The organism is Pseudomonas sp. FG86, from assembly GCF_057808775.1.
Window position 1 is genome coordinate 1 of the sequence record NZ_JBMDIS010000029.1, and the last position, 57,671, is coordinate 57,671.

Below are 57,671 nucleotides of genomic sequence, written 5' to 3' on the forward strand. Positions count from 1 at the left end.
CTTCGCAGCCCAACGCGGGGCAAGCCCGCTCGCCACAGTTACAGTGTTCCTCCTTAACTGACTGGCATTGGGACAAGCCCCCTCCCCCAATGGGATCTCCACTCATATAAAACACGTGTTTAAGGCCAAAATGAAACGCTACGAAAAATTCGCCGATGACATTGCCGAACTGATCCGCTCCGGCGTCCTCGGCCCCGGCCAACGGGTGCCCTCGGTGCGCTATGCCAGCCAGACCTACGGCGTCAGCCCATCCACCGTCTTCCAGGCCTACTACCTGCTGGAGCGCCGGGGCCTGATCCGTGCGCGTCCGCGCTCTGGCTACTTCGTCAATACCCATGCACCCAGCCCGTTTTCCGAGCCGGTGGTGAGCGAGCAGGTCCACGAGTCCACCGAGGTCGATGTGAGCGAACTGGTGTTCTCGGTACTCGACTCCATCAAGGACCCGAACACCGTGCCCTTCGGTTCGGCCTTCCCCAGCCCGATGCTGTTCCCGCTGCCACGCCTGGCCCGTTCCCTGGCCAGCGCCAGCCGTGAGATGGACCCGCGCCTGGTGGTCACCGACATGTCGCCGGGCAACCCGCAATTGCGACGCCAGATTGCCCTGCGCTACATGGTCGGCGGGCTGATGCTGCCCATGGAAGAACTGCTGATCACCAACGGGGCGCTGGAGGCCCTGAACCTGTGCCTGCAGGCCGTCACCGAGCCGGGTGACCTGGTGGCCATTGAAGCCCCCGCGTTCTATGCCTGCCTGCAGGTGCTGGAACGCCTGAAGCTCAAGGCGGTGGAGATCCCGGTGCATCCACGCGATGGCATTGACCTTAACGCGTTGTCGCAAAGCCTTGAGCGCTACCCGATCAAGGCCTGCTGGACCATGACCAGCTTCCAGAACCCCATGGGCGCCACACTGCCAGAGTCGAAGAAACAGGAACTGGTGGAGCTGTTGCGCCGTCACCAGGTGCCGCTGATCGAAGACGACGTCTACGCCGAGCTGTACTACGGGCAACAGGCACCGAAACCGGCCAAGGCCTTCGACACCGAGGGCCTGGTGATGCACTGCGGTTCATTCGCCAAGAGCCTGGCCCCGGGTTACCGGGTTGGCTGGGTCGCGGCCGGGCGTTATGCGCAGAAGGTCGAGCGCTTGAAGCTGATGACCTCGCTCTGCCCGTCGATGCCGGCCCAGGCAGCCATCGCCGACTACCTGCAACACGGCGGCTATGATCGGCACCTGCGCAAATTGCGCTATGCCCTGGAAGAACAGCAAAGCGCCATGCTTGCCGCCATTGCACGCTACTTTCCGGCGCAGACACGGGTCAGCCAGCCGGCCGGCGGCTACTTCCTGTGGTTGGAACTGCCAGAGCAGACAGACTCGTTGAAATTGTTCCAGATGGCTTTGGCCCAGGGCATCAGCATTGCGCCGGGACCGATTTTCTCGGCAACCCAGCGTTTCCGCAATTGCATTCGCTTGAACTATGGCAGCCCATGGACCGAGGCGTCGGAAAAGGCGATGGAGACGTTGGGCCGGATCGTAAGGTCATTCTGAGCTGGAACCCGGCGGAGTAATGAACCTGCGCCGACTTCCGAGCTGATTGCGCTGACGCTTAACGGCCACCGCCCAGGTCGACAAATGTGCCCGTGGCATAAGAAGCCTTATCCGACAACAACCAGATAATCGCTTCCGCCACTTCATCCGGGCGCCCGCCCCGGGCCATGGGGATGCCAGACTCCAGCTTGCTGACCCGATTCGGGTCGCCGCTCAAGGCATGGAAGTCGGTAAAGATATAGCCGGGGCGTACCGCGTTGACACGAATGCCTTCGCCCGCGACTTCCTTCGACAAGCCAATGGTGAAGGTATCGAGCGCGCCCTTGGAGGCTGCGTAATCGACATACTCTCCCGGTGAGCCGAGCCGCGCGGCCACCGATGACACGTTGACGATACTGCCGCCCTGCCCGCCATGCTTGGGCGACATGCGCAGCACGGCATGCTTGGCACACAGGATCGGGCCAAGCACATTGGTCTTCATGACTTTCAGGATGCGAAACTCGGACATTTCGTCCACCCGCGATTTATGCCCCACGGTGCCAGCATTGTTGACCAACGCCGTGACCCGGCCCAGTTCGGCGTCGACGCGATGAAACAGTGCGATCACTTCATCTTCGATGCTGACATCCGCCCGCACGGCAATCGCCTGGGCGCCCAGGGCCCGAACCTGTTCAAGCACGCGGTGCGCGGCGTCCTCGTCGGACTGGTAATTGATGCAGATGCGATAGCCCTCGCGAGCGGCCAGCAATGCCGTCTCGGCGCCAATCCCACGGCTGCCCCCGGTGATGATGACGACTTTGTCCATGCGTGCGGTCCCCTGTTTCAACCTGATGTTTATGCATGAATCCAATACTAACTGTCACCTACGGCTTTTGTCAGGCGCCAACGCGTCTTCGACGCGCTGGATGCCGACCATGAAGCCGTCAGCCGGCAGCGGGTGTCCGAGCAGATAACCTTGCAGGGAATCACAGCCCAGGCGGGTCAGGAAACGCTGCTGCGCATCGGTTTCCACGCCTTCGGCGACGATCCGCAGGCCCAGGGCCTGGCCCAGGGCGACAATGGCCGAGACGATGGCGGCATCGTCGCTGTCGTGCTCCAGGTCGCGTACAAACCCACGGTCGATCTTCAGTTCGTTGGCCGGCAGGCGCTTGAGGTACATCAGGCTGGAATAGCCGGTACCAAAGTCATCGATGGACAGATCGACCCCCATGTCGGAAAGCTGCTGCAACACCGTCATGCTCGCATCGGCATCGCGCATGGCGGTGGTCTCGGTGATCTCCAGGGTCAGGCTGTTGGCCGGCAACTGGTGACGCTCCAAGGCCGCCGCCACACTCTGGACCAGCCCCCCATGGCAGAACTGCAACGCCGAGAGGTTAACGGCAATGCGCCACCCCTCGTAGCCCTGGCCGTACCACTCGCGCATCTGGCGGCAGGCTTCATTGAGCACCCATTCCCCCATCGGGATGATCAGCCCGGTCTTTTCCGCCAATTCGATAAACGTGTCGGGCAACAGCAAACCGTGCTGCGGATGCTCCCAGCGCAGCAACGCTTCGGCCCCTACCGGGAGACCACTGACGGCGTCGAATTTGGGCTGGTAATACAACCGGAACTGCTGGTGTTCGAGGGCATTGCGCAGGTCCTGCAACAACTGCAGCTGCTTGCGCGCGTTAGTGTTCATCGACACATCGAAGAAGCTGTAGCCGTTCTTGCCCATGCCCTTGGCGTGGTACATCGCGGCATCGGCGTTCATCAGCAGCTCCTGGGGGTTACCGCCGTTGCCGGGGTACAGGGCAATGCCGACGCTGGCGGAGATTTTCAACGCATGCTCGGCCACCTGGAACGCGCGATTGATCAACGACACCTGGCGTTCAGCCAGGCCGAGGGCATCATCCGGCTGCGTCAGTTGCACCAGCAGCACGAACTCATCCCCGCCGATACGCGCCAGGGTGTCCTGGCTGCGCAGGTCTTCACGCAGGCGCTGGCCGACCTCGCGCAGCAACTGATCCCCCAAGTGGTGGCCGAAGGCATCGTTGACCGGTTTGAAGCCATCCAGGTCGATAAACATCAGGGCGAAGCAACCGCCCTGCTCCTTAACCGCCTGCATCGCCTGCTGAATACGGTCTGCGAGCAAGGTGCGATTGGGCAGGCCGGTGAGCATGTCGTGCAGGGCCAGGTGGGTCAGTTCCTGGTTCGCCAGGGTCAGGGAGTCGGCGAGTATGGCGGTGCGGGCTTCCAGGCGCGCATCAAGCAGCGAGGTCAGCAATGCAATGGCAAGCACGGCCAAGGTCGTCACCAGCACCAGGTTATCCAGGCCCTTGCCACTCAAGCCGGTCAAGGCGGCGCCGCAAAAACTGTCATCGGCAAAGCGTGCCGCGGCCATACCGGTGTAATGCATGCCAACAATGGCAAACCCCATTACCACCGCCGCCCCGCCACGTACCAGGCGTACGTAGGGAGTATTGCGCCGAAGGTTAAAGGCGATCCAAAGTGCCGCGCCGGACGCCACCACCGCTATCAGCAACGACACGCCAAACAAGCCGGGGTCGTAGTCGATGCCCGGCGTCATGCGCATCGCGGCCATGCCGGTGTAATGCATGCTGGCGATGCCCATCCCCATGACCAGCGCGCCAAACACCAGCTGCCAGGCGGGCAGGTGCTGCTGGCTCACCAGCCATAAGGCAAAACCGCTGGACAACACCGCGATCAACAGCGACAGCGCGGTAATGCCCAGGTCAAATCCCAGGGCAAACGGCAGGCGCAGCGCCAACATGCCGATAAAGTGCATGGACCACACCCCCACGCCCATGGCCAGCGCCCCGCCTGCTATCCATAGATAAACCGCGCGCCCGCTGGCCGTGGCGATGCGGCCACTGAGGTCCAGCGCGGTATAGGACGCGAGGATCGCAACGAACAGGGAGATCACAACCAGGGAGGGGGAATAACTACCGACAAGCATGCAATTTCTCGTGCGCAACGGGCCGGAGAGGCCCGTGCCAAGTGGCAAAGCGGGCGATTGTAGCGAGAATAATTCTTGGGCACTCGATTAATTATCAGAGAGCCATCAGTGGCATTTTGACGCCAATCTACCGGCTCAACGCCGATCGATTCTTGCCGTCATGCCTACTGCTTAGCCTCCACATTATCGCTGCCAAAATGCGGCTCACTGTCCTGCCTTGCGCACTCACTCCTTCTCGGCAATCGACGTCTGCCCATCCCAGCCACCGCCCAGTGCGGCGATCAGTTGCACGCTCGCCACCAATCGCGACTGCAGCAAGGTCAACACAGTGCGCTCGTTACTCAAAGCGGTGGCCTGCACAGTGACCACATCCAGATAGGCAATCAGCCCCGCCTTGTATTGGTTCTGGGTCAAGCGCAACGATTCCCGCGCGGCTTCCAGGGCTTCGTTGCTGACCACGGCCTCGTCTTCCAGCACCTTGAGCTGGACCATGTAGTTTTCCACTTCGCGGAACCCGTCCAGTACGGTCTGGCGGTACTTGGCCACTGTTTCGTCGTAGGAAGCCACCGTGCGGTCCACTTCCGCCGAGCGCTGGCCGCCGTCGAACAGGGTCATGGCGAGTTTCGGCCCGACCGACCAGAAGCGGTTCGGCAGGCTGATCCAATCGGCATAGGTGCTGCTGGAGTAGCCCCCGGCCAGGCTGAGGCTCAGGTCCGGGTAATAGGCAGCCTTGGCCACGCCGATATTGGCGTTGGCGGCGATCACTGAGCGTTCGGCCGAAGCGATGTCCGGGCGACGTTCGAGCAATTGCGAAGGCAGGCTGACCGGGATCTGCGGCAATGCCGGGATGTCCTTGCTCACCGCCAGGTTGAAGTTGGCGGGTGCCTCACCGATCAACACGGCGATGGCGTTTTCCAGTTGCGCGCGCTGCCAGATCAGGTCGATCAGGCTGGCTTGGGTCGTCTTGAGCTGGGTTTGCGCCTGGGCCACCGCTTCCTTGCCGGAGACACCGGCGCGGTATTGGTTTTCGGTCATTTGCAGGGAGCGTTGGTACGTGTCCAGGGTGGCTTGCAGCAGACGGGTCTGCTCGTCCATGACCCGCAATTGCAGGTAGCTTTGCACCAGTTCCGACTGTTGGCTCAAGCGCATCGCGGCCAGGTCGGCCGAGCTGGCTTCGGCGCTGGCTTCGTTGGCCTCCAGGCCGCGGCGCAACTTGCCCCAGATGTCGGCTTCCCAGCTCACGCCCAGCTGGGCGTTGAGGGTGTTGCGGATGCCGCTGCTGGAACTGCTGAGGCTCGCGCTGCTGCTACCGGAGCCCTGGCTCGCGCGGGTTTTTCCGACGCTCAGGTCAACGGTGGGGTAAAACGCGCCACGGGAACTGCGCACCAGGGCCTGGGCCTGGCGAAAACGTGCTTCGGCCTGGGCCACGGTCTGGTTGGAGCTGTTCAGGCGCTGCACCAGGTCATTGAGTTGACGATCACCGTACAGCTCCCACCAGGCGCCACGGGCCAGGGAATCGCTCGGCGTGGCCTGGCGCCAGCCCTGGGCCTCCTTGAACTGCGCCGGCTCGATGACTTCCGGGCGATGGTAGTCAGGGCCGACGGCGCAGGCGCTGAGCAACAACGCCAACCCCACTGTAGGAGCGAGCTTGCTCGCGAAGGTCGTTAACGATAACGCGCCGAGCCTGAATGAACGCGGGGCCTGCCTTTTTTTCGCGAGCAAGCTCGCTCCTACAGGGGTGGGTGCCGTGTCGGAAACCCGCCGTGCATGGGTGTGGGTTGAATCGGTCATAGCGCAGTGTCCAGGGCAGCATCGGTACGCACGCCACGCCAGGCGTTGAAACGGTGGCGCGCGCGGTCTAGATAAAGGTAAACCACCGGGGTGGTGTAGAGGGTCAGGATCTGGCTGAAGGCCAGGCCGCCGATGATGGTCAAGCCCAGTGGGTGGCGCATTTCCGCGCCATCACCAGCGCCCAGCAGCAAGGGCAAGGCGCCGAGAATGGCGGCCAGGGTGGTCATCAGGATCGGCCGCAAGCGCAGCAGGCAGGCACTGCGAATCGACTCCAGCGGGTCCATGCCGTCGTTACGCTCCAACTGCAAGGCCAGGTCGATCATCAAGATGGCGTTCTTCTTCACCACGCCGATCAGCAGGAACAGGCCCAGCAAGGAAATCAGGCTGAACTCGCCGCCCGTCAGGTAGATGGCGAGCATCGCACCGACCCCGGCCGACGGCAGGGTCGAGAGGATCGTCAGCGGGTGGATATAGCTTTCATAGAGGATGCCCAGCACCAGGTACACCGCCACCAGCGCGCCGAGAATCATGAACGGCTGGCCCTTCTGCGTCGCCGCGAAGGCGTCGGCGGTGCCGGCCATCTTGGCAATCACATCCTCAGGCAAGCCGAGCTTGGCAATCGCTCGCTCGATGGCAGCCGTCCCCTGCTCCACCGTCACACCGGGCGCCATGTCGAAGGCAATGTTTTCCGAGGCGAACTGGCCTTCATGGCTGACGCGATCGTCCGCCAGGCTGTTTTCATAGTGGGCAATGGTCGACAACGGCACCCGCGCGCCACTGGACGTGATCACCTGCATCTGGTTCAGGGTAATCGGGTCCTGGGCGTATTTCGGGTTGACCTCCATCACCACCTGGTACTGGTTGAGGCTGTCGTAGATGGTGGAAATCTGCCGCTGGCTGTAGGCATTGTTCAAGACTGCCGTGACCATGTTCATGTCGATGCCCAGGCGCTTGGCCTGGTCGCGGTCAACGATCAGCGTGACCTGGGCAGCGCCGCGGCCTTCGCGGGCATCGATGGCGGTCAGCTCGGGCAGCTCACGCAGGGCGGCCACGACTTTCGGGTACCACAGGCGCAGCGCGGCCAAGTCACCGCTTTGCAGGATGTAGGAATACTGTGCAGTGGTCTGGTCACGGCTGCCGCCGAATTGCAGGTCCTGGTCGGCCATCAGGAACAGGCGCCCGCCCGGCACCAGCGGCACATCCTTGCGCAAGCGCTCGATCACCGCTTGCGCCGAGACCTTGCGTTCGCTGATAGGCTTGAGCCGCACCAGCATCACCGCGTTGTTGGTGCCGTTGCTCCCGCCGATAAACCCGGCCACGCTGAGTACCGCCGGGTCCTTGAGCACCGCCTTGCGGAAGGTCTCCATCTTCGGCTGCATCACGCTGAACGACAGCCCGTCATCGCCGCGCACGAAGCCGATCAACTGGCCGGTGTCCTGCTGCGGCATAAAGGTTTTCGGCACCACGACATACAACGCCACGTTCATGCCGATGGTCAGCAACAGGCTGAGCAGGGTCAGTCGGCGGTGGCGCAGCACCCAGTCGAGGCTGGTGGCGTAGCCGGCGACCATGCGGTCGTTGATCTTCTGGCTCCAGCGCTGCAAACCGGTCATCTGGCCTTTGACATGGGGCTTGAGCCAGCGGGCGCAGAGCATCGGCGTCAGGGTCAGCGAGACAATCAGCGACACAATGATCGCCGCCGACAAGGTGATGGAAAACTCGCGGAACAGGTTGGTGACGATGCCGCCCATGAACAGGATGGACAGGAACACCGCCACCAGCGACACGTTCATCGACAACAAGGTAAAGCCGACTTCCTGGGCGCCCAGGTACGCCGCCTTCATCGGCGGCACCCCTTCGTCGATATGTCGGGAAATGTTCTCCAGTACCACGATGGCATCGTCCACCACCAGGCCGGTCGCCAGGATCAGCGCCATCAGCGAGAAGTTGTTCAACGAAAACCCGTACAGGTACATCACCGCGAACGTTCCCACCAGCGACACCGGCACCGCCAGGGTCGGAATCAACGAGGCGCGGAAGTTACCGAGGAACAGGTACACCACCAGGATGACCAGGCCCACGGCAATCAGCAGGGTCATCTCGGCTTCATGCAAGGTCGCGGTGATCACCGGCGAGCGGTCCATCGCCAGGCTCAGCTTGACGCTGGACGGCAGCACCGCCTGCAATGCCGGCAGCTGGGCCTTGATCTGCCTCACGGTCTCGATGATGTTGGCGCCGGACTGGCGATTGATCACCAGCAGCACCGCCGAATCGTTGTTGAAGAAACCACTGTTGTAGCGGTCTTCCACGCCATCAGTGATCGTGGCCACATCCTTCAGGCGCAGGGCCGCGCCGTTCTGGTAGCGAATCAGCAGCGGTTCATAGTCCTTGGCCTTTTCCAACTGGTCATTGGCCTGGATCTGCCAATTGCGCTCGCTGTCTTCCAGGGAGCCCTTGGGGCGCCGCTGGTTCGCGTTGGCAATGGTGTTGCGCACATCGTCCAGGGCCACGCCGTACTGGTCGAGAGCCTTGGGTTCAAGTTCGATACGCACCGCCGGCAGGGAGCTGCCGCCGATCTGCACTTCGCCCACGCCGGGCACCTGGGACAGGCTTTGCGAGAGGATGGTCGAGGCCAGGTCGTACAACTGGCCTTTCTGCAACACATCCGAGGTCAGCGACAGCACCATGATCGGTGCCTGGGACGGGTTGATTTTCTTGTAGGTGGGCATGCTGCGCATGCCGCTGGGCAGCAGGTTGCGCGAAGCGTTGATGGCCGCCTGCACTTCCCGCGCCGCGCCGTTGATGTCACGGTCTGAGTCGAACGCCAGGATCACCCGGGTGGAGCCCTGGCTCGACGAACTGCTCATGGTGGTAATGCCGGCAATCGCGCCAAAGGAGCGCTCCAACGGCGTGGCCACGGTCGACGCCATCACCTCGGGACTCGCGCCGGGCAAGCTGGCCGAGACCACGATCACCGGGAAATCGATCTGCGGCAGCGGCGACACCGGCAGCAGGTTAAAGCTGACACCGCCCAGCAACAGGATCGCCAGGCTCAGCAGCATGGTGGCGACCGGCCGGCGAATGAAAGGTCCGGACAGGTTCATGACTCAACCGGCTCCAGGCTTTGCGGCTCTTTGCGCCAGCGACGACCGAGGCGGTCGAAGTACAGGTAGATCACCGGGGTGGTGAACAGGGTCAACACCTGGCTCACCAGCAAACCGCCAACCATCACCAGGCCCAGGGGCTGGCGCAGTTCTGCGCCGGAGCCGGTGGCCAGCATCAACGGCACCGCACCGAACAGCGCCGCCAGGGTGGTCATCAGGATCGGCCGGAAGCGCAACAGCGCCGCCCGGTAGATCGCGGTCTGCGGGTCCAGCCCCTGGTTGCGTTCGGCGTCCAGGGCGAAGTCGATCATCATGATCGCGTTCTTTTTCACGATGCCGATCAGCAGGATGATGCCGATGATCGCGATCATGCCCAGGTCATTGCCACTGAGCAGCAACGCGAGCAAGGCCCCCACCGCTGCCGACGGCAGGGTCGAAAGGATGGTGATCGGGTGGATGTAGCTCTCGTAGAGCACGCCGAGCACGATATACATGGTGACCACCGCCGCCAGGATCAGCAGCAAGGTGCTCGACAACGACGCCTCGAACGCCTGGGCGGCGCCCTGGAACTGGGTCTGCACGCCCACCGGCATGCCGATGTCCTTCTGCACCTGGTTGATCAGCTCGACGCCTTTGCCCAGCGCCACGCCGGGCGCCAGGTTGAATGACATCATCACCGCCGGGAACTGGCCGATATGCGCAATCGCCAACTGGGCCTGGCGCTGTTCCACCCGGGCCAGGCTCGACAGGCGGACCTGGCCGCCGTCGGTGGTCTTCACATGGATCTGGTTCAGCGCATCCGGCCCCAGGGTTTCGCCCGACTGGGCCTGCAAGACCACGCGGTATTGGCTGGCCTGGGTGTAGATGGTGGAAATCTGCCGCTGGCCGAAGGCGTCGTACAGCGCATCGGTAATGGTCGACACGCTGACACCCAGGCGCGAGGCCGCATCACGATCGATCACCAGGTACACCTGCAGGCCCTTGTCCTGGAGGTCGCTGGCGACGTCGGTCAGCTCCGGCAACTGGCGGAGTGCATGCACCAGCTTGCCGCTCCACAGGGCCAGCAACTCCGCATCCGGCGAGGACATGCTGAACTGGTACTGGGTTCGGCTGACGCGGTCTTCAATGGTCAGGTCCTGCACCGGCTGCATGAACAGGCGGATGCCCACCAGCTTGTCGATTTCCGGTTGCAGGCGGGTGATCACCTGGGCGGCACTCAGGTCGCGCTGGCCGTGGGGCTTGAGGTTGATCAGCAAGCGGCCGCTGTTGAGGGTGGCGTTATCGCCATCCACGCCAATGTAGGACGACAGGCTTTGCACCGCCGGGTCGGCCAGGATGATCTTGGCCAGCTCCTGCTGGCGCTGGCTCATGGCCGCAAAGGATATCGACTGCGGCGCTTCGGAAATGCCCTGGATCACCCCGGTGTCCTGCACCGGGAAAAAGCCCTTGGGCACCACCAGGTACAGCACTACCGTAAGGCCCAGGGTGGCGATGGCCACCAGCAGGGTCAGCGGCTGGTGCCTGAGCACCCACTGCAATTTGCGCCCGTAGGCGCCGATCAGCCAGTCGATCCAGGCGCCGCTGGCCTTGTAGAAACGGCTTTGTTCTTCTTCCTTGGGTTCCCGCTTGAGCAGCCGCGCGCACATCATCGGCGTCAGGGTCAGGGACACCACCAGGGAAATCAGGATCGCCACCGCCAGGGTAATCGCGAATTCGCGGAACAGGCGCCCGACCACGTCAGCCATGAACAGCAACGGAATCAATACGGCGATCAGCGACAGGGTCAGGGAAATCAGGGTGAACCCGATCTGCTTGGCGCCCTTGAGCGCGGCTACCAGCGGGGTCTCGCCTTCCTCGATGTAGCGGGAAATGTTCTCCAGCATCACGATGGCATCGTCCACCACGAAGCCGGTGGCGATGGTCAGGGCCATCAGCGTGAGGTTGTTGATGGAGAAACCGGCCAGGTACATCACCCCAAAGGTGCCGACCAGCGATAGCGGCACGGCAATGGAGGGAATGATCGTGGCGCTGACCCGGCGCAGGAACAGGAAGGTCACCATCACCACCAGGGCAATGGCGATCAGCAGTTCGTGCTGCACGTCGGTGACCGACGCGCGGATGGTCTGGGTGCGGTCGGTCAGGACCGTGACGTCCAGGCCGGCCGGCAGGTTATCGGTGATACTCGGCAGCAGGGCCTTGATACGGTCCACCACCTCGATCACGTTGGCGCCCGGCTGGCGCTGGATGTTCAGCAACACGGCCTGGTTTTCATTGGCCCAGGCAGCAAGGCGTTCGTTTTCCGCACCATCGACGATCTGCGCCACATCCTTGAGGCGCAACGGTGCGCCATTGTTGTAGGCCAGGATCAGTTCGGCGTATTGCTGGGGCGAGACCAACTGGTCGTTGGCATCGAGCATCGACACCCGGGTCGGGCCGTCGAAGTTACCCTTGGGCTGGTTGACGTTGGACGCGGCGATCAGGGTACGCACGTCCGACAGGTTCAAGCCGTTGGCGGCCAGGGCCTCGGGGTTGACCTTGATCCGCACCGCCTGGCGCTGGCCGCCGGCGATGCTGACCATGCCGACGCCGCTGATCTGCGCGATCTTCTGCGCCATGCGCGTATCGACCAGGTCATTGAGCTTGGGCAGCAGCATGGTCTTGGAGGTGATCGCCAAGGTCAACACCGGGGTGTCCGCCGGGTTGACCTTGTTGTACACCGGCGGCGCCGGCAAATCCTTGGGCAGCAGGTTGGTGGCGGCGTTGATCGCGGCCTGCACCTGTTGCTCGGCGACATCCATATTGATGTCGAGGTTGAAACGCAGGGTCAGCACCGAGGCGCCGCCGGAGCTGGTGGACGCCATCTGGGTCAGGCCGGGCATTTGCCCGAACTGGCGCTCCAGGGGCGCGGTGACGGCGCTGGTCATCACGTCCGGGCTGGCGCCAGGGTACAGGGTCATCACGCGGATGGTCGGGTAATCCACCTGGGGCAAGGCCGAGACGGGTAGCAGGCGGTACGAGATGATGCCGGCCAGGACAATGGCCAGCATGCTCAGCGTGGTGGCGACCGGGCGAAGGATAAACAGCCGCGAGAGGTTCATGAACCGACCTTTTGCGCCTTGCCGGCGTCAGCGCCGGTCTCCCCTTTCGCAGCAGGCTTGCCTTGCAGGTGCTCGGTCGGCGTGGTCGGTACCTGGCTGCTGTCGTTGACCACTTCGACTTCGCTGCCGTCCTTCAGGCGGTCGGTGCCTTCAAGCACCACCCGGTCGCCGGCGACCAGGCCCTCCTTGATCACGGTGTTATCGCCATCGCTGTCACCCACCACCAACGGCTGGACCTTGACCTTCTTATCGCCATCGAGCTTGTAGACAAAGGTGCCGTTGTTGCCGAACTGAATCGCGGCCGACGGCGCCAGTACCACGTTGTGCAGGGTATCGGCGAGCAGATGCACATTCACGAATTGGTTGGGGAACAGTACCTGGTCCTTGTTATCGAAACGTGCCTTGAACTTCAGGGTACCGGTGGTGACGTCGATCTGGTTGTCCAGGCTCTGTAGCACGCCGGTGGCCTGGCGCTTCGCATCGCCACGGTCCCAGGCCTCCACGGGCAGCTTGTTGCCGGCGTGGTAACGGGCGAGCACGGTTTCCAGGGTGCTCTCCGGCAGGGTGAAGGCCACGCTGATCGGTTGGGTCTGGGTGATCACCGCCAGCGCCGTGGTGTCGTTGGCGGCCACCAGGTTACCGACGTCGAGCTGACGCAGGCCGACGCGCCCGCTGATCGGCGCGCGGATCTTGGTGAATTCGAGGTTGAGCTTGGCGTCGTCCACCGCGCCCTGGTTGGTCTTGACCGTGCCCTGGTATTGCAGGACCAGCGCTTCGGCTGTGTCGAGGGTCTGCTTGGCGATGCTGTCCTGGGCGTAGAGGTCGCGGTAACGCTGGACGTCGACCTGGGCGTTCTTCAACTGGGCCTGGTTCTGCATCAGCGTGCCCTGGGCCTGGAGCAAGGCGTTCTGATAGCTGCGCGGGTCGATTTCCGCCAACAGGTCGCCGGCCTTGACCATCTGCCCTTCTTCAAAGGCGATCTTCACCAACTGGCCGCCCACCTGGCTGCGTACATTGATGGTGTTGAGCGCGGTGACCGTACCCAATGCCTTGTAGTACACCGGGAATTCCCCCAGCACCGCCGGTGCCACGCGCACCGGCACCGGCCCAGTGGAACCACCGAAGCCTGGGCGTGCCATGCCCGTCTTGCTGGTGCGTGCGGCCGGCGCATCTTTATGGGCAGCGCCACCCGGCCAGAATTTCCAGCACAGACCGGCGATAACCAGCAGCACAAGCAGGCCGAACAGCCAGCGTCGGGAGTTACGGGGGGTGGATTGCATGGAGTGATCAACCATTGGGCGCGAGAGCTTCTTCTTTGGGAGGCTGAAAGATAAGCACTGGGGCGCGTTAAGAAAAGCGCCTTTACCGGCTATTTACCTTGGGCTTACATCTTTTAACTTTTGAGCTTAGTCCGCCGGCTATTTCCCTAAGCATCTGACGTGCAAATAAAAACGGCCTGGACTAGGCCAGGCCGCGATTATGTGCCGCGCGTGTTACTGCGTAACGACAGTAATGCGCCGAAACAGTTACTTCAAAACAGCCAGGGCTGCTTCGTAGTTTGGCTCCTGGCCGATTTCCGAAACCAGTTCGCTGTGCAGCACGTTGTTGTTTTCGTCCAGTACCACAACAGCACGTGCGGTCAGGCCTTTGAGTGGGCCATCAGTAATCGCTACGCCGTAATCGACTGCGAAACCAGGGTCACGGAAGTCCGACAGGCTCTTCACGTTTTCCAGGCCTTCGGCGCCGCAGAAACGCGCCTGGGCAAATGGCAGGTCAGTGGAGATGCACAGTACAACGGCGTTGTTCAGATCGTTGGCCTGGGCGTTGAACTTGCGTACCGAAGTCGCACAGGTCGGGGTGTCGACGCTTGGGAAGATATTCAGCACTTTGCGCTTGCCGGCAAAGGTAGCCAGGGTTGCATCCGACAGATCGCCGGCGGTCAGGGTGAAGTCTGCAGCTTTGGAGCCGACTTGCGGCAATTCGCCTTCAACCTGGACAGGGTTCCCACGAAGGGTGACTTGAGCCATGAATAGAATCCTTATGCTGGGTTTGATTAAACGAATTCGAGAGGCGGAAGTTAACCACAAAGTGCTGTGGCTACCTACCGCCAGACACAAATTGTCATGTCTCGCGGTTGTGGTTTAATTGCGCGCTTTGCGCCTGCCCTCCAAGGAAACCGTTGTTAATGAATCAGCCCGCCACCAAAGTCCTGGTCATTGGTTATGTCTGGCCGGAGCCACGCTCCTCGGCAGCGGGCGGGCATATGATGCAGATCCTCGATACTTTTCTTACGCAAGGTTGGGACATAACCTTCAGCAGCCCCGCAGCGCTGGGCGAGCACAAAGCCGACCTGGCTGCGCTGGGCATCGCCGAATGCGCGATTGAGCTCAATAACAGCAGCTTCGACGATTTTATTTGCGAATTGGCCCCGGACATCGTGCTGTTCGACCGTTTCATGATGGAAGAACAGTTTGGTTGGCGCGTGGAGAAGTGCTGCCCCCACGCCCTGCGCGTGCTGGAGACCTCCGACCTGCAAAGCCTGCGCGACGCGCGCCACCAGCGCCTCAGGGACCACCTCAAGGCCCATCCCGACGGCGAAGACTTCAGTGCACTGTTTACCCCGGCGCTGAAACAGGAATTCCAGTTGATGGCCGACACCGACCTGGCCAAGCGTGAAATCGCGGCGATTTACCGCTGCGATATCAGCCTGATGATTTCCGACGTGGAAATCCGCCTGCTCATCGAACAGTTCAAGGTGCCCGCCGCCCTGCTCCACTGGTGCCCGTTGATGATGCAGCCACCGACCGCAGCCTTCGCGCCCTTTGAAGACCGCGCGCACTTCCTCAGTATCGGTAACTTCCGTCACGCGCCGAACTGGGATGCGGTGTTGTGGATGAAAAACAGCGTGTGGCCGCTGATCCGCCAGCAACTGCCGGGCGCCCAACTGCATATCTACGGGGCCTACACCCCGCCCAAGGCCACCGCCCTGCACAACGCGGCCCAGGGGTTTCATGTGATGAACTGGGCCGAAGATGCGTTGCAGGTGATGAGTGCCGCACGTATCTGCCTGGCCCCCCTGCGCTTTGGCGCCGGGATCAAGGGCAAGCTGGCGGATGCGATGCTGTGTGGCACGCCGAATGTCACCACACCGATCGGCGCCGAAGCGATGGGCGACGATCAGCCCTGGCCCGGCGCGATCGAGCAGAACGCCCCGGCCCTGGCCGCCGCCGCCGTGGCCCTTTATCAGGACCGCGAGCGTTGGACCCAGGCCCAGGAACAGGGGCGCCAGCTCCTGGCCCGGCGCTATGACCAGGCCCTCCACGGACCGGCCTTGGTGGCATGCCTGGAGCAATGCCGCCGCAACCTTGCGGCCCATCGCCGCGACAACTTTACCGGCAGCATGCTGCGCCATCACGCGCATAAAAGTACGCAGTACATGTCCCAGTGGATCGAGGCGAAGAACCGTACCGTATAAACACCAGCGCTGGCGAGGTCGCGCGCAAGGGGGCATTATCCCACGCAGCAACCACAATAAAGCGACGGCAGCATGACCCGAGCAACGCGAATCACCGACCCTTCCTACGAGCTGATGGACGATCACAACGGTCTGTCCATCATCTATCGCCAGCATGGTTTCCCGTGCCCGCTGGTGCGCTGGCATTTCCACAAGGAGTACGAGCTGCACTTGATTATCGCCAGCTCTGGCAAAGTGTTTATCGGCGACTACATCGGCAATTTCTACCCGGAAAGCCTGTTCCTCACCGGCCCCAACCTGCCCCACAACTGGATCAGCCAGGTGGAGGAAGACGAGGTGGTGCCCAAGCGCGACATGTTGGTGAACTTCACCGATGAACTGTTTGAGAACGGCAGCCCTATTTTCGCCGAACTCAAGACCCTGGCACCGCTGCTGGAACGGGCGCAGTCCGGCATCGAATTTCGCTGCAAAAAAACCATCGCCCAGGCCATGACCTTGATGCAACGCATTGAGGACGCCCAAGGCATGGCGCGCCTGGGGCACTTCTTTATCCTGCTGGACGTGCTGAGCGCGTGCGAGGACTACCAGTTGTTGTCCGGCGTGACCACGCCGCAACTGGCCGATGAGCACAGCATTGACCGCACCAACCGCGCGGTGGACTACATCTTTGCCCACTACGCGCGGGAGTTGCCACTGGAGGAAGTGGCGGAATACCTGGGCATGAAGCCGACGTATTTTTCCCGGGTGTTCAAGCAGGCCACCGGTCGTACGTTTATCGAGTTCGTCAATCGCCTGCGTATCAGCAAGTCCTGCGAGTTACTGGCCGATGGCGATAAAGCAGTCACGGATGTGTGTTTCGAATCCGGCTTCAATAACATTTCCAACTTCAATCGACGCTTTCAACAGCTCAAGGGCATGACCCCCTCCCACTACCGTCGCCTGGCGGTGCAGCGGCTCACCGAACAAAACCTGGCTTGATATCTTTGCGCATCAACAAACGATTACACATCAATCACTTGAAGTAACCCCTCCACACCCTGTCGCTGGAACTGGACAAAGCCCCTGGCCACTTAGCGAAGACATCGCCCTTCTTTCACTCGATAGGTGATGCCTTATCTATCAACGCAAAGGTAAAAGGGCTACGCATGATCAACGTTCAGCGGCTACCTACTCCCGCCGCCATCACCGGCTCAAACGACATGAGCGCCCCCACAAAACCTGCGTACTCGGTGGCCTCGCACGTCATCACGCTGTTTAATAATCAGATGAACAACCACCCGGCTCTCCTCGCGTCCGTGCAAGCCGGCGATATACCGCCACACGCCCGGCAGCGCATCGTGCACCTGCTCAGGTACGCGATGACAGAAGAACGACCGAGCCTGGCCGCGCAGATCAGCCAGTTGATAAACAGCAGCCGTCCGCCACTCACAGGCGAAATACTGCGCAATGAAGTCGAGCGACACCTGAACCAGCCAAGCGCGCTGAATCCGCAGAAAACCTACACCCAGCTCATTCACGACATACTCCAAACCCCATCACAACCCGCCTCGCCCCCTCCCCCTGTCTTGTCACGAGCACGCCGGGAACTGCAGAACCCAGGTCCTGCGCAAGACGCCGGGAACACCTCAACCACTCAGTTCGCCAATGCCCTGGTGGAAGACGGCGACCGGCAATTGTCGATCAATTTCGCCAATCATTTGATCCGACGATGGGTCGATGCAAACCGGAGCTCCGGCTTTGGAGAGGAAAAGATTGCCGTCCCGCACGGTTCTACATTCGGCCTGGCCTGGAACGCGTTGGCTGACGCGCTCGACGCGCAGCCTTTCAAAACCTTTGCCCAAGCCAAGGGTATTGATGTTTCCAGCCTGGTCGTTAAAACCAACGGAGACCTGAGCGGGTTAAAGAACAATCAAACCGTCAGCTTTTCTTTGAAGCAAGATCCCGACTGGGCCGCCGCGTCATCTGCCGTTTTAGCCGCGGCCAACAAACTGGGCGGGGACATTAGTTTCCACGACCGCGGGCATGCACCCGCGGAGGATGTCGCGGCCTTTTATTTAGTGCGCAACAGCCGCTTCAACAGTGACGACCGATTATTCACGATCGACCAACTGCTGAAAGAGCAAAACTTCAGTTCGATCAGTAACACCGACAGTTACTACGCGGCTCAATTCGCCCCGGTTCAGCAGCGCCAGAGAGAGGCCAAGCAACAGGTCGCGAAGCTGCCCACGCCACAGTTGAGCCGGCTGCTGGCGGCTTTCACGCCCACGCCGGCGACACAAAAGGTCAAGGACGCCGACCAGGCCCTGGCCCACCTGTGCAGCCAGGCGCTGGGGCAGGCGTTTGCAAACACGATTGAAAAACTGCCTGAGTATTCGACGTTTAACCTGGTCCGCAATAACCTCAAGGATGCGCTGAACAGCCCGGCGTTTACGACGTTTGTGCGGGAAAACAACCTTGACCTGTCGAGCATCCGGATCAAATCGGACGACGGGACCTTGAAGGGTAAAGTCAAGGGTGTCGACACCACCTTCCCTGTCAACGCCATTTCAGATTGGGCCTCTGTCTGGCAAGACGTGGAACCCGCGGTGAAGCAGATGGCGACAGGCTCGGGCGACTACGTTGATTACCCCGGCGCAAACCCTGCAACGCTGCCAGAAGTACTGCGTTTTTACGCCGAAGAACCACTTCCACCCAATGGTTTCCCTCAGGATGGCTGGCAGCAAAGATCACGTGTAGCCCATCTGAGCAGAAGTGCGCAAATCACCCGAGACAACGGCTTCAAGGCCCTGGTCGCCGCCCCGACCGACGATGCTCGCTCGCGCAGCGTGCGGGAGACGCAGCAGGCAGTCGCCTTACAGCTCAGCGCAAAGACATTGAACCTTTCGCCACTTGAAACCCTGGCGGCGGCGGTCAAAAACCGCATGCAGGACACCGACACCGCCGCTCTGCCTGAACAAGGTCCAGACACGCCCGAAGATGCCTTGGCCAGCACCGAAAGCGCACTGGCCGCCGCGGTGCATGGCGTGATGCTTGAGCTCAAGAACGCCCCGAACCAGGTGGCCTCGAAAATGGTTGAATCGATCCCGGCCAACAGCCTGATCGGACAATGGCGAGCGTACTTGGACAAGGCCCTGAAAGGGCGTGGTTTTACCGAATGGGCCCAGAAACAGAATATCGACCTGACCTCACTGCGCTTTGACCCCACGGACAACGCCTTGATCGGTAAGGTCAATGGCCTTGAGCAGCGCTTTACCGCCACTGACTTTGCGCAAAAATACCCGGAGCATTTCGATGTACTTGCACCGGTATTGAACGCCGCGGCCGTATTCACTGCCCATGGAAAAACAATCGCGCTGGTCCAGCCCAACAACAGCATGCCCTTCGAATGGGTGGGCAGTTTTTATGGCATCAGCAACGACTACAGCAGCCCCGCGTTCGCGCAACAGACGGAACTGATGGGCCGCACGCAGCAATTCCCGCAGCCACCTGAGCACCCGGAAAAAGTCGTGAACTGGCTGAACCGCCAGAGAACGGTATTGGGAAACAGCAACGACCGGTATGCATTAATCGATCAGTTGAAAATTGGCATCATCAATCGCGACGACACTGAAGACGCCCGACGTTTTGTCGTCGATGAAGATTCCTCTCATCAACCCAAGGGGCTTAAAACAGCAACGGCCTTCCTTGCTGAGAACGGCTGGAATATTCCGCAGTGGGAGGCAGAAAGTGACAACCTGTTATTGGCATTGCGCACACCGCTACCGCAGTCCCCTGCCCTTGGTAATCACTGGGGTTTCCTCTCCACCGACCTCCCATTGAGTGCAGAACAGCGCAGCGCGGTGACCGCACATGTAAAGGCCTCCATTGGTGACTTCGCCACGCTCATAAGTTATTTGAGCGCTCACGTCGACAATATCAGTACCGATCCTAAAGAGGCGCTGGTACAGCTGCTTGCCAGCGACAAAGCGATTGAACTCGCCACCGGCCTGCAAACCAAGATGAAGGGGGCGTCAACCCCGACCAGCCTGAAACAGTGGCTTCTGACTGCCTTGGTGCTGGAGCTTGATCCCACGGCTGGCACTCAACATAAGACGGTTGCCGGTGTTGATTTAATGGGCATCGACAATTCTGGGCGCAGCACGCTTTCTATCCACGACCGATTCAATCTATACCTGGCAACCCAGAAAAACATACCTGGCGACTTGGCACCTATCGCTTCGCACTTGCTGCTGTCAGGGGCGGCGCCGCAGTTGCTGGTCAAAGACGTACCGAAAGAACTAACGCTCGGTTCACCTGCGTGGTTCAACTTTACGGCAGCGGTTAACCAAATCGAATGGGCGGCCCCCGGCGCTACCACGAACATGACTTACCAACAGGTCATGGATCATTACAAGATCCAACCTATTTCAACACTGGAAACGCAAATCCAAAGCTACGCACAGATGAACCCGTTACTGGATTGGGCCGCTCTCAACAACAACGTCGATAAGAACAACTACACCCTGGAACAGTTAAGAGACAGCCAACAAAAACTCCAGTCACAGGTCGCTAACACCGCCGAAGCGATCCGCTGGCTAAGCACGAACCAAGCGCCCAATAGACGGGACATGGCGCTCAAGGTGCTGAAAGAAAAGTTCGGTCCCACTATCGATTATGAAAAACGATTTATGCTGGAAAACGAGTTCGCCGGGATCATCAGCGGTCGCCACTATAGTCTCGTAGAAATCTATGAAGCAGGCAGGCTGGATGAAAGCTGGATGCAGGAAGGCAATCATGTGGATTTCGCCAGCCTGCGTAGCAAAGCCACAGAGCCTGGGTTCCCGGTTATCAACGATGAATTCAACAAGGCTATAAAAGAAGACTTCAACCTGCGCAGGCGCCATACCGCTACGCTGTTCAAGGATATGATCAGAAAGATGCCTGTAGAGGAGCGCAAAAGCCTCATCTATGGCGCCGTAGAGTTTTTAAATGTTGACGGCGGCACCAGTGGCAGTGGCATGGTGATCACGTCTAACTACAATGGGGTCAGAAGAGACTTTGCGGCCTACCCGTCCAGGGGCCAGATTGTAAGAATTGCCGACATCGATCCCTCCACGCCATTGGGTAAAACCGTCAGCCTTGAAATCGACGCCGCTGCTTTCAAAAACGGCACTGAGCCCAAACCTGGGACTCAATCAGATGTGGTATTGCGCACCACCGATCAACACTTACTGGATGACAACAATGAGCCATGGCCATTGGAGGTATCCTTCCCTGCCCACAAAGAAAATGACGCATTTTCTCCCGGCTATGTGGACGGCAGAATATCTAAACTTGCCAGCGTCATGATCGACTCGACTTACCTGAATAAAACCGAGTTTGTGAACCTTCACCGCAATTGGTCCAGCAATACGCTTGAAACGGCGACACAGCCCAGCGACTTTTTCAAAGCCCTTTGGCACTCCTTGCCGGGCGCCAGCAGCTTGGAAGACCTCTATCACGGCCAGTTCCTGAAGGCGGGTGTAGACCTTGCCATTGATGTTGCGATCACGCTTGCCACAGAAGGCGCCGGCAAGCTGTGGGGCCTGACAAAATCTGCCGCGTCCTGGGCGGCTGGCAAGGTGGCTGCGGGTTTTATCGAGAAGTTTGGTGCTAAAGAAGCCGAAAACATTGCGCTCAGGGACATCACTGCCACGAACGCTTCAAAATCATTCAACTCAATCAACCGATTACAGGGCATTCATCTGGGCGAACAGGCTGGCCAACTAGTCATCCCGGAGGCAACAGTCGCTGATCGCACGGTCATTCGTCCTGGCGAAGGACAGCGTGTCAAACTCACCACAATTGCCAAGGATGGTGAACGGTACGCCTACAACGCCAAGACAATGCAAGCAGAAGGGGCTGCTCTGGAATGGGTATTGCCCGAAGGCAGTGATCGCATCGGTAGAATACGACTGGGAGGGGCCATTGAAACCCTCACGCCAATTGATGGAGCGGTACAGACCTATGTAGACACTTACAAAGGAAACCCCCGGCTCAATATTTTTGGGCATGCTCCGGAACCAGATGTACTGGGCACTCCAATCCAAGTCGCCGGAGAAAACGGCACACGCTATTCCGCTGCCGAAATTAATCAAAAACTCCTTGAGCGAGGCGTTGATATTCGTCAGTTCGAAAATGTCCGCACCATCATTTGCTTTTCAGCAAGTGGAGGCGAACACTCTTTTGCTGCTGAGCTGAACGCTATAACGGGGGTCCCCGTCAAAGGCTTTGAAGGCCCGGTAATCTCGGCAACAACAGGCAGCGTAGATATTAGGCAACAGTACAACGCCATACGAAACAATTTCAGAACAAAGTTCCCACGAGAGAGTGAAGAAAATATTGAGTATCTAAGCAACATTCAACTGAATAATTTCTTTCGCACAAACAGCGCCGAAATCCACTTAGAAAAAAACGTAGGCGAGATGATTGAAGTTAATATAGGAACGCAAACAGCCCCTGTCTATTTGACGGTGCCCATCGACTACAGGCCGATCAAGTTCGCGGCCTCAAGCAAGGGCGTCACACCATAAGCCCTAAGCTCCGGCACTGCCGAGTCCTGCAGTGGTGCCGGGGCATCCAAAACCCACCAAGGGCCGTTTTTTCGGCGAGCGGACAATCACAGTGCAAAAAAGTATCAGTCCCAGTGTTCCCAAGGATTTGTCACCACCCCGTTTGAGGGCTGTAATCAACGCACACTCTTCCTGGCTCCTTGCGGGAAGACACAACAACAATAACTGTCCTTCTGTAGCCCCTGGGCGCAGAAATGGAGTGCGCGATGAAGTTCCCAGCAAAAGCACTGCTTGTCTCCACTTGCATGACTACCTGCATGACCCTCAGCGCCGTCAGCCTCGGCGCGCAAACCCTGACCATTGCCACCGTCAACAACAGCGACATGATCCGCATGCAAAAGCTCTCGAAAACCTTCGAGACCGCGCACCCGGAGATCAAGCTGAATTGGGTCGTGCTGGAAGAAAACGTGTTGCGCCAACGCCTGACCACCGACATCGCCACCCAAGGCGGGCAGTTCGATGTATTGACCATTGGCATGTACGAAGCTGCACTGTGGGGCGCCAAGGGTTGGCTGGAACCGATGAAAGACCTTCCGGCCTCCTACAACCTGGACGATGTGTTCCCTTCCGTGCGTGACGGGTTGTCCGTCAAGGGCTCGCTGTATGCCCTGCCGTTCTATGCCGAAAGTTCGATCACCTATTACCGCACCGACCTGTTCAAAAATGCCGGGCTGAGCATGCCTGAGCATCCGACCTGGACCCAGATCGGCGAATACGCGGCCAAACTCACCGACAAGAGCAAAGAGCAATACGGCCTGTGCCTGCGCGGCAAAGCCGGCTGGGGCGAGAACATGGCGCTGATCACCACGCTGGCCAACGGTTACGGCGCGCGCTGGTTCGATGAGAAGTGGCAGCCGGAATTCAATGGCCCTGAGTGGAAGGACGCGCTGACCTTCTACGTCGACAACATGAAAAAATCCGGCCCGCCGGGTGCTTCCAGCAACGGTTTCAACGAAAACCTGGCGCTGTTCAACAGCGGCAAGTGTGCAATCTGGGTCGACGCCAGCGTCGCCGGCTCGTTCGTGACCGACAAGACCCAAAGCAAAGTGGCCGATCATGTGGGCTTCACCTTTGCCCCGCACGAAAAAACCGACAAAGGCACCTCATGGCTGTACTCCTGGTCCTTGGCCATCCCGACCAGTTCCAAGGCCAAGGACGCCGCCAAGACCTTCACCACTTGGGCGACTTCCGAGGAATACAGCCAACTGGTGGCCAAGACCGACGGCATCGCCAACGTACCGCCAGGTACCCGCAAGTCGACCTACAGCGACGAGTACATGAAGGCCGCGCCGTTCGCCAAGGTGACCCTGGAGTCGCTGAAAGTCGCCGACCCGACCAAGCCGACCCTCAAGCCGGTGCCGTATATCGGTATCCAACTGGTGACCATTCCTGAGTTCCAGGCGATCGGTACCCAGGTCGGCAAGTTCTTCTCGGGCGCGTTGACCGGCCAGCAAACGGTCGATGCTGCACTGACCGCCGCGCAGACCACCACCGAGCGTGAAATGAAGCGGGCCGGTTACCCCAAGTAACCCAGGCCCACCACAGTCAAATGTGGGAGGGGGCTTGCCCCCGATGGCAGTGGATCAGCCAACTGATTCATCGACTGACACTCCGCCATCGGGGGCAAGCCCCCTCCCACACTGACCGCGCTTCGACTCTCGCTCTGTATGTACCTGACTGGTCTTGATCACCATGAATACACCCACCAAAAACCGCCTGGCCAACCCCGGCTGGTTTCTCGTCAGCCCCTCGGTGGCCTTGCTGCTGCTGTGGATGATCGTGCCGCTGGGCATGACCCTGTACTTTTCGCTGATCCGCTACAACCTGCTCTACCCTGGCGAAAACCAGTTCGTGGGGCTGGAAAACTTCACTTACTTCATCACCGACTCGGGCTTCCTGCCCGGCGCCACCAATACGTTGTTGCTGGTAGGCAGCGTGCTGCTGATCAGCGTGGTATTCGGCGTGCTGATCAGTGCCCTGCTGGAGGCCAGTGAGTTCCTGGGGCGTGGCATTGTCCGGGTGCTGCTGATTTCGCCGTTTTTCATCATGCCCACCGTCGGTGCGCTGATCTGGAAGAACCTGATTTTCCACCCGGTGTCGGGGATTCTCGCGGCCGTGTGGAAGTTCTTCGGCGCCGAGCCGGTGGACTGGCTGGCGCACTATCCGCTGCTGTCGATCATCATCATTGTGTCGTGGCAATGGCTGCCCTTCGCGATCCTGCTGCTGATGACCGCCATGCAGTCCCTCGACCAGGAACAAAAGGAAGCGGCGCGCCTGGACGGGGCCGGCGCCATCGCGATCTTCTGGCACCTGACCCTGCCCCACCTGGCCCGCCCGATAGCGGTGGTGGTGATGATCGAGACCATCTTCCTGCTTTCGGTATTCGCCGAAATCTTCACCACCACCAACGGTGGCCCCGGCTACGCCTCGACCAACCTCGCCTACCTGATCTACAACCAGGCGCTGGTGCAGTTCGACGTCGGCATGGCCTCGGCCGGCGGCTTGATTGCCGTGGTCATCGCCAATATCGCGGCGATCATCCTGGTGCGGATGATCGGCAAAAACCTGACTGACAAGCCTTGAGGGCCGCGCCATGACACTCCAACAATCCCGCCGCCTGCAAAGCCTGTTGCTCGGCACCCTGGCCTGGGCCATCGCGATCCTGATTTTCTTCCCGATCTTCTGGATGGTGCTGACCAGCTTCAAGACCGAAATCGACGCGTTCGCCACGCCGCCGCAGTTCATCTTCACGCCGACGCTGGAGAACTACCTGCACATCAACGAACGCAGCAACTACTTCGCCTACGCCTGGAACTCAGTGGTGATCTCATTCAGCGCCACGGCCCTGTGCCTGCTGATCTCGGTACCGGCCGCCTACTCCATGGCGTTCTATGAAACCCAGCGCACCAAAGGCACCCTGCTGTGGATGCTGTCGACCAAAATGCTGCCCCCGGTAGGCGTACTGATGCCGATCTACCTGCTGGCCAAGAGCTTTGGCCTGTTGGATACGCGCATCGCGCTGATCATCATCTACACCCTGATCAACCTGCCGATCGTGGTGTGGATGGTTTACACCTACTTCAAGGACATCCCGAAAGACATCCTCGAAGCCGCCCGCCTCGATGGCGCCACCCTGTGGCAGGAAATGGTGCGGGTGCTGCTGCCGATCGCCAAGGGCGGGCTGGCCTCCACCGTGCTGCTGTCGCTGATCCTGTGCTGGAACGAGGCGTTCTGGTCGTTGAACCTGACCTCGTCGAGTGCCGCGCCGCTGACCGCGCTGATTGCCTCCTACTCCAGCCCCGAAGGCTTGTTCTGGGCCAAATTGTCTGCCGTGTCGACCCTGGCCTGTGCGCCGATCCTGATCTTCGGCTGGATCAGCCAGAAACAGCTGGTGCGCGGCCTGTCCTTCGGCGCCGTGAAATAACGGTTTCCATAAAAATTAAAAGAGGAGGCCCATCCCATGGCCAACCTGAAAATCAAGAATCTGCAAAAAGGCTTCGAAGGCTTCTCCATCATCAAGGGCATCGACCTGGAAGTGCACGACAAGGAATTCGTGGTCTTCGTCGGCCCCTCGGGCTGCGGTAAATCGACCCTGCTGCGCCTGATCGCCGGCCTGGAAGAAGTCAGCGAAGGCACCATCGAACTCGATGGCCGCGACATCACCGAAGTCACCCCCGCCAAGCGCGACCTGGCGATGGTGTTCCAGACCTACGCGCTGTACCCGCACATGAGCGTGCGCAAGAACATGTCGTTTGCCCTGGATTTGGCCGGCGTCGACAAGAAGCTGGTGGAGAGCAAGGTCAACGAAGCGGCGCGCATCCTGGAGCTGGGCCCGTTGTTGGAGCGCAAGCCCAAGCAACTGTCCGGCGGCCAGCGCCAGCGCGTGGCGATTGGCCGGGCGATTGTGCGTAACCCGAAGATCTTCCTGTTCGACGAACCGCTGTCCAACCTCGACGCCGCGCTGCGCGTACAGATGCGCCTGGAACTGGCGCGCCTGCATAAAGAACTGCAAGCGACCATGATCTACGTGACCCACGACCAGGTCGAGGCCATGACCCTGGCCGACAAGGTCGTGGTGCTCAACAGTGGCCGCATCGAACAGGTCGGCTCGCCGCTGGAGCTCTACCACCAGCCGGCCAACCTGTTTGTGGCGGGCTTTCTCGGCACACCGAAGATGGGCTTTCTCAAGGGCAAGGTCACTCGCGTCGACGGCCAGGGCTGCGACGTGCAACTGGATGCCGGCACCCTGATCAGCCTGCCCCTGAGCGGCGCCAGCCTGAGCGTAGGCAGTGCGGTGACCCTGGGTATTCGTCCGGAGCACCTGGAAATCGCCACGCAAGGGCAGACCAGCCTGACCGTCACCGCCGATGTCGGGGAACGCCTGGGCAGTGACACCTTCTGCCACGTCAACACCACCAACGGCGAACCGCTGACCATGCGGATTCGCGGTGACATGGCCAGCCAATATGGCGAGACCCTGCACCTGCACCTCGACCCGGCGCACTGCCACCTGTTCGACACCGATGGCGTGGCCGTGGCCCGCCCACTGCGCGCTGCCGCCTGATTTCGCGAGTATTTCGTTATGAAGCTGAACAAACAGAACCTCAACCGGCTGGCGCCGCACGTGAAACTGCCGACCTACGACATTGCCAGCACCACCCAGGGCATCGCGCACATTGGCGTCGGCGGCTTCCACCGCGCGCACCAGGCGTATTACACCGATGCGCTGATGAACACCGGGGTTGGCCTGGACTGGAGCATCTGCGGTGTCGGCCTGCGCGCCGAGGACCGCAAGGCGCGCGACGACCTGGCCGGCCAGGACTACCTGTTCACCCTGTATGAACTGGGCGATACCGACGACACCGAAGTGCGTGTGATCGGTTCCCTCAGCGACATGCTGCTGGCCGAAGACGGTGCCCAGGCGCTGATCGACAAACTGGCCAGCCCAGCCATTCGTATCGTGTCGCTGACCATCACCGAGGGCGGCTACTGCATTGACGACAGCAACGGCGAGTTCATGGCCCACTTGCCGCAGATCCAGCACGACCTGGCCCACCCGACAGCGCCGAAAACCGTGTTCGGCTTTATCTGCGCCGCGCTGACCCAACGCCGTGCCAGCGGCACGCCAGCCTTCACGGTGATGTCCTGCGATAACCTGCCGCACAACGGCGCCGTGACGCGCAAGGCCCTGCTGGCGTTCGCCGCCCTGCACGACGCCGAACTGCATGACTGGATCAAGGCCAACGTAAGCTTCCCGAATGCCATGGTCGACCGCATCACGCCAATGACCAGCACCGCCCACCGCCTGCAACTGCACGACGAGCACGGCATCGACGATGCCTGGCCAGTGGTGTGCGAACCCTTTGTGCAGTGGGTGCTGGAAGACAAGTTCGTCAACGGCCGCCCGGCCTGGGAACAGGTCGGCGTCCAGTTCACCGACGACGTGACGCCCTATGAGGAAATGAAGATCGGCCTGCTCAATGGCAGCCACCTGGCCTTGACCTACCTGGGTTTTCTCAAAGGCTATCGGTTTGTGCACGAGACCATGAATGACCCGCTGTTCGTCGCGTATATGCGCACGTACATGGACCTCGACGTCACGCCGAACCTGGCGCCGGTGCCGGGGATCGACCTGACCGAGTACAAGCAGACCCTGGTGGATCGTTTCTCCAACCAGGCGATTGCCGATCAGCTGGAACGGGTGTGTTCGGACGGCTCGTCGAAATTTCCCAAGTTCACCGTGCCGACCATCAACCGCCTGATTGCCGATGGGCGCGAGACGGAGCGCGCGGCGCTGGTCGTCGCTGCCTGGGCCTTGTATTTGAAGGGCGTGGATGAGAATGGGGTGAGCTACAAGATCCCGGATCCGCGCGCGGAGTTCTGCCAAGGCCTGGTGAGTGACGAGGGGCTGATCAGTCAGCGGTTGCTGGGCGTGGAGGAGATTTTCGGCAAGGCTATTCCCAACTCGCCTGAATTTGTGGCAGCGTTCGAGCGGTGCTATGGGAGCCTGCGCGACCACGGCGTCACCGCTACCCTGAAGCACCTCCTGAAAAAACCGGTTTAAATGTGGGAGGGGGCTTGCCCCCGATGAGGGTGTGTCAGTCAAATATCCTTCACTGACCCACAGCCATCGGGGGCAAGCCCCCTCCCACACTGGACCGGGTTGCCAATCCAAAAAAATAACACTGCTGAGCAAACCATCATGACCCAGCAAAACCTGTTCCTCGGCATCGACTGCGGCACCCAAGGCACCAAGGCGATCGTCCTCGACGCCTCCAGCGGTAAGGTCCTGGGCCTGGGCGCCGCCGCACATACGCTGATCAGCGGCGCCAATGGCCGTCGCGAACAGCACACCCAGGAGTGGCTCGACGCCTTTACCGAGGCCACCCACCGCGCCCTGCAACAGGCCGGCGTGGACGGCCAGGACATCCTCGGCATCGGCGTGTCCGGCCAGCAGCACGGCCTGGTGCTGCTGGATGACAGCGGCCAGGTGCTGCGCCCGGCCAAGCTGTGGTGCGACACCGAAACCGCGCCGGAGAACCAGCGCCTGCTGGCCTACCTGGGCGGCGAGAGCGGCTCGCTGGAACGCCTGGGCGTGGCGATTGCGCCGGGCTACACCGTGTCGAAACTGCTGTGGACCCTTGAGCAGCACCCGCACATCTTCGCGCGCATCGCCCACGTCCTGCTGCCCCACGACTACCTCAACTACTGGCTCACCGGCCGCGCCGTCGCGGAATACGGCGACGCCTCGGGCACCGGTTACTTCAACGTGCGCACCCGTGAATGGGATGTGGCGTTGCTCAAGCACATCGACCCCAGCGGGCGCCTGGAAGCGGCCTTGCCGGAACTGATCGAAGCCGACCACACCATTGGCACGATCCTCCCCGCCATCGCCGAACGCCTGGGCATCAACCCCGAGGCCATCGTTTCGAGCGGCGGCGGCGACAACATGATGGGCGCCATCGGCACCGGCAATATCGCGCCCGGCGTGATCACCATGAGCCTGGGCTCCTCGGGCACCGTGTATGCCTTTGCCGACCAGCCCAATGTGAGCCCGCAGGCGTCGGTCGCAACCTTCTGCTCATCCAGCGGCGGCTGGTTGCCATTGATCTGCACCATGAACCTGACCAATGCCACCGGGGTGATTCGCGAACTGTTCGATCTCGACCTGACCACGTTCAACGTCCTGGTCGAACAGGCGCCCATCGGCGCCGACGGCGTCAGCATGCTGCCGTTCCTCAACGGCGAACGCGTGCCCGCCCTGCCCCATGCCACGGGCAGCCTGCACGGCCTGACCATGACCAACCTGACCCGCGCCAACCTGTGCCGCGCCGTCGTCGAGGGCACCACCTTCGGCCTGCGCTACGGCCTCGACCTGCTGCGTCAGACCGGCCTGCAAAGCCAAAGCATCCGCCTGATCGGCGGTGGTTCGAAAAGTCCGGTGTGGCGGCAGATGGTCGCCGATATCATGAACACCGAAGTCATCTGCACCGAACAAAGCGAAGCCGCCGCCCTGGGCGCGGCGATCCAGGCGGCGTGGAGCCAGTCCGGCGAATCCCTGGCCAGCCTGTGCGACAAATGCGTGAGTGTCGATCCGGCCAGCCGTACCCTGCCGGTGGCCGCCAGTGTCAGCGCCTACCAACAGGCTTACGAACGCTATCAACAGCATGTGGCAACCCTTTAAGAGCGAACGACTATGTATCTGGTATGCGGTGAGGCGCTGTTTGATTTTTTCAGTGAGGAGGATGCCAGCGGGCAGGCTTCCAGGGTCAATTACCAGGCGATTGCTGGCGGTTCGCCGTTCAACGTGGCGGTGGGTCTGCGCCGCCTGGGCATCGAGGCCGGGCTGTTTGGCGGGCTGTCCACCGACTTCCTCGGCCGGCGCTTATTGCAGGTGCTGAAAGAGGAAGGCGTAAGCGAACAGTTCCTGGTGGAATTCGCCGCGCCGACCACCCTGTCGATGGTCGCAGTGGGCGCCAATGGCTCACCGCAGTACAACTTCCGGGGTGAAGGCTGCGCGGACCGGCTGTTGGAAGTCGCGCATTTGCCGGTCCTCGGTGATGAGGTACGCGGCCTGCATATCGGCTCGTTCTCCCTGGTGGTACAGCCGATTGGCGACACCCTGCTGAGCCTGGTCAAGCGCGAAAGCGGCAAGCGCCTGATCAGCCTCGACCCGAATGTGCGGCTTAACCCGCAACCCGACATCCAGCTCTGGCGCGAACGCGTGGCGGAACTGGTCAAGTACGCCGACCTGATCAAGGTCAGCGATGAAGACCTGCACCTGCTCTACCCCGACCAATCGCCGGAAAGCGTGCTGCAAGGCTGGCTGCAACACCGTTGCCAGTTGGTGTTCCTGACCCGTGGCGGCGATGGCGCCAGCGTGTTCAGCCGCCAGCATGGCAACTGGTCTGCACCGGCGGTCAAGGTGGTGATGGCCGATACCGTGGGGGCTGGCGATACCTTCCAGGCCGCGCTGATTGCCTGGCTGACCGAACAACAATTGGATTCGGTCGAGGGCTTGCAACAGCTGACTCGCGTGCAGATCGACGCCATGCTCGGCTTCGCCATCCGCGCCGCAGCGTTGACCTGCGGCAAGACCGGGCCGGACCTGCCGTATCGCCACCAACTGGGCTGAACCGCGCATTCATGAAGGTTTTGTCAGCCAAGCAGAAATTAATCGATGGTTAATCCCGCAAGCCGAGGGTAACGGTGTATCCACTTGCGGAGAACCACCATGAAACTGCGTACCTTCATGCTCGGCGGCGCACTGGCGCTGGCAGCGGTGTCGGGTCTGGCCCAGGCCGACGATCAAGACGCCGCGGCCAAACCCGTGCCTTACCATTACGGCATGCCGATGAACATCGCCAAGGTCCTGGCCATGAACGAAGCCCCGACCGATGACTGCAAGGTCATCGACGCGGATATCAAGTTCGTGGACAAGGCGGGCAAAGTCGAAGATGTCAGCTATCGGAAACTGTCCGAAGCCTGCGACTTCCAGAATTGATGGGCGGGCATAAACAGCGTTGGGCCTGGCAATCACCAGGCCCAGCGTTCATGTCCAACTATCAGAAGTGACTGCGCCCAGCGGCTCTTTGCAGGACCGGTGCCTGTAACTGCTTCAGGTCTTCGCGTAATCCAGTAATCAGATTGCAAATTGCGCGACTGCTGTCGAGTTTGTCGGCGTTTATACCTTTGACCTCCAAGTCCACGCGGTCGCGGTCGCGGTCGTCATAGACCTTGATCGTCAACGAAGCATCTTCGGCTTTGATACATTCACACCGTTTAGGCAGGAAACTTCCTTCAATAATGCTGCGAAGTTCTAAATCTGAAAGCATGGCCAACCGCTCCTTTTATGAGACTGCCAACAATTGTTATGGGCCTGGCAAGCGTGTGCCTGCCACGTCTTGCCAACCCTGGCAGACGCTTACAACTTCCAAGCGTACTCGGCAAAATCCCATGCCGTTGTAACCTTTCCTCATAAGCAAGGCGCCATTTTGTATAACTTTGTTCAAACCCTGATAGCACCACTTAGATCATCGCCAAACAGCTTCGATTAAACGTTTAACCCTGGCCTTGGGGTTAAACAGCTCCCTGCGCGGCCACTCTTTCAGCAACATATCGCAAACTATCAAAGTTGATATTGGCGCCCGAGTTGATTGCCACCAGCGTCTGCCCACGCACGCCGTTTTGGCCGACATAGTGACGAATACCCGCCACGGCCAACGCGCCGGAGGGTTCGGTGATGGACCGGGTATCGTCATAGATCAACTTGATCGCACTGCACAGTTCATCGTTGCTGACAGTGATGACTTCATCCACCCAATCCCGGCAGATTTCATAGCCATATGCGCCGATCTGCGCCACGGCGGTGCCGTCGGCAAACCCGTCGACACTGGGCAGCACCACCCGCTCGCCCGCGCGCAGGGCGGCCAACAGGCAACTCGAACCTTCCGGCTCGACGCCGATGATGCGCACCTGTGGCCGCAGGTATTTGACGTATGCCGCGATCCCGGCGATCAGGCCACCGCCGCCCACCGGCACGAAGATCGCGTCCAACGCGCCCTGCTGCTGGCGCAGGATCTCCATGGCCACGGTGCCCTGGCCGGCAATGACGTCCGGGTCATCGAAGGGTGAGACAAAGGTGCAACCGGACGTCTCGGCCAGTTGCAGCGCATGGGCCAGGGCCAATGGAAAGCTCGCACCGTGCAGCACCGCTTCGCTGCCCCGGGAGCGCACACCCAGCACTTTCAATTCCGGCGTAGTGCACGGCATGACGATGCGTGCCTGGATCCCCAGCTCGCGCGCTGCCAGGGCGACACCCTGGGCGTGGTTGCCCGCCGAAGCGGTCACCACGCCGCGAGCCTTCTGCTCATCGCTCAGTTGCACCAACTTGTTGTAGGCGCCGCGAATCTTGAAGGAAAAGGTCGGCTGCAAGTCTTCCCGCTTGAGCAGCACCTGGTTGCCCAGCAATGCCGACAACGCCGGTGCGGCTTGCAGCGGCGTGCGCAGCGCCAGGTTATAGACCGGGGCGGCGAGGATCTTCTTCACATAGTGCTCAAGCAATCCCGTGTCGGCAGTGTGGGGCGCTGTGCAGGTGCTCATGGGTGTCTCCTGGCTTGCTTAAAGGGCCCTGGAGACGGAAAAACAAAACCCGCCTCTAGGGCGGGTTTGGGTACAGCCGTGCGCTATCCCGCCAAATGAGGAATGGCGGTAATAATGCTTGGCTGGCTGCGAAGGGTTTGAAATGTCATGTATCGAAATTACCCGGCGGGTACAGGGCAAGTCAATGGCCCAACACCATTTAGCGCGTGGGGGTTTACTCAGAATATACGAAACGTATACGCTTCATATATTCAATCAACACAGTGAACACCATGGGCATCGTCAAGATCACCGACCAATTGCACGAACAACTGCGCCTGGCCAGCGCCGCGATGGATCGTTCCATCAACGCCCAGGCCGAGTTCTGGATCAAGATCGGCCTGCTGGCCGAGCTCAACCCCAGCCTGCCGTACAACGAGCTGATCAACAAACTGTTGCTGGACAAGCCCGACCTGATCCGAGGCCGCAGCCAATGATCAAGACCCCTGCCCAACTGACCGTGATGCGCGAAGCCGGTCGCCTGCTGGCCCAGGTGTTCAGCATGCTCGATGGTTTTGTCATCGCCGGCCGTTCCACCCTGGAGCTGGACGCGGCGGTCGAAGCCTTCATCCGCAACGACTTGAAGGCCCGCCCGGCCAGCCTCGGACAATACGACTACCCCTTCTCCATCAACACCTCGATCAACGAAGTGGTGTGCCACGGCATGCCCAGTGCCAAGGACATCCTCAAGGACGGCGACATCATCAACATCGACATCACCCTGGAAAAAGGCGGCTTCATCGCCGACTCCAGCAAGATGTACATGATTGGCAACGTCCCCCCCAAGGCCCGGCGCCTGGTTGAGATGACCTTCGAAGCCATGTGGGCCGGCATCCGCCAAGTCAAGCCAGGCGCGCGCCTGGGCGATATCGGCCATGCGATCCAAAGCCACGCGCAAGCCAACGGCTACAGCGTGGTGCGTGAATACTGCGGCCACGGCATTGGCCGGCAGATGCATGAAGAGCCGCAGGTCCTGCACTTCGGCCGCCCCGGCACCGGGCTGGAACTGCGAGAAGGCATGGTGTTTACCATCGAGCCGATGCTCAACCAGGGCAGCGCCAAAGTGCGCAGCCTGAAAGACGGCTGGACGGTAGTGACCAAGGACAACAGCCTGTCGGCGCAGTGGGAACATACCGTCGCCGTGACACGGGACGGGTTCGAGGTGCTGACCCTGCAAAAAACCGACTGACCCATAAGCTGTGGGGCGGCCTGGACAGCGTGTGTCAGCCAATACTCAGTGCCCACATTCAAACCAACAGCCCTTCAGCCCACTCGACCGCACGCAAAAAAAAACGGCCCACCGAGCAATCGGTGGGCCGTTTTCGTCAACCAACCCGCGCGTTACGCCAGGCTCTTGCTGACCACCTCAAACACATCACTGGACAATTCACCCGAACCACGAATACGTTCCAGCTCCGCCTTCATCAGCGCCTGCCGCGCGCTGTCGTATTTACGCCAGCGAGTCAACGGCGCCAACTGGCGCGAAGCGATTTGTGGGTTGAACGCATTCAGCTGGATCACCAGGTCCGCCAGGAAGCGATAGCCCGAACCATCCGCCGCATGGAAGTTGATCAGGTTCTGCCCGGCAAACGCGCCAATCAGTGCACGCACCTTGTTCGGGTTCTTGATCGTGAACGCCGGGTGCTCCATCAACGCCTTGACCCGCGCCAACCCGCCGGGCAAGACGCTGGCGGCCTGCACACTGAACCATTGGTCCATGACCAGCGGGTTGTCCTTGAAGTTTTCAGCGAATACCGCCAACGCCTTGGTTTTTTCTGCCTCGAATGGCGAATTCACCAGCACCGCCAGCGCGGTCAAGCGTTCGGTCATGTTGTCGCTGGTATCAAACTGGTCCAGCGTCGCCGCCAGCACTTCGGGCTTGCCGCTGAGCATCAGGTACGACAGCGCGATGTTCTGCAAGGCGCGACGGGCAAAATGCTCGGCCGCGGCCACGTACGGGGTTTGCTTGGACAGCTCACGGTTGGCCTGGTAACGCAGCCACAGCCCTTCGAACAGTTGGTCGGCCAGTTGCTTGCGGGCAAACTCGCGGGCGGCGTGGATGGCGTCGACATCGGCCACTTCACTGATTTCGGTCAAGTAGGCTTCACCCGGCAGCGAGAGCATCTCCGCGACCATCGCCTGGTCCAGGCTGTCATCGCTCAACACGCTGCGCAGTGCATCGATCAGGCGTTGATCCAGCTTCAGCGGTTGCCCGGCCTGATGTTGGCCGATCAGTTCCTGCAACACCTGCACCGACAGTTGCTGGCCGGCATCCCAGCGGTTGAAGCCGTCGCTGTCATGCTGCATCAGGAACATCAGTTGATCGCGGGTGTACGGGAAGCTCAGTTTCACCGGCGCCGAGAAGCCACGCAACAACGACGGCAACGGCTGTTCGGCGATATCGACGAAGGTGAAGGTCTGCTCGGCTTCGGTCACCGAAATCACACGCGAAGTACCGCCCGCCGCCGCCTCACCGGCCAGGCGCAACGCGATACCGGCGCCCTGCCCGTCCAGCAGGCCCAATTCCACGGGAATCACAAACGGCAGTTTTTCCACCTTGTCTGGGGTGGCCGGGCAGCTCTGACGGAAGGTCAGGCTGTAGGTTTTTGCCGCGGCGTCGTAAGACTCGCTGACCGCCAGGCGTGGCGTGCCGGCCTGGCTGTACCAGCGTTTGAACTGGCTGAGGTCGGCACCGTTGGCGTCTTCCATGGCCTTGACGAAATCGTCGCAGGTCACGGCCTGGCCGTCATGGCGTTCGAAATACAGGTCGCTGCCTTTACGGAAGCCTTCAGCGCCGAGCAAGGTATGGATCATGCCGACCACTTCCGAGCCTTTTTCGTACACGGTCAAGGTGTAGAAGTTGGAGATCTCGATAAAGCTGTCCGGGCGCACGGCATGGGCCATGGGGCCGGCGTCTTCCGCGAACTGGTGGGTACGCAGGTAAGCCACGTCCTGGATGCGCTTGACCGTGGCCGAGTTCATGTCGGCGGAAAAGCACGAATCACGGAATACGGTAAAGCCTTCTTTCAGCGACAGCTGGAACCAGTCGCGACAGGTCACGCGGTTGCCCGACCAGTTGTGGAAATATTCGTGGGCGACGATTGCCTCGACCCGCTGGTGCGCGGCGTCGGTGGCGGTTTCGGCGCGCGCCAGCACCGCGCTGGAGTTGAAGATATTGAGGCCCTTGTTCTCCATGGCGCCCATGTTGAAGTCGTTGACCGCCACGATCATGAAAATGTCGAGGTCGTACTCACGGCCGTAGGTTTCTTCATCCCAGCGCATGGACTTTTTCAGGCTGGTCATGGCGTGCTGGCACTTGTCGATATTTTCCGGCTCGACGTAGATACGCAGCGCCACGGTGCGGTCAGTCAGGGTGGTGAAGGTGTCTTCGACACACCATAGGTCACCGGCTACCAGCGCGAACAGGTAGGCCGGCTTCTTGAACGGGTCTTCCCAGGTCGCCCAGTGGCGGCCATCCTCGCCGGGGCCGCTGGCGATAGGGTTACCGTTGGACAGCAGGATCGGATAGCGATGTTGCTCGGCGATCACCGTGGTGGTGAAGGTGCTCATCACGTCCGGGCGGTCGAGGTAGTAGGTGATCTTGCGGAACCCTTCGGCCTCGCACTGGGTGCAGAACATGCTGCCGGATTTGTACAGGCCTTCCAGCGCGGTGTTGGTTTCCGGGTGTATGCGCACGCTGGTGTCGACCGTGAACGTCTCGGCGGTCGGCTGCAGGGTCAGGTGGCTATCGGTCAGTTGGTAGTCGGCCGCGGTCAGTTCACGGTCGCCCAGATTCACGCTCAGCAGCTCCAACTGCTGGCCATCGAGTACCAGCGGCGGCAAGCCGGCACCGCGCTCGGGGTTACGGCGCATCACCAGTTGCGCGTGGACTAGGCTGTGGTCCTCGAACAACTCGAAGGTCAGGTGCGTCTCTTCGATCAGGTAATCCGGCGCCTGATAGTCCTTCAGGTAAATCATCTTCGGTTGTTCGGTGCGCATGAGGGGATCCTTTTACTGATGCACGGCGAGCTGGTAGGCCGTGTACTTACGAATATTAATGACGCCGGTGTCGAAGATCAGGTACTGGCCCTTGATCCCCAGCAGCGTACCTTCGGCAATCGGGTTCTTGTCCAGGTTGAAGCTGACGATCTTGGTCGGATACTGCTCGATCGGGTAGCGAATTTCGATCGGTTCGATGTCGGCAATGGTCTGGATGGCGTGCAGACCAAAGCGTTCCTGCAAACCCAGCAGGCCTTCGGCGCAGGACGCAAACAGCTCGTCGCGCACCTGCTTGAGGTCGACCGATTGCGCATCGCCCTTGAGCAACGCGCGCCAGTTGGTCTTGTCGGCCACCTGGCTGCGGAACAGGTCCTCGACGAAACCGGACTGCTGGCGTGTTGCAACCCGCATGATCGGCAGCGCCTGGCTGGCGCCCTGGTCGAGCCAACGGGTGGGCAGTTGGGTGGCGCGGGTGATGCCGACCTTGATCCCCGACGAGTTGGCCAGGTACACCACATGGTCGGTCATGCAGAACTGTTCGCCCCAGCTGGGATCACGGCAGGTGCCGGCGTCGTAATGGCAACGCTCGGGGCTCATGATGCACAGGTCGCACTGGGCCAGCTTGGTCATGCACGGGTAGCAATAGCCCTGGCTGAAGCTGGTCTTGGTCTTGCGGCCGCAATGGCTGCAATGGATGGCGCCGAGATACTCCAGGCGTACATGGGTGCCGATCAAGGGGTTGACCGGCACCTCGGTATCGCCTAGCCGAAACGCGTACTGAACGGTCGGCTCACCGAGTTGCGCCGACATTTTGCTGACTGCACCGCGACCGATTTCAATCAATGGATCGCATCCGACTTGAACAGGATGTTCGGCACGGTGGTCGACTTCGACTGGCATTCCTGCGGGCCCATGTAGCCGGTGCGCTGGTCTTCGGGCAGGTTCTGGATTTCCCAGGCGATCACCGCTTGCAGGGACAGTTCACGCTGTTCTGCAGTGAGCTTGCGGCCATCGGACCATTTACCGATTTCCACGGCGAGCTTGAGGCTCTCGTAGATATCCGGGGTGATGTTTTCGATCATTTCAGCAAAAGAGGACATGAAGCTCTTCCTTATCAAATAGAAGATTTGCGACGGCTGTACAAGCCGCCCAGCAAACCCGTCAGGCAACCGATAACCAGGCCGCCAACATGGGCAGCATTGGCGATTTCACCGAAACCGATCATCGAGACCAGCCCCGACAGGCACAGAACCAGCCACACCAGCATCATCACCAGCACCCCACGGGGCAAGCGATAAGCCGGGTTGGGCGACAGCAATTGAAAGATCCAGCAATGCCCGAGCAGGCCATACAACACGCCGGACAACCCACCAAACAGGCCAGGGCCGCCATAGGCGTATTGCGCGTAGTTGGAGACCAGGCTGAACAACAGGGTCAGGCCCAGCAGGTTGATGCCGCCCTGGCGCACTTCGATGCGCCGCCCCAGTTCCCAGTACCACATGCCGTTCATGGCCAGGTGCAGGATGCCGAAGTGGATCAGCATTGGCGTGATCAACCGCCACCACTGGCCGGAAGCCAATGAATCGGCCAATGGCGTGAACTGGATGTACTCGCCCGTCACCCGGAAGGGCAGGAACGTCAGCCAGCTCATGGCTTGCAGGTTTTCACCGAGCAAGGTCACCGCGCCGACAATGATGCTTGCCAGCAGCACCAAGGCGGTGACCGGGCTATGCCGCAATTGCTGGACAAAGCCTGGACGCGAAACGGGCGCCTGCTCAGGAATATCCAATTGCTGGTCCGGGTCGCCCGCTGGAAAGCGTTCGTAGAGCACGCGCACGTCGTCGCTGATGGTCTCGGGCACCCACAACACCTGCTCGCCGGCTTCTTCGCTGACGCGATGGGGCACCTGCATGCGTTGCAGCAGTTTGACGAAACCGCCCAGGTCGACGCTCAGGGGCAAGCGCAATACGGGCACGGCACTCATACAATCACCTCGGGTCGCTCAACGTCCACCCATACGAATTTACCTGGATCCAGGCGGGTTTCCTGGTCCAGGCGGTAGGCCACCAGCTTGCCGTACAGCACCGCGCTGTAGTCCAGGCAAGCCAGGTTCGGGCGGATCGGCGCCGGTTTGCCGCTGCGCCAGTAATGGCCGACGAACAGCAAGGGTTCGTCGACGCCGTAGCGCAGCAGGGAATTCTTTTGGCTGGACGATAACGGTGTGCGTGCCACCGGCTCTGGCAAGGCATCGGGTTGGAACACGATGTCGCCGTAGGTCTTAGGGTCGTCCTCCCAGAATTTGGTGCGGAAGAACGAACGTGTCAGCCCGTCGCCGCCGGTCAGGGTCAAGCCGTCCGGCAGGCGCATGTCGGTACCGCGCAGCAGGCGGTCGAACGCGTTGCAGGCAAAACTGCCCGGCACGGCCGCGGCCTGCAGGAAGTGCTGGTCGATGCAGCCGTCGGGGAAGGTCGCGCGCAGCGGCTGGATAAACCCGTCGTCCCAGCACGCATGCACCACGCGGAAACGCCCGGCGTCGACAAACAGCGGCATGTCATAGAACCAGCCGAGGAAGTCATGCCAGTCGGCGGGGTGATGCTCGAATTGGGTCAGGGTCTCGTGGATCAACCGCTCGTGCCGGGGGTTGTGCTCGCGCACGAACTGCTTGCCACTGCCGGGTGGCGCCGGCGTGGTCCAGCCCAGCGCATTGAATTCGTGGTTGCCCATGATGCACAACGCCTGGCCGGCCTCGGTCATGTCGTGGACGATATGCAACGCCTCGCGAATGCGTGGGCCGCGGTCGATGATATCGCCGAGGAACACTGCCATACGCGACGGATGGCGCCAGGTGCCAGCCTGTTTGTGGTAGCCCAACAGGTCGAGCAAGTGCTCAAGGGTATGAGCGCAACCGTGCACGTCACCAATCAGGTCGTAGCTACGCGCGGGATCGAGCATCAGTCGCCTCCACCCCCCAAGCGGCTGCCCCAGCCCAACTTGGTACGGCACACTTCATAGTAGTTGTGGTCCAGCGGGTGGATCAGCCGCAGCTTTTGCGCCTTTTTGCTCACGGTGATGGTGTCACCGGGGGCGCAGGTGAAATGGTTCTGCCCGTCACAGGAGACTTGCGGGTAAATCTGCATGTCTTTGGAAACCACGATTTTCAGCTCACTGTTGCCGTCGACCACAATCGGCCTGCTGGACAACATATGGGGGTACATCGGCACGATCACAATGGCGTCGAGCTTGGGATGCATGATCGGGCCGCCCGCCGACAGTGCATAGGCGGTAGAACCGGTGGGCGTGGCGACGATCAGGCCGTCGGCCTTCTGGCTGCAGACGAACTGGCCGTCGATATACAGCTCGAACTCGATCATCCGCGTGGACTTGCCGGGGTGCAGCACCACATCATTGAGGGCATCGCCCTGGCCGATGGCTTCGCCGTGGCGGCGCACTTCGGCTTGCAGCAGGAAGCGGTTTTCCACCAGGTAATGGCCATCGAGCACCTTGGCCACTTCCACTTCCAGCTCATCGGGGCGGATATCGGTCAGGAAACCCAGGCTGCCACGGTTGATCCCCAGCACCGGCACGTTATGCCGCGCCAACGCCCGGGCGGCACCGAGCAAGCTGCCGTCGCCGCCGACCACGATGACCATGTCGCACACTTCGCCAAGCATCTTGCGCGACGAGGTCTGCAGGCCGTGGCCGGGGAGGATTTCAGCGATGGTGTCTTCGAGGATCACATGCAGGTGGCGTTCCAGCAGGAATTTTTTCAGCCGGCGGACGGTGTCCAACACCTGGGTACTGCCCAGGCGACCGATAATGCCGATATTGCGAAATTGCTCCATGGGGCTCCTGCGGGCTTGGGGTGTGGCAAAAAAGAACGATTATGGGCGAAAGGCTGCTTCAGGCAAAATCCTTTGTCGCCGTGAAACCTTGATGACAACGCTTCTCAGCCACCTGACCCAGCGTAAAAGGCTATGCTCGGACCATGACTCTGTTCCCCGACTTGCACAACCTGCCCCGCCAGCTGCGCCACCCCGAGGTGCGCGACCTGGCATGGGTGATGCTCGCCCCGCCGATGCTCGCGCAAACGCCTTGGCCGCAACGCCATCCGCTGGCGGGCAGTGACTGGGTGCAGGCGCCCGACCGCCTCGAACAGTGGCTGCGGCAATTGGACCAGGACAGCAGCGCCTTGCAGCATTGGTTGAACCTGTCACGCACCCGGCGCCTGGGCTTGTACTACGAGCGTCTGTGGCAGTTCGCCGTGCAGCATGCGCCGGGCGTGGAACTGCTCGCCGCCAACCTGCCGATCCGCCGCGCCGGGCATACCCTGGGCGAACTGGACATGCTGCTGCGCGACCGCGAAGGCGTGCACCACTTGGAACTGGCGATCAAGCTCTACCTCGGCCCGCAGGACGGCGATGGCCTGGACACCGCGCAATGGTTGGGCCCAGGCTGTCATGATCGGCTGGACCGCAAGCTGGCGCACCTGGCCCAGCATCAATTGCCGATCTCGGCACGGCCGGAAAGCCGCCAAGCCTTGGCGGCGCTGGATATCCAGCAGTTCGATGCGCATTTATGGCTCGGCGGCTACCTGCTGTATCCCTGGCCGGGCCAGGCCGAACCGCCCCGCGGCGCCCACCCCCAGCATCTGCGTGGGCGTTGGCTGCACCAGCGCGATTGGCGCGACTTTATCAGCACCCGCCCACCCGGCCGCTGGCAACCCCTGCCCCGGCACGCGTGGCTGGCGCCGGCGCATTACCCTGGGAGTGAGGTATGGAGCGAGGAACAGATGCAGGGATGGCTGACGGAACTCAACCCGATGGCACCGGCGCAGTTGCTGGTACGGCTGGTGCAGAGCGGAGAGGATTGGGAGGAAGCCGAGCGCTTGTTTCTGGTGGCGGATCTTTGGCCGAATGTGCCGGGGGCTGGCGGATAGATTGGGGGGTGTCTGTGAGAGCCTCATCGGGGGCAAGCCCCCCTCCCACACTGACCGCATTCCAAATGCCTGTACTCGGTCAAATGTGGGAGGGGGCTTGCCCCCGATAGCGGCGACCCAGGCACTACAACCTATCGATATGCCGATACTCCAACTGCAACCCCACCGCCAACTCCTGGGCGCGCCCCAACCTGATCGGCCCGCGCTCGATATCCACCAGCAACCCCGCACACGCCAATAACGGCAACCCAGCAATGTCCTTGAGTCGCCCATCCGTGATCACCAGCACACGCTGCTGCTCAGTCGGATAACGCTTGCGCCGCGCCATCAGCCAATGCCCGGCCTCGGTCAACGCCGCCAGCAACGGCGTCCCCCCGCCTGCCCCCAATTGCTCCAACCAACCTGCCAGGCTTTTCGCCGCCTTGAGCCCCTGCACCTGCCATTTGGGCGACTGCCCGCTGGCCGTCAGCAATGCCATGCGTGCGCGCTGTCGATAAGCGTCATCAAACAGTTGCGCCAGCACGCCCTTGGCATCGGTCAACGCGCGGTGCCGCCGAGTGGAGGCCGATGCATCGACGATCACCAGCCACAACTCATGGGCCGAACGGCTGCGCAGGTGAAACAGCAGGTCGTCACGGCACTGCGGACGACCACCGAGCAAGGTGCCCGGCCAGTTGATTGTGCCCTGCCTGGCACTGCGCGCCTTGCCGTGCCGGCCTTTCTCCAGTCGCCCCGCCTTGGGTCGCGCATCCGCCCCCGTGCCAGGTCGAGGGCGGATGCCTAGAGCTTTTTTGGCCAGGTGGGTACTTCTCGGCGAGCGCCTGTGGGCAGGGCCGGTGCAGGCATGTCGCCCCATTGACCTTGGCCGGGTGCGGTGTCCGTGCGGCTTGCTGACGGACCTTCATGGGGTGGGCTGGCCGGTGCGGATGGCCCCTGGCGACGATGGCGCAAGGCAAATTCGGCCACGGCGTCGATATCTTCCTCGGCGATGGCGGAGGCCCCACGCCACGCCGCATGGGCCCGTGCGCCACGCAGCCACACCAGGTCGGCGCGCAGGCCATCGACCCCGGCGGCAAAACAGCGCTCGGTAATCTGCGCCAACGCCTGGTCATCCAGTGGGATACTGTCGAGCCGCGCCCGCGCCTGGGTGCAACGCTCGCGCAAGGCTGCCTGCGGTTCAGCCCACTGTGCGCAGAACGCAGCGGGGTCGCTGTCGAAATCCAGGCGACGGCGGATGATCTGCCCGCGCTCGGCCGGCAAGGTGTGCCCGCTCAACGCCACGTTGAAACCGAAGCGGTCGAGCAACTGCGGACGCAGCTCGCCCTCCTCCGGGTTCATGGTGCCGATCAGTACAAAGCGCGCCGAATGCCGGTGGGAAATACCATCGCGTTCGATCAGGTTGGTGCCGCTGGCCGCCACATCCAGCAGCAGGTCGACCAGATGATCAGCCAACAAGTTGACTTCATCGACATACAACACACCGCCATCGGCCTTGGCCAGCACGCCAGGGGAAAACTGCGCGCGACCTTCGCCCAGTGCGGCGTCCAGGTCCAGGGTGCCCACCAACCGTTCTTCGGTGGCGCCCAGGGGCAAGGTGACAAACTGACCGCTGGCCAACAGGTCTGCCAGGCCACGGGCCAGGGTGGACTTGGCCATGCCACGCGGGCCTTCGATCAGCACGCCGCCGATCCTGGGGTCGATGGCGGTCAGGCACAGCGCCAGTTTCAGGTTTTCGGCGCCGACCACGGCGGACAGCGGGAAATGGGGAATATCAGTCATCCGGGCTCTCTATTAATTCTGCTGTGCAGGCACCTTGTGGCGAGCGGGCTTGCCACAACAAGCCCGATTGCCACAACAGCCTGGCTTGCCACAGCAAGGGCATCTCGTGTTCTAACTGTCTTCTTCTATATCCAGCAACAGGTTTTCCAGGGCTTCACGGTACGCCCCCGGCGCCTGCCACATGCCCCGCTGCTGGGCTTCGAGCATGCGCTCGGTCATGTCGCGCAGGGCATCCGGGTTGTGCTGCTGCACAAACGCCCGGGTATCGGGGTCGAGCAGGTAGGCGTCGGCGAGCAAGGCGTATTGGTGATCGTCGATCAACGCGGTGGTGGCGTCGAAGGCAAACAGGTTGTCCACGGTCGCCGCCATCTCGAACGCACCTTTATAGCCGTGGCGCTTCACGCCTTCGATCCACTTGGGGTTGGCGGCGCGGGAACGGATCACCCGGTTCAGCTCTTCCTTCAAGGTACGCACCCTGGGCAAATCCGGCTGGCTGTGGTCGCCATGGTAGCTGGCGGCCTTGTCGCCACTCAGGGTTTCCACGGCGGCAAGCATGCCACCCTGGAACTGGTAGTAGTCATTTGAATCGAGCAGGTCATGCTCGCGGTTGTCCTGGTTCTGCAACACCGCCTGCACCTGGCTCAGTCGCTGGGCGAACTGCTCGCGGGCGGCGGTGCCTTCATCGCCAGCGCCGTAAGCATAGCCGCCCCAGTTCAGGTAGACCTCGGCCAGGTCCTCGCGGCTTTGCCACAGGCGGCCGTCGATCGCACCCTGCACGCCTGCGCCATAGGCACCGGGCTTGGCGCCAAAGATGCGCCAGCCAGCCTGCTTCGCCGCCGCCTCTTCGTCCAGGCCCGACTCAAGCAACGCCGCACGCTCGCTGCGCACCTTGGCCGCCAGCGGGTTCATGTCGTCCGGTTCATCCAGCGCCGCCACCGCCTGCACTGCGGCGTCGAACAGGCGGATCAGGTTAGCGAAGGCATCGCGAAAGAACCCGGAAACCCGCAGCGTGACGTCGACGCGCGGGCGATCCAGCAGGCTGATCGGCAGGATTTCAAAATCATCCACGCGCTGGCTGCCCGTGGCCCACACCGGGCGCACGCCCATCAGCGCCATGGCCTGGGCGATATCGTCGCCGCCGGTACGCATGGTGGCGGTGCCCCACACCGACAGGCCAAGCTGGCGCAGGTGGTCGCCATGGTCCTGCAAATGCCGCTCGAGAATCAGGTTGGCCGATTGAAAACCGATGCGCCAGGCTGTGGTGGTCGGCAGGTTACGCACGTCCACGGTAAAAAAGTTACGCCCGGTGGGCAGCACGTCCAGGCGCCCCCGGCTCGGCGCGCCACTAGGCCCGGCGGGCACAAAGCGACCACTCAAGGCATCCAGCAGGCCACGCATTTCGGCGGGGCCACAAGCATCCAGGCGCGGCGCCACGACGATGCGCAGGCTTTCGATGACCGCTTTCACAGCCTCCCAACCCGGTTCTTCCAACTGTTCGAGCGGGCCTTCCAGCGCCTGCTCGATCAAGCGCGCTGCGTAGCGCTCCAGGCGCTCGCGGGTGTCGCCGGCGGTACGCCATGACTGTGGATCGATCGTTTGCAGGACCTGGGGCCGGCGACCGGTCCACGGCTCGGCCAAGGCGCAGTCCAGCGGATCGAAACCCAGCTCGAACGCCTTGGCCAATACGCGCAGCAAACTCGATTGCGGGCCACGCCCGTCGCCACGCGGGATGCGCAGCAACGCCAATAAGGTATCGATACGCAAGCGGCCTGCGGGCGACTCGCCAAACACATGCAGGCCATCGCGTATCTGCGATTCCTTCAAGTCACACAGGTAGGTATCCAGGCGCGGCAACCAGATCGCCGCGTCGGCGTCGCTGTCCAGTTCCAGTTCCTGGTCGATGCGGGTTTCGCGCACCAGCTTGAGGATGTCTTTTTGCAGCTCACGGGCGCGGCGCGGGTCGAGCAATTGCGCCTCGTAGTATTCGTCGGCCAACAGCTCTAGGTCGCGCAACGGCCCATAGGTTTCGGCACGGGTCAGCGGCGGCATCAGGTGATCGATGATCACCGCCTGGGTGCGGCGCTTGGCTTGGGCGCCCTCGCCCGGGTCGTTGACGATAAACGGGTAGATATTCGGCAGCGGGCCCAGCAACGCGTCGGGCCAGCAGTTTTCCGACAGCCCCACGCCCTTGCCCGGCAGCCATTCCAGGTTGCCGTGCTTGCCGACATGGATCACGCCGTGGGCGCCGTAGGTGTGGCGCAACCAGAAGTAAAACGCCAGGTAAGCATGCGGCGGTACCAGGTCCGGGTCGTGATACACCGCGCTGGCGTCCACCTGGTAGCCGCGTGCGGGCTGGATACCGACGAACGTCTGGCCCAGGCGCAGGCCGGCAATCATCAGGCGGCCGTCGCGACACATCGGGTCGTTGTCGGGCGAGCCCCAGCGCGCCAGTACCGCTTGGCGGTTGGCCTCGGGCAAGCGGCTGAACATCACCGCGTAGTCGTCCAGCCCCAGGCTTTGGTGGCAGGGGCGCAGGTCGAGGCTGTCCAGGTCGTTGGTGACACCGCCGAGCAGTTCATGGATCAGCGCCGTGCCGCTGTCGGGAAGCGTCTCCGGCACCGGGTAACCTTCGCTGTGCAGGGCGCGCAGGATATTCAGCGCGGCGGCCGGGGTATCCAGGCCCACGCCGTTGCCGATGCGGCCATCACGGGTCGGGTAGTTGGCCAGGATCAGCGCGATACGCTTATCCCCATTCGGCACCCGCGCCAGTTCGACCCAACGTCGCGCCAGTTCGGCAACAAAGTCCATACGCTCGGGCGCGGCGCGGTAGCACACCACGTCCGACTGGCTGCGCTCACTGCGCCAGGCCAGGTCCTTGAAGCTGATCGGCCGGCTGATAATCCGCCCGTCCAGCTCCGGCAAGGCAATGTGCATCGCCAGGTCGCGCGGGCCGAGGCCTTGTTCGCTGGCTTGCCAGCCGGGTTGGTTGTCCTGGGCGCAGATCGCCTGGATCACCGGGATATTGCGGCGAAACGGGCGTAGATGGGGGGCTTCGGGGCTGGATTGGGCAAAGCCGGTGGTGTTCAGAATCACCGCCGCATTGACTTCATCCAGCCAATCCTCGACCACCGCCAGGCAGCCGGGCTCTTTCAAACTGGCCACCGCCACCGGCAACGGGTTAAGGCCCGCTGCCTGCAAACGCTGGCAGAACACATCGATAAAGCCGGTATTGGCCGCCTGCAAATGAGAGCGATAGAACAGCACCGCCGCCACCGGAAACTCCGGGTGCCACTCCATTTGCCAGTCATTGAGGCGGGCATTGGCCTGATGCGGGTGATAAATCGCAGTGCGCGGCAGAGTGTGTGGCTCGGCCCAGGCGTAGTCACGCTGCAGATAAGCGCTGGCCAGGCAGCGATAAAAATCCAGGGCATTGCCCAGGCCACCCTGGCGCAGGTACTGCCACAAGCGGTCGCGGGCCTCAGCGGCCACGGTGCTGAGGCCGCTGAGTTCCGGGTCAGGGCGGTCATCACCGGGCACCAGGATCAACGTGACGCCGCGCTCGGCCAGCGCCACCAGGCGCTCGATACCGTAGCGCCAATACCCGATGCCACCATGCAGCGAAATCAGGATGACCTTGGCATGGCGCAGCACTTCATCGACATACAGATCGACCGAGGCGTGGTTCTGCACCTGCATGGGGTTGGCCAGGCGCAGGCTCGGGTAGTCCTCGGGCAACTGCTGGGCGGCTTCGGCCAGCAGCGCCAGGCTGGAATCGCCGCTGCACAGAATCACCAGCTCGGCGGGGGTTTGCCCCAGGTCGGCGATATTGTCGTCCGCGACGAAGCCGCCGGGTTGAGTCCTGAGCAGGTGCATGGGTTAAACGTTGAGCGCTGCGCGCAATTGCGCTTCGAGGCCGGCCGCGTCCAGCGCCTGGCCGATCAGCACCAGGCGCGTGATGCGTGCCTCGTCGGCCCCCCAGGCGCGGTCGAAGTGCTTGTCGAAACGCGTGCCCACGCCCTGGATCAGCAGGCGCATCGGCTTGTTCGGAATCGCCGCGAAGCCTTTGACACGCAGGATGCCGTGCTGCACCACCAACTGGGTCAGCGCGTCGAGCAGCAGCGCCTCATCGGCCTGAGGCAGGTCGATGGAGATGGAGTCGAACGCGTCGTGATCGTGGTCATGGTCGTCTTCACCGTCGTGGTGATGATCGTGATGGCTGTGGCGGCCGTCGATATGCTCTTCGGAGCCGGCGCCCAGGCCGATCAGCACGTCCAGGGGCAGGCGACCGCTGCTGGCTTCGACGATCTTCACCGCGGGTGGCAGCTCTTCGGCCACTTCCAGGCGCACGCGGGCCAGGTCCTCGGGGTTGATCATGTCGCACTTGTTGAGGATCACCAGGTCGGCGCTGGCCAACTGGTCGGCGAACAGTTCATGCAACGGGGATTCGTGGTCCAGGTTCGGATCAAGCTTGCGCTGGGCATCGACCTGGTCCGGGAAGGCGGCGAAGGTGCCGGCGGCCACCGCCGGGCTGTCGACCACGGTGATCACCGCGTCGACGGTGCAGGCGCTGCGGATTTCCGGCCACTGGAAGGCTTGCACCAGGGGCTTGGGCAAGGCCAGGCCCGAGGTTTCGATGAGGATATGGTCGAGGTCGCCGCGACGGGCCACCAGTTCGCGCATCACCGGAAAGAACTCTTCCTGGACGGTGCAGCACAGGCAGCCGTTCGCCAGTTCATACACGCGGCCGTTGGCTTCTTCCTCGGTGCAACCGATCGAGCATTGCTTGAGGATCTCACCGTCAATGCCCAACTCGCCGAATTCGTTGACGATCACCGCAATGCGACGGCCCTGGGCGTTGTCGAGCATGTGGCGCAGCAAGGTGGTTTTGCCCGAGCCGAGAAAGCCGGTAACGATAGTGACGGGAAGTTTGGCCAGTGTTTTCATCGGATGCCCTTGGGGGCGGGCATACGGGACGATAGGCCCTGCGTGGCGCGCAGCAGCAGATTTCGTCACCGGATCACCCCGCCCGGTTGAATTGGAAAATCGGTTGCGAGGCAGGTCTCCTGGCTTGGGGCTTGCGGATCTTGCGACCGGCGCTGGCTGCGCCTTCCCGCCGTAATGGCAGTGGCGTGGCAGTCAGATAAACCCTTCACAGTTGCGGGGGCAGCCGCGGCTTGAACCGCGTTCCCTTCTTAGCTTCGGCCTGGGCCGAAGAACCTCGAAGGTGCAAGGCTACAGGGGCTCGGTCAATTTGACTACCGTCGCTCTGCATGCTTTCCTACACGCCTTGTTTCGGGTGCCCTTCACAGGGTGAAACGGGAAACCGGTGAGTCATAGCCTTATGACCAGTCCGGTGCTGCCCCCGCAACGGTAAGCGAGTGAAGCGTCAGATCCACTGTGCCTGTACGGCATGGGAAGGCGACGCTTTATAGACCCAGTGTCCCTCGCAAGCCCGGAGACCGGCCCGAATAACATCAGATAACAAACCCGCGGTGGGCGGGCGCTGTTAAAACCCTGCGTGCCCGGCTCGCGGGGTTTGCATGCGCTCGTTTCACCCTGAACACGATAGGGACGCGCCATGTCGATCATCAGCAGCACTTCGCACACCGCCAGCAGTACCGCCACCCTCAGCCAACGCCTGACCGCCGCCATCGGCGCCTCGATCCTGGGCGCGTGCCTGGTGTATTTCGCCGGGTTCTCGCATATCGAGGCGGTGCACAACGCAGCCCACGATACCCGCCACAGCGCCGCGTTCCCGTGCCACTGAGACCTGCCGACATGATCAAACGTATTGCGCAAACCGCAGGGTTCACCGGCTTGCTGGCCGCCCTGCTGCTGACCCTGCTGCAAAGCTTCTGGGTCGCTCCGCTGATTCTGCAGGCGGAAACTTTCGAAAAGGCCCCGGCCGCGACTGAAGTCGTGCACGAGCATGCCGCTGGCGCCGCTGCGCACACCCACGACGCCGAAGCCTGGGAACCGGAAGACGGCTGGCAGCGCGTGCTGTCGACCACCGGCGGCAACCTGGTGGTCGCCGTCGGCTTCGCCCTGATGCTGGCCGGCCTCTATACCCTGCGCGCACCGACCCGCACGGCCCAAGGCTTGCTGTGGGGCCTGGCCGGCTACGCGACCTTTGTGTTGGCGCCGACCCTGGGCCTGCCGCCCGAGCTGCCGGGCACGGCCGCCGCCGACCTGGCGCAACGCCAGATCTGGTGGATCGGCACGGCCGCCTCCACTGCGGCCGGTATTGCGCTGTTGGTGTTCGGTGGCAACTGGCTGCTTAAAGGGCTGGGCGTGGCGATCCTCGTGGTGCCTCACGTAATCGGCGCCCCGCAGCCGCAAGTGCATTCGATGCTGGCGCCAGAGGCACTGGAAGCACAATTCAAGATCGCCTCGCAGTTGACCAACGTCGCCTTCTGGCTGGCCCTGGGCCTGATCAGCGCCTGGTTGTTTCGCCGCAACCGCGACGATCAATACTCGGCATGAAACTCGCGGTCGGCCTCGGTTGCCAGCGGGGCTGCGAATTGCACGCCCTGCTGGCGCTGTTTGACACGGCCCTCGCCGAAGCGGGTATCGAGCGCCAGCACATCACCGCACTGGCGAGTCTCGACCGCAAACAGGACGAGCCGGGGTTACTGGCCCTGGCGCGCAGGTTGAACCTGCCATTGCAGTGCTTCAGCGCCGAACAGTTGGCCGCGTATGAAGGCCGTCTGAGCCATAAATCAGCGGTCGCCTTTGCCCACACCGGCTGTTACGGCATCGCCGAAAGCGCCGCCCTGGCCCTGGCCGAACAGCTCTCCCCAGGCCCCGCCCGCTTGCTGATCACCCGCAAGAAAACCGCCCAGGCCACCTTTGCATTGGCCTGCGCCGGCTGAAAAATCGATAATTGCGTCTTCCGATCATGAGCAATCTTCATGCTCGCCCGTTTTTCGACAGGAATCCTCCATGACCGTCTACTTCATCGGTGCCGGCCCCGGCGACCCGGAATTGATCACTGTCAAAGGCCAACGGCTGATCCGCAGTTGCCCGGTGATCATCTATGCCGGTTCGCTGGTACCGGCGGCCGTGCTGGAGGGGCATCAAGCGCAACAGGTGGTCAACAGCGCCGAACTGCACCTGGAGCAGATCATCGAGCTGATCAAGGCCGCCCACGCCAACGGCCAGGATGTGGCGCGGGTGCATTCCGGCGATCCGAGCCTGTATGGGGCGATCGGCGAGCAGATTCGTCATCTGCGCGAGCTGGGCATCCCGTTCCAGATCATTCCGGGCGTGACCGCAGTCGCCGCCTGTGCCGCGCTGCTGGAGACCGAACTGACCTTGCCGGACATCGCCCAGAGCGTAATCCTGACCCGTTACGCCGATAAAACCCGCATGCCAGCCGGCGAGGACTTCGACAGCCTGGCCCGCCACGGCACCACCATGGCGATCCACCTGGGGGTCAACCACCTGGAGAAGATCGTCGCAGAGCTGCTGCCGCACTATGGCGCGGATTGCCCGATTGCCGTGGTGCACCGGGCAACCTGGCCGGATCAGGATTGGGCGGTGGGCACACTCAGCGATATTGCCGACAAAGTCGCCGCCAAGGGCTTTCGGCGTACGGCGCTGATCGTGGTGGGCCGGGTGCTGGCGAGTGACAGTTTCAGTGAGTCGTCGTTGTATCGGGCGGGGCATGCGCACCTTTATCGACCTTGATAATTCACTTTATAAAACTAAAACAATGCATTGATTTAAATTAACAAATGCAAAAAAAATGTGGGAGGGGGCTTGCCCCCGATGGCAGTGTGTCAGCCTGCTCAGGAGGCGACTGAGGCACCGCTATCGGGGGCAAGCCCCCTCCCACACTTGATCTTTCTTGCCAGGGAGATAGCGTCAGCAGTCGAGTTTGAATGTTTAATTCATCAACAACACACTGATTTAACTGAATAAATGCACAAAATGTGGGAGGGGGCTTGCCCCCGATGGCAGTGTGTCAGCCTGCTCAAGAAGCGACTGAGGCACCGCTATCGGGGGCAAGCCCCCTCCCACACTTGATCTTCGGCGTTAGATAGATTGCATAAATAGCTGAATTTTAAGAATAAAAAAAACGGCGCTCACGGGGCGCCGTTTTTTGTTCGCAGTGAACGCCTTACTCAGTAGTAGGCATTTTCTTTCTGCGTGTGGTCGGTCACGTCGCGTACGCCCTTGAGCTCCGGAATCCGCTCCAGCAGGGTGCGCTCGATGCCTTCGCGCAACGTCACGTCGGCCTGGCCGCAGCCCTGGCAGCCGCCACCAAACTTGAGCACGGCAATGCCGTCATCCACTACGTCGATCAAGCTGACCTGACCGCCGTGGCTGGCCAGCCCTGGGTTGATCTCGGTTTGCAGGTAGTAGTTGATACGCTCGTTGACCGGGCTGTCGGCGTTGACGTTCGGCACCTTGGCGTTCGGAGCCTTGATGGTCAATTGGCCGCCCATGCGGTCGGTGGCGTAATCCACCACGGCATCGTCAAGGAAGGCTTCGCTGAAGGCATCGATATACGCGGTGAAGCTTTTCAGCCCCAGGGCGGTGTCTTCCGGCTTTTCTTCACCGGGCTTGCAGTAGGCAATGCACGTCTCGGCATACTGGGTGCCAGGCTGGGTGATAAAGACGCGGATACCGATACCTGGGGTGTTCTGCTTGGACAGCAGGTCGGCCAGGTAATCGTGGGCGGCGTCGGTAATGGTTATGGCAGTCATGGAAACTCCTCACAGGCTTGCCGGCAGTTTACGCCAAAATATTACGCAGGTACAAAGTCCCAGTAATTTTGTCGGAAAAGACTCAACAGCCACGTCAGAGGTTTTCATAGCGGTTCATATCCAGCACCCCTTCTTCCACCGGCGTGGTTTCGCGGATGTAGGTCGACAGGTCATGGAAGTACTGCCAGAACTGCGGATGACTGCGACGTATGCCCCAGCGGTCGACAATCTTCTCGAAACCCTGGGCGTCCCTGGCGTCCTCCATGGCCGCGACGAACTCCGGCACTTGCTCGGCTGGCACATTGAACATGAAGTTCGGGTAGCTGCCGAGCACCCCTGGGTAGATCGTCAGCGTATCCAGGCCCGGCTGATAGCGATAAGCCTCACCCAGCATGAACGCCACATTACTGTGGGCACGGTTGCGCAGCAGGCTATAGACCTCCCGCTGGCCGCTGCGGGTTTCGACGCGCAGCATCGTCGCTTCAGGCAGTTGCCCAATGACCTTGAGCCCCGCCGCCGGGCGCGATGTCAGGCGACTCAGGGCCTGCTCGGCGTCGCGCAACGCCGGGTCGATCCCCGGCCGTGAGCAGTACGCGCCGGCACAACGATTGATCGGGTCCGGGGCGGCATTGAGGTCGCCATAGCGGGCCAGCAGCTGGTTGGCGAAGTCGCGCTTGGGGTCCTTTTCATCAAGCTTCAGGCCGGTGGGCTTATCGTCGTCGATCGACTCATAGTCCAGCCACAGCTTGACCTTGCCGCTGTTCTGGTACCAATCGTCGAGGAAATCATCCCGCGAGTTCGCCGGCATCAGGCGCAGGAAGTTCTGCTCGGCGCCATTGCGGATCAGGTCGAAGTACAGGCGAGTCTGGGCCTGGTGCGACACATTACCGAACACGTCAAAGTTGACCACCAGTTGGTAATAGGTGCGTTCGAGCAACGGATAGTCGAATAGCCACAGGGTCTGCGGCACCTCACCGATCAGGCCCTTGTTGACCGAGGCGCTGTCGAAGTGGCGGAAGATGCTCAACAGCGCATTGTCGTTGCCAGCCCACAGCGTCGACCAACTCGGTGCTGGCAGTTCGGCATAGCTGTCGCGACGCAGGGCTTCGTACTGGTTGCGCTTGTCGCGGTACTTGAGCCACAGGCTGAGCACACTGCCCACGTCGTCATTTTGCCCAGGCATCGCCAACAACGGCGTGGCCTGGCCGCGATAGCGAGCATCGGTGATGTACAGGTCATGATCGGGCGCCTGGAACAATGCCCAGAAATTGTCGCGGATCACATCCGTGGCAATCTGCCCCCGGCATACGGGCCCGCGGATGAAGGTGCGGACAAAATACTCGGCGTTATCCAGCATGAACTGGTAACGCGCCTGCGCCGGGATCGCCTCGAACGTCTCGAACGGGTTGGCACGGCGGCCAGGGCCGTAGCCCGGCAACGCACTGACCTGCCAGTCGCCGCTGTAGAACAGGGCTTTGACCCGTGCCATTTTCTGCGCGCTCAAGGGGTACGTGATGTGGGTCTTATGGACGATCACCCCTTGTATTGGCCACAGGCGGTAGTAAACACGAGTGCCGGGGTCGTCATTGGGGCGACGGGTGTTGATCAGGTCAATCGGCTGGCCGCTGGGCGTCCGTGAGCGCACCCACTGGAAGAAGTGCCCTGGCTCACCGCCTTCGAAATACAGATGCGCAATAAACAGGTGCTCAAACAACCAGCGGGCCACCAGGCTTTCCCGGGCGCCGGGGGCATTGAGCAGGTTCTCCCATTGCAGCACCTGCGCCGCTTCCTGGGCACTGGGCGCCACGCCTTGCTGGTCAATCGGCGCACCCGAGGCCAGCCAGCGTTGCAGGGTGTGGTATTGCTGGTCGCTCAAGCCGGTCACGGCCAGGGGCATGCCTTCGTTGGGGTGCGCGCCGGCATAAGCGTCGAACTCTCCGGGCAAGGGGCACATGTTCTCGCGGTTCAGCCCCAGCACGATGTCATCCGGCAGCTTGCCATTGGGTGCAAGCGGCGCGCGGTGCTGGCCGAGTTCGAGCATGCGCGCCATCAGGGCCGCCTGGCTGCCCTGGGCGTCGAGCACCGAACTGAAGCCTTCGCGCTGCCAGGCGGCCTTGCCAAAGGCGTCGTAGAACAGCCGCGTCGGCTTGGTCGCCTGGCTGCGCTCACCGTCGTAGACCAGCACCTTGGTCGCGCCACGGGCGGCCCCCTCGCCACTGCCCAGGTTCAACTGGCAGGCCGAGTCATAGCAGGCATGGCACGCCACACATTTCTCAGTAAAAATCGGTTGGATATCACGGGTGTAGGAAATCGCCGGGGCGGGATCCTGGGCCTGGGTGGTAGTGGCAAGCAGCATCAATGCAATGCTGATGAAGAAACGATACGGCATGAGCCTGGTCCCGATCTGAAGCCAAAATAAAAAAACCTGGGGATTCTACCGATCCGCCACCCGCGCCAACATGAACGATATTCATGCAAAACCTTGGCATGCTCCAAATCCGCACAGGTTTGTTATGATCCACGCCCTCCGTAATGCCTGACCAGAGTAGTCCCATGTCCGATCGTAGCGCTCGCCTGCAAGCCCTCCACCAAGCCCTCAAGGAACGCATCCTGATCCTCGACGGTGGCATGGGCACGATGATCCAGAGCTATAAGCTGGAGGAGCAAGACTATCGGGGTAAACGTTTCGCTGATTGGCCGAGCGACGTCAAAGGCAACAATGACCTGCTGGTGCTCACCCGCCCGGACGTGATCGGCGGGATCGAGAAGGCTTACCTGGATGCCGGGGCCGACATCCTTGAAACCAACACCTTCAACGCCACCCGCATCTCCATGGCCGACTACGGCATGGAAGCGCTGGCCTATGAACTGAACGTCGAAGGCGCACGCCTGGCGCGCAAGATCGCCGATGCCAAGACCGCCGAGAACCCGGCCAAGCCGCGTTTCGTTGCCGGTGTACTCGGCCCGACCAGCCGCACCTGCTCGCTGTCGCCCGATGTGAACAACCCCGGCTACCGCAACGTCACCTTCGATGAACTGGTGGAGAACTACACCGAGGCCACCAAGGGCCTGATCGAAGGCGGCGCCGACCTGATCCTGATCGAGACCATTTTCGACACCCTCAACGCCAAGGCCGCGATCTTCGCCGTGCAGGGGGTGTTCGAAGCGCTCGGTATCGAATTGCCGATCATGATCTCCGGCACCATCACCGACGCCTCCGGCCGCACCTTGTCGGGCCAGACCACCGAAGCGTTCTGGAACTCCGTCAGCCACGCCAAGCCGATTTCCGTGGGCCTGAACTGCGCCCTTGGCGCCAGCGAGCTGCGTCCGTACCTGGAAGAGTTGTCCAACAAGGCCAACACCCACGTTTCCGCGCACCCCAACGCCGGCCTGCCCAACGAATTCGGCGAGTACGACGAGCTGCCGTCACAAACCGCCAAGGTCATCGAGGAGTTCGCCCAGAGCGGTTTCCTCAACATCGTCGGCGGCTGCTGCGGCACCACGCCGGGGCATATCGAAGCCATTGCCAAGGCGGTGGCCGGCTACCCGCCACGGCAGATCCCGGACATCCCCAAGGCCTGCCGCCTGTCGGGCCTGGAGCCGTTCACCATCGACCGCCAGTCGTTGTTCGTCAACGTCGGCGAGCGCACCAACATCACCGGTTCCGCACGTTTTGCCCGCCTGATCCGTGAAGACAACTACACCGAAGCCCTGGAAGTCGCCCTGCAACAGGTGGAAGCCGGCGCCCAGGTGATCGACATCAACATGGACGAGGGCATGCTCGATTCGAAGAAGGCCATGGTGACCTTCCTCAACCTGATTGCCGGCGAGCCGGATATCTCCCGCGTACCGATCATGATCGACTCCTCCAAGTGGGAAGTGATCGAGGCCGGCCTCAAGTGCATCCAGGGCAAGGGCATCGTCAACTCCATCAGCATGAAGGAAGGCGTCGAGCAGTTCATTCACCACGCCAAGCTGTGCAAGCGCTACGGCGCGGCGGTGGTGGTGATGGCGTTCGACGAAGCCGGCCAGGCCGACACCGAAGCGCGCAAGAAGGAAATCTGCAAACGCTCCTACGACATCCTGGTCGATGAAGTCGGCTTCCCGCCGGAAGACATCATCTTCGACCCGAACATCTTCGCGGTCGCCACCGGTATCGAAGAACACAACAATTACGCCGTCGACTTTATCAACGCCTGTGCGTATATCCGCGACGAGCTGCCGTATGCGCTGACCTCGGGTGGCGTGTCCAACGTGTCGTTCTCGTTCCGTGGCAATAACCCGGTGCGCGAGGCGATCCACTCGGTATTCCTGCTGCATGCGATCCGCAACGGCCTGACCATGGGGATCGTCAACGCCGGCCAGTTGGAGATCTACGACCAGATCCCCACCGAACTGCGCGACGCCGTGGAAGACGTTGTACTTAACCGCACGCCGGACGGCACCGACGCCCTGCTGGCCATTGCCGACAAATACAAAGGCGACGGCAGCGTCAAGGAAGCCGAGACCGAGGAATGGCGCGGCTGGGACGTGAACAAGCGCCTGGAACATGCGCTGGTCAAGGGCATCACCACCCACATCGTCGAAGACACCGAGGAATCCCGGCAGTCGTTCGCGCGCCCGATCGAAGTGATCGAAGGCCCGCTGATGTCAGGCATGAACATCGTCGGCGACCTGTTCGGCGCCGGTAAAATGTTCCTGCCCCAGGTCGTGAAGTCCGCCCGCGTGATGAAGCAGGCCGTGGCGCACTTGATCCCGTTCATCGAACTGGAAAAAGGCGACAAGCCGGAAGCCAAGGGCAAGATCCTGATGGCGACCGTAAAGGGTGACGTGCACGACATCGGCAAGAACATCGTCGGCGTGGTGCTCGGTTGCAACGGCTATGACATCGTCGACCTCGGCGTGATGGTGCCGGCAGAGAAGATCCTGCAGGTGGCCAAGGAGCAGAAGTGCGACATTATCGGGCTGTCCGGCCTGATCACGCCGTCCCTGGACGAGATGGTGCATGTGGCCCGCGAGATGCAGCGCCAGGACTTCCACCTGCCCCTGAT

The 57,671-nt window shown here is 61.5% G+C and carries 40 protein-coding genes, 1 pseudogene and 2 riboswitches (1 of these 43 running past the window's edge); of the genes and pseudogenes, 20 read left to right on the top strand and 21 right to left on the bottom strand.

From position 1 onward, the window contains the following. Window positions 1-130: 130 nt before the first annotated feature. Complete coding sequence (mapR, locus tag ACODSV_RS19075; RefSeq protein ID WP_024075160.1) at window positions 131-1,540, top strand: GntR family transcriptional regulator MpaR; 1,410 nt, start codon at window positions 131-133, stop codon at window positions 1,538-1,540. Between the two features lie 58 nt (window positions 1,541-1,598). Here mapR and ACODSV_RS19080 read toward each other — a convergent pair whose 3' ends face one another. The 7 genes from ACODSV_RS19080 to tpx form a co-directional block, all read right to left on the bottom strand. Next, entirely contained in the window at window positions 1,599-2,345 is a 747-nt protein-coding gene (locus ACODSV_RS19080) for an SDR family oxidoreductase (protein WP_024075159.1), read from the bottom strand. 54 nt (window positions 2,346-2,399) lie between these two features. Next, entirely contained in the window at window positions 2,400-4,496 is a 2,097-nt protein-coding gene (locus ACODSV_RS19085) for a putative bifunctional diguanylate cyclase/phosphodiesterase (RefSeq protein WP_024075158.1), read from the bottom strand. Window positions 4,497-4,721: 225 nt separating this feature from the next. After that, window positions 4,722-6,287, bottom strand: coding sequence for an efflux transporter outer membrane subunit (locus ACODSV_RS19090; RefSeq protein ID WP_024075157.1), 1,566 nt, complete (start codon window positions 6,285-6,287; stop codon window positions 4,722-4,724). Next, window positions 6,284-9,391 (bottom strand): efflux RND transporter permease subunit, encoded by a 3,108-nt coding sequence (locus ACODSV_RS19095; RefSeq protein ID WP_102624227.1) that lies wholly within the window; start codon window positions 9,389-9,391, stop codon window positions 6,284-6,286. Before ACODSV_RS19095 ends, ACODSV_RS19090 begins: the two co-directional genes overlap by 4 nt. Next, entirely contained in the window at window positions 9,388-12,489 is a 3,102-nt protein-coding gene (locus ACODSV_RS19100) for an MdtB/MuxB family multidrug efflux RND transporter permease subunit (protein ID WP_069075879.1), read from the bottom strand. Before ACODSV_RS19100 ends, ACODSV_RS19095 begins: the two co-directional genes overlap by 4 nt. Beyond that, a complete protein-coding gene (locus ACODSV_RS19105; protein WP_150054920.1) occupies window positions 12,486-13,784 on the bottom strand; it encodes an MdtA/MuxA family multidrug efflux RND transporter periplasmic adaptor subunit in 1,299 nt (432 codons plus the stop codon). Before ACODSV_RS19105 ends, ACODSV_RS19100 begins: the two co-directional genes overlap by 4 nt. 231 nt (window positions 13,785-14,015) lie before the next feature. Continuing rightward, on the bottom strand, window positions 14,016-14,516 hold the full coding sequence (tpx, locus tag ACODSV_RS19110) for a thiol peroxidase (protein ID WP_150054919.1): 501 nt from the start codon (window positions 14,514-14,516) through the stop codon (window positions 14,016-14,018). Between the two features lie 158 nt (window positions 14,517-14,674). Between tpx and ACODSV_RS19115 the strand changes: the two genes are divergently transcribed. The 11 genes from ACODSV_RS19115 (at window position 14,675) to ACODSV_RS19165 (ending at window position 31,558) form a co-directional block, all read left to right on the top strand. Further along, window positions 14,675-15,964 carry a glycosyltransferase gene (locus ACODSV_RS19115; RefSeq protein ID WP_150054918.1) on the top strand — a complete coding sequence of 430 codons (1,290 nt, stop codon included), beginning with the start codon at window positions 14,675-14,677 and terminating at the stop codon, window positions 15,962-15,964. 72 nt (window positions 15,965-16,036) lie between these two features. Beyond that, window positions 16,037-16,942: an AraC family transcriptional regulator gene (locus tag ACODSV_RS19120; RefSeq protein WP_150054917.1), complete on the top strand. Its 906-nt coding sequence runs from the start codon at window positions 16,037-16,039 to the stop codon at window positions 16,940-16,942. A 167-nt stretch (window positions 16,943-17,109) separates the two neighbouring features. Continuing rightward, complete coding sequence (locus ACODSV_RS19125; protein ID WP_150095149.1) at window positions 17,110-22,515, top strand: hypothetical protein; 5,406 nt, start codon at window positions 17,110-17,112, stop codon at window positions 22,513-22,515. Window positions 22,516-22,799: 284 nt separating this feature from the next. Beyond that, window positions 22,800-24,083: an ABC transporter substrate-binding protein gene (locus tag ACODSV_RS19130; protein WP_190300912.1), complete on the top strand. Its 1,284-nt coding sequence runs from the start codon at window positions 22,800-22,802 to the stop codon at window positions 24,081-24,083. Between the two features lie 163 nt (window positions 24,084-24,246). Then, a complete protein-coding gene (locus tag ACODSV_RS19135) occupies window positions 24,247-25,137 on the top strand; it encodes a carbohydrate ABC transporter permease (protein ID WP_024075147.1) in 891 nt (296 codons plus the stop codon). A gap of 10 nt (window positions 25,138-25,147) precedes the next feature. Further along, entirely contained in the window at window positions 25,148-25,978 is an 831-nt protein-coding gene (locus ACODSV_RS19140) for a carbohydrate ABC transporter permease (protein ID WP_005788583.1), read from the top strand. Window positions 25,979-26,014: 36 nt separating this feature from the next. Beyond that, the gene (locus ACODSV_RS19145) at window positions 26,015-27,118 is read left to right on the top strand and encodes an ABC transporter ATP-binding protein (protein ID WP_024075146.1); all 1,104 of its coding nucleotides are present in this window, start codon (window positions 26,015-26,017) and stop codon (window positions 27,116-27,118) included. A gap of 18 nt (window positions 27,119-27,136) precedes the next feature. Continuing rightward, window positions 27,137-28,618, top strand: coding sequence for a mannitol dehydrogenase family protein (locus ACODSV_RS19150; RefSeq protein ID WP_150056530.1), 1,482 nt, complete (start codon window positions 27,137-27,139; stop codon window positions 28,616-28,618). A 138-nt stretch (window positions 28,619-28,756) separates the two neighbouring features. Next, window positions 28,757-30,238, top strand: coding sequence for a xylulokinase (xylB, locus tag ACODSV_RS19155; protein ID WP_150054692.1), 1,482 nt, complete (start codon window positions 28,757-28,759; stop codon window positions 30,236-30,238). A gap of 12 nt (window positions 30,239-30,250) precedes the next feature. Beyond that, window positions 30,251-31,189, top strand: a complete 939-nt coding sequence (locus ACODSV_RS19160; protein ID WP_150054693.1) for a carbohydrate kinase family protein — start codon at window positions 30,251-30,253, stop codon at window positions 31,187-31,189. A 99-nt stretch (window positions 31,190-31,288) separates the two neighbouring features. Next, window positions 31,289-31,558, top strand: a complete 270-nt coding sequence (locus ACODSV_RS19165) for a DUF2790 domain-containing protein (protein WP_024075142.1) — start codon at window positions 31,289-31,291, stop codon at window positions 31,556-31,558. Between the two features lie 61 nt (window positions 31,559-31,619). Here the strand turns inward: ACODSV_RS19165 and ACODSV_RS19170 are convergent, their stop codons facing one another. Together ACODSV_RS19170 and ilvA are read right to left on the bottom strand one after the other, a co-directional pair. Beyond that, on the bottom strand, window positions 31,620-31,889 hold the full coding sequence (locus tag ACODSV_RS19170; protein WP_150054694.1) for a DUF1652 domain-containing protein: 270 nt from the start codon (window positions 31,887-31,889) through the stop codon (window positions 31,620-31,622). A 268-nt stretch (window positions 31,890-32,157) separates the two neighbouring features. After that, a pseudogene (gene ilvA, locus ACODSV_RS19175) lies at window positions 32,158-33,156 on the bottom strand (threonine ammonia-lyase, biosynthetic); the annotation flags it as partial. Window positions 33,157-33,428: 272 nt separating this feature from the next. Here ilvA and ACODSV_RS19180 point away from each other — a divergent pair. Beyond that, entirely contained in the window at window positions 33,429-33,632 is a 204-nt protein-coding gene (locus ACODSV_RS19180) for a ParD-like family protein (protein ID WP_024075139.1), read from the top strand. Continuing rightward, on the top strand, window positions 33,629-34,384 hold the full coding sequence (gene map, locus ACODSV_RS19185) for a type I methionyl aminopeptidase (protein WP_024075138.1): 756 nt from the start codon (window positions 33,629-33,631) through the stop codon (window positions 34,382-34,384). The genes ACODSV_RS19180 and map overlap by 4 nt, the downstream gene beginning before the upstream one ends. A gap of 152 nt (window positions 34,385-34,536) precedes the next feature. On the opposite strand, the gene pepN is transcribed toward map, so the two are convergent. Genes pepN through ACODSV_RS19215 form a run of 6 tightly spaced genes read right to left on the bottom strand, consistent with a single transcriptional unit; the run spans window position 34,537 to window position 41,036 of the window. Continuing rightward, entirely contained in the window at window positions 34,537-37,194 is a 2,658-nt protein-coding gene (pepN, locus tag ACODSV_RS19190) for an aminopeptidase N (protein WP_150054697.1), read from the bottom strand. A gap of 12 nt (window positions 37,195-37,206) precedes the next feature. Then, window positions 37,207-38,037, bottom strand: coding sequence for a DUF2797 domain-containing protein (locus ACODSV_RS19195; protein ID WP_024075136.1), 831 nt, complete (start codon window positions 38,035-38,037; stop codon window positions 37,207-37,209). After that, window positions 38,034-38,294 (bottom strand): YeaC family protein, encoded by a 261-nt coding sequence (locus ACODSV_RS19200; RefSeq protein WP_017528545.1) that lies wholly within the window; start codon window positions 38,292-38,294, stop codon window positions 38,034-38,036. Before ACODSV_RS19200 ends, ACODSV_RS19195 begins: the two co-directional genes overlap by 4 nt. Window positions 38,295-38,308: 14 nt before the next feature. Continuing rightward, on the bottom strand, window positions 38,309-39,178 hold the full coding sequence (locus tag ACODSV_RS19205) for a rhomboid family intramembrane serine protease (protein ID WP_024075135.1): 870 nt from the start codon (window positions 39,176-39,178) through the stop codon (window positions 38,309-38,311). After that, window positions 39,175-40,149: a metallophosphoesterase gene (locus ACODSV_RS19210; protein ID WP_162163607.1), complete on the bottom strand. Its 975-nt coding sequence runs from the start codon at window positions 40,147-40,149 to the stop codon at window positions 39,175-39,177. The genes ACODSV_RS19205 and ACODSV_RS19210 overlap by 4 nt, the downstream gene beginning before the upstream one ends. Further along, a complete protein-coding gene (locus ACODSV_RS19215) occupies window positions 40,146-41,036 on the bottom strand; it encodes an NAD(+) kinase (RefSeq protein ID WP_003217892.1) in 891 nt (296 codons plus the stop codon). Before ACODSV_RS19215 ends, ACODSV_RS19210 begins: the two co-directional genes overlap by 4 nt. 143 nt (window positions 41,037-41,179) lie before the next feature. Between ACODSV_RS19215 and ACODSV_RS19220 the strand changes: the two genes are divergently transcribed. Beyond that, window positions 41,180-42,130 carry a DUF1853 family protein gene (locus ACODSV_RS19220; RefSeq protein ID WP_150054698.1) on the top strand — a complete coding sequence of 317 codons (951 nt, stop codon included), beginning with the start codon at window positions 41,180-41,182 and terminating at the stop codon, window positions 42,128-42,130. A 124-nt stretch (window positions 42,131-42,254) separates the two neighbouring features. Here the strand turns inward: ACODSV_RS19220 and ACODSV_RS19225 are convergent, their stop codons facing one another. From ACODSV_RS19225 to cobW, 4 genes are all read right to left on the bottom strand, one after another. After that, window positions 42,255-42,857 carry a vWA domain-containing protein gene (locus tag ACODSV_RS19225; protein ID WP_150056582.1) on the bottom strand — a complete coding sequence of 201 codons (603 nt, stop codon included), beginning with the start codon at window positions 42,855-42,857 and terminating at the stop codon, window positions 42,255-42,257. A gap of 53 nt (window positions 42,858-42,910) precedes the next feature. Then, window positions 42,911-43,909 (bottom strand): magnesium chelatase ATPase subunit I, encoded by a 999-nt coding sequence (locus ACODSV_RS19230; RefSeq protein ID WP_150056581.1) that lies wholly within the window; start codon window positions 43,907-43,909, stop codon window positions 42,911-42,913. A gap of 111 nt (window positions 43,910-44,020) precedes the next feature. After that, window positions 44,021-47,782 (bottom strand): cobaltochelatase subunit CobN, encoded by a 3,762-nt coding sequence (gene cobN, locus ACODSV_RS19235; protein ID WP_024075130.1) that lies wholly within the window; start codon window positions 47,780-47,782, stop codon window positions 44,021-44,023. Window positions 47,783-47,785: 3 nt separating this feature from the next. After that, on the bottom strand, window positions 47,786-48,853 hold the full coding sequence (gene cobW / locus ACODSV_RS19240; protein ID WP_150054635.1) for a cobalamin biosynthesis protein CobW: 1,068 nt from the start codon (window positions 48,851-48,853) through the stop codon (window positions 47,786-47,788). 92 nt (window positions 48,854-48,945) lie between these two features. After that, window positions 48,946-49,145: riboswitch (cobalamin riboswitch) on the bottom strand. Between the two features lie 41 nt (window positions 49,146-49,186). Beyond that, a riboswitch (cobalamin riboswitch) is annotated at window positions 49,187-49,391 on the top strand. A gap of 96 nt (window positions 49,392-49,487) precedes the next feature. Between cobW and ACODSV_RS19245 the strand changes: the two genes are divergently transcribed. The 4 genes from ACODSV_RS19245 to cobM all read left to right on the top strand — a co-directional run bounded on the left by ACODSV_RS19245 (window position 49,488) and on the right by cobM (window position 51,598). Continuing rightward, entirely contained in the window at window positions 49,488-49,676 is a 189-nt protein-coding gene (locus ACODSV_RS19245) for a CbtB domain-containing protein (RefSeq protein WP_024075128.1), read from the top strand. A gap of 11 nt (window positions 49,677-49,687) precedes the next feature. Then, window positions 49,688-50,392, top strand: coding sequence for a CbtA family protein (locus ACODSV_RS19250; protein ID WP_041160918.1), 705 nt, complete (start codon window positions 49,688-49,690; stop codon window positions 50,390-50,392). Further along, window positions 50,389-50,781: a cobalamin biosynthesis protein gene (locus tag ACODSV_RS19255; RefSeq protein WP_150054634.1), complete on the top strand. Its 393-nt coding sequence runs from the start codon at window positions 50,389-50,391 to the stop codon at window positions 50,779-50,781. The genes ACODSV_RS19250 and ACODSV_RS19255 overlap by 4 nt, the downstream gene beginning before the upstream one ends. Window positions 50,782-50,851: 70 nt before the next feature. Continuing rightward, the gene (gene cobM, locus ACODSV_RS19260) at window positions 50,852-51,598 is read left to right on the top strand and encodes a precorrin-4 C(11)-methyltransferase (RefSeq protein WP_150054633.1); all 747 of its coding nucleotides are present in this window, start codon (window positions 50,852-50,854) and stop codon (window positions 51,596-51,598) included. Window positions 51,599-52,035: 437 nt separating this feature from the next. On the opposite strand, the gene nfuA is transcribed toward cobM, so the two are convergent. Continuing rightward, window positions 52,036-52,620, bottom strand: a complete 585-nt coding sequence (gene nfuA / locus ACODSV_RS19265; protein WP_003190728.1) for a Fe-S biogenesis protein NfuA — start codon at window positions 52,618-52,620, stop codon at window positions 52,036-52,038. 94 nt (window positions 52,621-52,714) lie between these two features. Further along, window positions 52,715-55,009 (bottom strand): fatty acid cis/trans isomerase, encoded by a 2,295-nt coding sequence (locus tag ACODSV_RS19270; protein WP_069075866.1) that lies wholly within the window; start codon window positions 55,007-55,009, stop codon window positions 52,715-52,717. A 164-nt stretch (window positions 55,010-55,173) separates the two neighbouring features. Between ACODSV_RS19270 and metH the strand changes: the two genes are divergently transcribed. Further along, window positions 55,174-57,671, top strand: the 5' portion of a protein-coding gene (gene metH / locus ACODSV_RS19275) for a methionine synthase (protein ID WP_150055964.1). The gene runs 1,213 nt beyond the window's last position; 2,498 of the gene's 3,711 nt are visible here — the first part of the coding sequence; its start codon is at window positions 55,174-55,176; its stop codon lies off the right edge, out of view.

What these genes read in the sequence shown, in the direction of transcription:
- ACODSV_RS19205 (WP_024075135.1), bottom strand. Translation starts at nt 39,178, where the DNA reads ATGAGTGCCGTGCCCGTATTGCGCTTGCCCCTGAGCGTCGACCTGGGC.
- ACODSV_RS19130 (WP_190300912.1), top strand. Translation starts at nt 22,800, where the DNA reads ATGACTACCTGCATGACCCTCAGCGCCGTCAGCCTCGGCGCGCAAACC.
- ACODSV_RS19090 (WP_024075157.1), bottom strand. Translation starts at nt 6,287, where the DNA reads ATGACCGATTCAACCCACACCCATGCACGGCGGGTTTCCGACACGGCA.
- ACODSV_RS19145 (WP_024075146.1), top strand. Translation starts at nt 26,015, where the DNA reads ATGGCCAACCTGAAAATCAAGAATCTGCAAAAAGGCTTCGAAGGCTTC.
- ACODSV_RS19105 (WP_150054920.1), bottom strand. Translation starts at nt 13,784, where the DNA reads ATGGTTGATCACTCCATGCAATCCACCCCCCGTAACTCCCGACGCTGG.
- ACODSV_RS19095 (WP_102624227.1), bottom strand. Translation starts at nt 9,391, where the DNA reads ATGAACCTGTCCGGACCTTTCATTCGCCGGCCGGTCGCCACCATGCTG.
- pepN (WP_150054697.1), bottom strand. Translation starts at nt 37,194, where the DNA reads ATGCGCACCGAACAACCGAAGATGATTTACCTGAAGGACTATCAGGCG.
- ACODSV_RS19215 (WP_003217892.1), bottom strand. Translation starts at nt 41,036, where the DNA reads ATGGAGCAATTTCGCAATATCGGCATTATCGGTCGCCTGGGCAGTACC.
- ACODSV_RS19100 (WP_069075879.1), bottom strand. Translation starts at nt 12,489, where the DNA reads ATGAACCTCTCGCGGCTGTTTATCCTTCGCCCGGTCGCCACCACGCTG.
- mapR (WP_024075160.1), top strand. Translation starts at nt 131, where the DNA reads ATGAAACGCTACGAAAAATTCGCCGATGACATTGCCGAACTGATCCGC.
- ACODSV_RS19150 (WP_150056530.1), top strand. Translation starts at nt 27,137, where the DNA reads ATGAAGCTGAACAAACAGAACCTCAACCGGCTGGCGCCGCACGTGAAA.
- ACODSV_RS19220 (WP_150054698.1), top strand. Translation starts at nt 41,180, where the DNA reads ATGACTCTGTTCCCCGACTTGCACAACCTGCCCCGCCAGCTGCGCCAC.
- cobN (WP_024075130.1), bottom strand. Translation starts at nt 47,782, where the DNA reads ATGCACCTGCTCAGGACTCAACCCGGCGGCTTCGTCGCGGACGACAAT.
- xylB (WP_150054692.1), top strand. Translation starts at nt 28,757, where the DNA reads ATGACCCAGCAAAACCTGTTCCTCGGCATCGACTGCGGCACCCAAGGC.
- ACODSV_RS19250 (WP_041160918.1), top strand. Translation starts at nt 49,688, where the DNA reads ATGATCAAACGTATTGCGCAAACCGCAGGGTTCACCGGCTTGCTGGCC.
- ACODSV_RS19245 (WP_024075128.1), top strand. Translation starts at nt 49,488, where the DNA reads ATGTCGATCATCAGCAGCACTTCGCACACCGCCAGCAGTACCGCCACC.
- ACODSV_RS19135 (WP_024075147.1), top strand. Translation starts at nt 24,247, where the DNA reads ATGAATACACCCACCAAAAACCGCCTGGCCAACCCCGGCTGGTTTCTC.
- ACODSV_RS19120 (WP_150054917.1), top strand. Translation starts at nt 16,037, where the DNA reads ATGACCCGAGCAACGCGAATCACCGACCCTTCCTACGAGCTGATGGAC.
- ACODSV_RS19170 (WP_150054694.1), bottom strand. Translation starts at nt 31,889, where the DNA reads ATGCTTTCAGATTTAGAACTTCGCAGCATTATTGAAGGAAGTTTCCTG.
- ACODSV_RS19140 (WP_005788583.1), top strand. Translation starts at nt 25,148, where the DNA reads ATGACACTCCAACAATCCCGCCGCCTGCAAAGCCTGTTGCTCGGCACC.
- ACODSV_RS19270 (WP_069075866.1), bottom strand. Translation starts at nt 55,009, where the DNA reads ATGCCGTATCGTTTCTTCATCAGCATTGCATTGATGCTGCTTGCCACT.
- ACODSV_RS19200 (WP_017528545.1), bottom strand. Translation starts at nt 38,294, where the DNA reads ATGTCCTCTTTTGCTGAAATGATCGAAAACATCACCCCGGATATCTAC.
- cobW (WP_150054635.1), bottom strand. Translation starts at nt 48,853, where the DNA reads ATGAAAACACTGGCCAAACTTCCCGTCACTATCGTTACCGGCTTTCTC.
- ACODSV_RS19115 (WP_150054918.1), top strand. Translation starts at nt 14,675, where the DNA reads ATGAATCAGCCCGCCACCAAAGTCCTGGTCATTGGTTATGTCTGGCCG.
- map (WP_024075138.1), top strand. Translation starts at nt 33,629, where the DNA reads ATGATCAAGACCCCTGCCCAACTGACCGTGATGCGCGAAGCCGGTCGC.
- ACODSV_RS19165 (WP_024075142.1), top strand. Translation starts at nt 31,289, where the DNA reads ATGAAACTGCGTACCTTCATGCTCGGCGGCGCACTGGCGCTGGCAGCG.
- tpx (WP_150054919.1), bottom strand. Translation starts at nt 14,516, where the DNA reads ATGGCTCAAGTCACCCTTCGTGGGAACCCTGTCCAGGTTGAAGGCGAA.
- ACODSV_RS19125 (WP_150095149.1), top strand. Translation starts at nt 17,110, where the DNA reads ATGATCAACGTTCAGCGGCTACCTACTCCCGCCGCCATCACCGGCTCA.
- cobM (WP_150054633.1), top strand. Translation starts at nt 50,852, where the DNA reads ATGACCGTCTACTTCATCGGTGCCGGCCCCGGCGACCCGGAATTGATC.
- ACODSV_RS19160 (WP_150054693.1), top strand. Translation starts at nt 30,251, where the DNA reads ATGTATCTGGTATGCGGTGAGGCGCTGTTTGATTTTTTCAGTGAGGAG.
- ACODSV_RS19085 (WP_024075158.1), bottom strand. Translation starts at nt 4,496, where the DNA reads ATGCTTGTCGGTAGTTATTCCCCCTCCCTGGTTGTGATCTCCCTGTTC.
- ACODSV_RS19180 (WP_024075139.1), top strand. Translation starts at nt 33,429, where the DNA reads ATGGGCATCGTCAAGATCACCGACCAATTGCACGAACAACTGCGCCTG.
- ACODSV_RS19230 (WP_150056581.1), bottom strand. Translation starts at nt 43,909, where the DNA reads ATGACTGATATTCCCCATTTCCCGCTGTCCGCCGTGGTCGGCGCCGAA.
- nfuA (WP_003190728.1), bottom strand. Translation starts at nt 52,620, where the DNA reads ATGACTGCCATAACCATTACCGACGCCGCCCACGATTACCTGGCCGAC.
- ACODSV_RS19080 (WP_024075159.1), bottom strand. Translation starts at nt 2,345, where the DNA reads ATGGACAAAGTCGTCATCATCACCGGGGGCAGCCGTGGGATTGGCGCC.
- ACODSV_RS19255 (WP_150054634.1), top strand. Translation starts at nt 50,389, where the DNA reads ATGAAACTCGCGGTCGGCCTCGGTTGCCAGCGGGGCTGCGAATTGCAC.